Source organism: Pedobacter sp. N36a (genome assembly GCF_014472395.1).
Taxonomy (GTDB): domain Bacteria; phylum Bacteroidota; class Bacteroidia; order Sphingobacteriales; family Sphingobacteriaceae; genus Pedobacter.
The window spans coordinates 1-57,447 of sequence record NZ_JACSZW010000001.1; the positions used below are offsets into that span (position 1 = coordinate 1).

59 protein-coding genes and 3 pseudogenes (1 of these 62 only partly in view) are annotated in these 57,447 nt (G+C 41.0%); 13 read left to right on the forward strand and 49 right to left on the reverse strand.

All coding sequences use genetic code 11. The annotated features are described in order from the left end of the window. From H9X96_RS00005 to H9X96_RS00030, 6 genes and pseudogenes are all read right to left on the reverse strand, one after another. A pseudogene (locus H9X96_RS00005) lies at positions 1-4,825 on the reverse strand (hypothetical protein); the annotation flags it as partial. An 810-nt stretch (positions 4,826-5,635) separates the two neighbouring features. Further along, complete coding sequence (locus H9X96_RS00010) at positions 5,636-8,695, reverse strand: efflux RND transporter permease subunit (protein ID WP_187664316.1); 3,060 nt, start codon at positions 8,693-8,695, stop codon at positions 5,636-5,638. A gap of 3 nt (positions 8,696-8,698) precedes the next feature. Then, on the reverse strand, positions 8,699-9,613 hold the full coding sequence (locus H9X96_RS00015; RefSeq protein ID WP_222943798.1) for an HlyD family efflux transporter periplasmic adaptor subunit: 915 nt from the start codon (positions 9,611-9,613) through the stop codon (positions 8,699-8,701). Between the two features lie 10 nt (positions 9,614-9,623). Continuing rightward, positions 9,624-10,874: a TolC family protein gene (locus H9X96_RS00020; protein WP_187664318.1), complete on the reverse strand. Its 1,251-nt coding sequence runs from the start codon at positions 10,872-10,874 to the stop codon at positions 9,624-9,626. Continuing rightward, on the reverse strand, positions 10,861-11,616 hold the full coding sequence (locus H9X96_RS00025; RefSeq protein WP_187664319.1) for a phosphatase PAP2 family protein: 756 nt from the start codon (positions 11,614-11,616) through the stop codon (positions 10,861-10,863). The genes H9X96_RS00020 and H9X96_RS00025 overlap by 14 nt, the downstream gene beginning before the upstream one ends. A 63-nt stretch (positions 11,617-11,679) precedes the next feature. Next, positions 11,680-12,390 (reverse strand): phosphatase PAP2 family protein, encoded by a 711-nt coding sequence (locus H9X96_RS00030; protein ID WP_255430931.1) that lies wholly within the window; start codon positions 12,388-12,390, stop codon positions 11,680-11,682. A 188-nt stretch (positions 12,391-12,578) separates the two neighbouring features. Here H9X96_RS00030 and H9X96_RS00035 point away from each other — a divergent pair, with 188 nt between their 5' ends. Beyond that, entirely contained in the window at positions 12,579-13,412 is an 834-nt protein-coding gene (locus H9X96_RS00035; protein ID WP_187664321.1) for a mechanosensitive ion channel family protein, read from the forward strand. Between the two features lie 73 nt (positions 13,413-13,485). Here the strand turns inward: H9X96_RS00035 and fabF are convergent, their stop codons facing one another. The 10 genes and pseudogenes from fabF to H9X96_RS22755 all read right to left on the reverse strand — a co-directional run bounded on the left by fabF (position 13,486) and on the right by H9X96_RS22755 (position 23,437). After that, complete coding sequence (gene fabF, locus H9X96_RS00040; RefSeq protein WP_187664322.1) at positions 13,486-14,739, reverse strand: beta-ketoacyl-ACP synthase II; 1,254 nt, start codon at positions 14,737-14,739, stop codon at positions 13,486-13,488. Positions 14,740-14,789: 50 nt separating this feature from the next. After that, positions 14,790-15,248 carry a PaaI family thioesterase gene (locus tag H9X96_RS00045; protein ID WP_187664323.1) on the reverse strand — a complete coding sequence of 153 codons (459 nt, stop codon included), beginning with the start codon at positions 15,246-15,248 and terminating at the stop codon, positions 14,790-14,792. Positions 15,249-15,382: 134 nt separating this feature from the next. Beyond that, positions 15,383-15,817, reverse strand: coding sequence for a hypothetical protein (locus H9X96_RS00050; RefSeq protein WP_187664324.1), 435 nt, complete (start codon positions 15,815-15,817; stop codon positions 15,383-15,385). A 286-nt stretch (positions 15,818-16,103) separates the two neighbouring features. Next, on the reverse strand, positions 16,104-16,472 hold the full coding sequence (locus H9X96_RS00055) for a hypothetical protein (RefSeq protein ID WP_187664325.1): 369 nt from the start codon (positions 16,470-16,472) through the stop codon (positions 16,104-16,106). Positions 16,473-16,585: 113 nt separating this feature from the next. Next, positions 16,586-17,167, reverse strand: a complete 582-nt coding sequence (locus tag H9X96_RS00060) for a DUF4833 domain-containing protein (protein WP_255430932.1) — start codon at positions 17,165-17,167, stop codon at positions 16,586-16,588. A gap of 303 nt (positions 17,168-17,470) precedes the next feature. Then, positions 17,471-18,097 carry a TetR/AcrR family transcriptional regulator gene (locus H9X96_RS00065; RefSeq protein WP_255430933.1) on the reverse strand — a complete coding sequence of 209 codons (627 nt, stop codon included), beginning with the start codon at positions 18,095-18,097 and terminating at the stop codon, positions 17,471-17,473. Between the two features lie 124 nt (positions 18,098-18,221). After that, complete coding sequence (locus H9X96_RS00070; protein WP_222943821.1) at positions 18,222-20,774, reverse strand: DUF5686 and carboxypeptidase-like regulatory domain-containing protein; 2,553 nt, start codon at positions 20,772-20,774, stop codon at positions 18,222-18,224. 252 nt (positions 20,775-21,026) lie between these two features. Then, a complete protein-coding gene (locus H9X96_RS00075; RefSeq protein WP_187664326.1) occupies positions 21,027-22,280 on the reverse strand; it encodes a murein hydrolase activator EnvC in 1,254 nt (417 codons plus the stop codon). Positions 22,281-22,431: 151 nt separating this feature from the next. After that, complete coding sequence (locus H9X96_RS00080) at positions 22,432-22,833, reverse strand: hypothetical protein (RefSeq protein ID WP_187664327.1); 402 nt, start codon at positions 22,831-22,833, stop codon at positions 22,432-22,434. A 10-nt stretch (positions 22,834-22,843) separates the two neighbouring features. After that, positions 22,844-23,437: pseudogene (locus H9X96_RS22755) on the reverse strand (GNAT family N-acetyltransferase). A 185-nt stretch (positions 23,438-23,622) separates the two neighbouring features. Here H9X96_RS22755 and metN point away from each other — a divergent pair. From metN to metQ, 3 genes are read left to right on the forward strand one after another with little or no spacing between them, the layout of a single operon-like run. Beyond that, a complete protein-coding gene (gene metN / locus H9X96_RS00090) occupies positions 23,623-24,654 on the forward strand; it encodes a methionine ABC transporter ATP-binding protein MetN (RefSeq protein ID WP_187664328.1) in 1,032 nt (343 codons plus the stop codon). Beyond that, on the forward strand, positions 24,647-25,300 hold the full coding sequence (gene metI, locus H9X96_RS00095; RefSeq protein WP_187664329.1) for a methionine ABC transporter permease MetI: 654 nt from the start codon (positions 24,647-24,649) through the stop codon (positions 25,298-25,300). The genes metN and metI overlap by 8 nt, the downstream gene beginning before the upstream one ends. Positions 25,301-25,334: 34 nt before the next feature. Then, on the forward strand, positions 25,335-26,156 hold the full coding sequence (gene metQ, locus H9X96_RS00100) for a methionine ABC transporter substrate-binding lipoprotein MetQ (protein WP_187664330.1): 822 nt from the start codon (positions 25,335-25,337) through the stop codon (positions 26,154-26,156). 223 nt (positions 26,157-26,379) lie between these two features. Here the strand turns inward: metQ and H9X96_RS00105 are convergent, their stop codons facing one another. The 12 genes from H9X96_RS00105 to H9X96_RS00160 form a co-directional block, all read right to left on the reverse strand. Continuing rightward, entirely contained in the window at positions 26,380-26,595 is a 216-nt protein-coding gene (locus tag H9X96_RS00105; protein ID WP_187664331.1) for a hypothetical protein, read from the reverse strand. An 18-nt stretch (positions 26,596-26,613) separates the two neighbouring features. Beyond that, positions 26,614-27,174 carry a M56 family metallopeptidase gene (locus H9X96_RS00110; protein WP_187664332.1) on the reverse strand — a complete coding sequence of 187 codons (561 nt, stop codon included), beginning with the start codon at positions 27,172-27,174 and terminating at the stop codon, positions 26,614-26,616. A gap of 4 nt (positions 27,175-27,178) precedes the next feature. Next, positions 27,179-27,490, reverse strand: a complete 312-nt coding sequence (locus tag H9X96_RS00115; RefSeq protein WP_255430934.1) for a BlaI/MecI/CopY family transcriptional regulator — start codon at positions 27,488-27,490, stop codon at positions 27,179-27,181. Positions 27,491-27,559: 69 nt separating this feature from the next. Beyond that, on the reverse strand, positions 27,560-28,312 hold the full coding sequence (locus H9X96_RS00120) for a metallophosphoesterase (RefSeq protein ID WP_187664333.1): 753 nt from the start codon (positions 28,310-28,312) through the stop codon (positions 27,560-27,562). A 133-nt stretch (positions 28,313-28,445) separates the two neighbouring features. Next, positions 28,446-29,108 (reverse strand): PAS domain-containing hybrid sensor histidine kinase/response regulator, encoded by a 663-nt coding sequence (locus H9X96_RS00125; RefSeq protein WP_187664334.1) that lies wholly within the window; start codon positions 29,106-29,108, stop codon positions 28,446-28,448. Between the two features lie 80 nt (positions 29,109-29,188). After that, positions 29,189-30,067 (reverse strand): universal stress protein, encoded by an 879-nt coding sequence (locus H9X96_RS00130; RefSeq protein WP_187664335.1) that lies wholly within the window; start codon positions 30,065-30,067, stop codon positions 29,189-29,191. A gap of 196 nt (positions 30,068-30,263) precedes the next feature. Next, positions 30,264-31,247, reverse strand: a complete 984-nt coding sequence (nrdF, locus tag H9X96_RS00135; RefSeq protein ID WP_187664336.1) for a class 1b ribonucleoside-diphosphate reductase subunit beta — start codon at positions 31,245-31,247, stop codon at positions 30,264-30,266. A gap of 37 nt (positions 31,248-31,284) precedes the next feature. After that, positions 31,285-33,375, reverse strand: coding sequence for a class 1b ribonucleoside-diphosphate reductase subunit alpha (nrdE, locus tag H9X96_RS00140; RefSeq protein WP_187664337.1), 2,091 nt, complete (start codon positions 33,373-33,375; stop codon positions 31,285-31,287). Positions 33,376-33,380: 5 nt separating this feature from the next. Next, positions 33,381-33,743 carry a class Ib ribonucleoside-diphosphate reductase assembly flavoprotein NrdI gene (gene nrdI, locus H9X96_RS00145; RefSeq protein WP_187664338.1) on the reverse strand — a complete coding sequence of 121 codons (363 nt, stop codon included), beginning with the start codon at positions 33,741-33,743 and terminating at the stop codon, positions 33,381-33,383. 13 nt (positions 33,744-33,756) lie between these two features. Beyond that, positions 33,757-33,996 (reverse strand): thioredoxin family protein, encoded by a 240-nt coding sequence (locus tag H9X96_RS00150; protein WP_062551093.1) that lies wholly within the window; start codon positions 33,994-33,996, stop codon positions 33,757-33,759. A 321-nt stretch (positions 33,997-34,317) separates the two neighbouring features. Next, on the reverse strand, positions 34,318-34,593 hold the full coding sequence (locus tag H9X96_RS00155) for a hypothetical protein (protein ID WP_187664339.1): 276 nt from the start codon (positions 34,591-34,593) through the stop codon (positions 34,318-34,320). 453 nt (positions 34,594-35,046) lie between these two features. Further along, the gene (locus H9X96_RS00160) at positions 35,047-36,129 is read right to left on the reverse strand and encodes a calcium:proton antiporter (RefSeq protein WP_187664340.1); all 1,083 of its coding nucleotides are present in this window, start codon (positions 36,127-36,129) and stop codon (positions 35,047-35,049) included. A 177-nt stretch (positions 36,130-36,306) separates the two neighbouring features. On the opposite strand from H9X96_RS00160, the gene H9X96_RS00165 reads away from it, so the two are divergent. Further along, positions 36,307-36,750: a DUF1842 domain-containing protein gene (locus H9X96_RS00165; protein WP_187664341.1), complete on the forward strand. Its 444-nt coding sequence runs from the start codon at positions 36,307-36,309 to the stop codon at positions 36,748-36,750. Positions 36,751-36,921: 171 nt separating this feature from the next. On the opposite strand, the gene H9X96_RS00170 is transcribed toward H9X96_RS00165, so the two are convergent. The 4 genes from H9X96_RS00170 to H9X96_RS00185 all read right to left on the reverse strand — a co-directional run bounded on the left by H9X96_RS00170 (position 36,922) and on the right by H9X96_RS00185 (position 39,645). After that, entirely contained in the window at positions 36,922-37,446 is a 525-nt protein-coding gene (locus H9X96_RS00170) for an OmpA family protein (protein WP_187664342.1), read from the reverse strand. 167 nt (positions 37,447-37,613) lie between these two features. Beyond that, the gene (locus H9X96_RS00175; protein ID WP_187664343.1) at positions 37,614-38,507 is read right to left on the reverse strand and encodes a hypothetical protein; all 894 of its coding nucleotides are present in this window, start codon (positions 38,505-38,507) and stop codon (positions 37,614-37,616) included. A gap of 93 nt (positions 38,508-38,600) precedes the next feature. After that, entirely contained in the window at positions 38,601-38,912 is a 312-nt protein-coding gene (locus tag H9X96_RS00180) for a hypothetical protein (protein ID WP_187664344.1), read from the reverse strand. Between the two features lie 115 nt (positions 38,913-39,027). Then, positions 39,028-39,645 carry a phosphatase PAP2 family protein gene (locus H9X96_RS00185; protein WP_187664345.1) on the reverse strand — a complete coding sequence of 206 codons (618 nt, stop codon included), beginning with the start codon at positions 39,643-39,645 and terminating at the stop codon, positions 39,028-39,030. A 54-nt stretch (positions 39,646-39,699) separates the two neighbouring features. On the opposite strand from H9X96_RS00185, the gene H9X96_RS00190 reads away from it, so the two are divergent. After that, the gene (locus H9X96_RS00190; RefSeq protein ID WP_187664346.1) at positions 39,700-40,881 is read left to right on the forward strand and encodes an aminotransferase class V-fold PLP-dependent enzyme; all 1,182 of its coding nucleotides are present in this window, start codon (positions 39,700-39,702) and stop codon (positions 40,879-40,881) included. Here H9X96_RS00190 and H9X96_RS00195 read toward each other — a convergent pair. Beyond that, positions 40,878-41,585, reverse strand: a complete 708-nt coding sequence (locus tag H9X96_RS00195) for a DUF2490 domain-containing protein (RefSeq protein ID WP_187664347.1) — start codon at positions 41,583-41,585, stop codon at positions 40,878-40,880. The genes H9X96_RS00190 and H9X96_RS00195 overlap by 4 nt on opposite strands. A 127-nt stretch (positions 41,586-41,712) precedes the next feature. On the opposite strand from H9X96_RS00195, the gene H9X96_RS00200 reads away from it, so the two are divergent. Next, entirely contained in the window at positions 41,713-41,976 is a 264-nt protein-coding gene (locus H9X96_RS00200) for a hypothetical protein (RefSeq protein ID WP_187664348.1), read from the forward strand. 53 nt (positions 41,977-42,029) lie between these two features. On the opposite strand, the gene H9X96_RS00205 is transcribed toward H9X96_RS00200, so the two are convergent. Next, on the reverse strand, positions 42,030-43,136 hold the full coding sequence (locus tag H9X96_RS00205) for an NADH:flavin oxidoreductase (protein WP_187664349.1): 1,107 nt from the start codon (positions 43,134-43,136) through the stop codon (positions 42,030-42,032). Between the two features lie 12 nt (positions 43,137-43,148). After that, positions 43,149-43,448, reverse strand: a complete 300-nt coding sequence (locus H9X96_RS00210) for a helix-turn-helix transcriptional regulator (RefSeq protein WP_187664350.1) — start codon at positions 43,446-43,448, stop codon at positions 43,149-43,151. A 64-nt stretch (positions 43,449-43,512) separates the two neighbouring features. Between H9X96_RS00210 and H9X96_RS23030 the strand changes: the two genes are divergently transcribed. The 4 genes from H9X96_RS23030 to H9X96_RS00225 are packed head-to-tail and all read left to right on the forward strand — an operon-like array spanning position 43,513 to position 45,001. After that, positions 43,513-43,704 carry a hypothetical protein gene (locus H9X96_RS23030; RefSeq protein ID WP_222943801.1) on the forward strand — a complete coding sequence of 64 codons (192 nt, stop codon included), beginning with the start codon at positions 43,513-43,515 and terminating at the stop codon, positions 43,702-43,704. Between the two features lie 13 nt (positions 43,705-43,717). Beyond that, positions 43,718-43,840 (forward strand): hypothetical protein, encoded by a 123-nt coding sequence (locus H9X96_RS22760; RefSeq protein ID WP_255430935.1) that lies wholly within the window; start codon positions 43,718-43,720, stop codon positions 43,838-43,840. Positions 43,841-43,893: 53 nt separating this feature from the next. Further along, positions 43,894-44,670 carry a DUF1080 domain-containing protein gene (locus tag H9X96_RS00220; protein WP_187664351.1) on the forward strand — a complete coding sequence of 259 codons (777 nt, stop codon included), beginning with the start codon at positions 43,894-43,896 and terminating at the stop codon, positions 44,668-44,670. 25 nt (positions 44,671-44,695) lie between these two features. Next, a complete protein-coding gene (locus H9X96_RS00225) occupies positions 44,696-45,001 on the forward strand; it encodes a hypothetical protein (RefSeq protein ID WP_187664352.1) in 306 nt (101 codons plus the stop codon). Positions 45,002-45,070: 69 nt separating this feature from the next. Here the strand turns inward: H9X96_RS00225 and H9X96_RS00230 are convergent, their stop codons facing one another. The 4 genes from H9X96_RS00230 to H9X96_RS00245 form a co-directional block, all read right to left on the reverse strand. Further along, positions 45,071-45,610, reverse strand: a complete 540-nt coding sequence (locus tag H9X96_RS00230; RefSeq protein WP_187664353.1) for an RNA polymerase sigma factor — start codon at positions 45,608-45,610, stop codon at positions 45,071-45,073. A gap of 181 nt (positions 45,611-45,791) precedes the next feature. After that, positions 45,792-46,442 carry a response regulator transcription factor gene (locus H9X96_RS00235; protein WP_187664354.1) on the reverse strand — a complete coding sequence of 217 codons (651 nt, stop codon included), beginning with the start codon at positions 46,440-46,442 and terminating at the stop codon, positions 45,792-45,794. Positions 46,443-46,493: 51 nt separating this feature from the next. Then, the gene (locus H9X96_RS00240; RefSeq protein WP_187664355.1) at positions 46,494-46,730 is read right to left on the reverse strand and encodes a hypothetical protein; all 237 of its coding nucleotides are present in this window, start codon (positions 46,728-46,730) and stop codon (positions 46,494-46,496) included. Between the two features lie 57 nt (positions 46,731-46,787). Next, on the reverse strand, positions 46,788-48,962 hold the full coding sequence (locus tag H9X96_RS00245) for a PAS domain-containing protein (protein WP_187664356.1): 2,175 nt from the start codon (positions 48,960-48,962) through the stop codon (positions 46,788-46,790). A gap of 405 nt (positions 48,963-49,367) precedes the next feature. Here H9X96_RS00245 and H9X96_RS00250 point away from each other — a divergent pair, with 405 nt between their 5' ends. Next, positions 49,368-49,616 (forward strand): helix-turn-helix domain-containing protein, encoded by a 249-nt coding sequence (locus H9X96_RS00250; RefSeq protein ID WP_062549431.1) that lies wholly within the window; start codon positions 49,368-49,370, stop codon positions 49,614-49,616. Between the two features lie 68 nt (positions 49,617-49,684). Here H9X96_RS00250 and H9X96_RS00255 read toward each other — a convergent pair whose 3' ends face one another. The 6 genes and pseudogenes from H9X96_RS00255 to H9X96_RS22650 form a co-directional block, all read right to left on the reverse strand. After that, positions 49,685-51,133: a FecR domain-containing protein gene (locus H9X96_RS00255; RefSeq protein WP_187664357.1), complete on the reverse strand. Its 1,449-nt coding sequence runs from the start codon at positions 51,131-51,133 to the stop codon at positions 49,685-49,687. 120 nt (positions 51,134-51,253) lie between these two features. After that, positions 51,254-52,651 carry an aminopeptidase P family protein gene (locus tag H9X96_RS00260; protein WP_187664358.1) on the reverse strand — a complete coding sequence of 466 codons (1,398 nt, stop codon included), beginning with the start codon at positions 52,649-52,651 and terminating at the stop codon, positions 51,254-51,256. A gap of 132 nt (positions 52,652-52,783) precedes the next feature. Continuing rightward, entirely contained in the window at positions 52,784-52,975 is a 192-nt protein-coding gene (locus H9X96_RS00265; RefSeq protein ID WP_222943802.1) for a PH domain-containing protein, read from the reverse strand. Between the two features lies 1 nt (position 52,976). Beyond that, the gene (locus H9X96_RS00270; protein WP_187664359.1) at positions 52,977-53,339 is read right to left on the reverse strand and encodes a DUF6370 family protein; all 363 of its coding nucleotides are present in this window, start codon (positions 53,337-53,339) and stop codon (positions 52,977-52,979) included. A 165-nt stretch (positions 53,340-53,504) separates the two neighbouring features. Continuing rightward, positions 53,505-53,723 (reverse strand): hypothetical protein, encoded by a 219-nt coding sequence (locus tag H9X96_RS22645; RefSeq protein ID WP_222943803.1) that lies wholly within the window; start codon positions 53,721-53,723, stop codon positions 53,505-53,507. A gap of 9 nt (positions 53,724-53,732) precedes the next feature. Then, positions 53,733-53,963, reverse strand: a pseudogene (locus tag H9X96_RS22650) (sulfatase-like hydrolase/transferase); the annotation flags it as partial. Between the two features lie 227 nt (positions 53,964-54,190). Here H9X96_RS22650 and H9X96_RS00280 point away from each other — a divergent pair. Beyond that, positions 54,191-55,048: a DMT family transporter gene (locus tag H9X96_RS00280; RefSeq protein ID WP_187664360.1), complete on the forward strand. Its 858-nt coding sequence runs from the start codon at positions 54,191-54,193 to the stop codon at positions 55,046-55,048. Between the two features lie 5 nt (positions 55,049-55,053). Here the strand turns inward: H9X96_RS00280 and H9X96_RS00285 are convergent, their stop codons facing one another. From H9X96_RS00285 to H9X96_RS00300, 4 genes are all read right to left on the reverse strand, one after another. Further along, positions 55,054-56,346 carry an ATP-binding protein gene (locus tag H9X96_RS00285; protein WP_187664361.1) on the reverse strand — a complete coding sequence of 431 codons (1,293 nt, stop codon included), beginning with the start codon at positions 56,344-56,346 and terminating at the stop codon, positions 55,054-55,056. A gap of 100 nt (positions 56,347-56,446) precedes the next feature. Beyond that, positions 56,447-56,746, reverse strand: coding sequence for an antibiotic biosynthesis monooxygenase (locus H9X96_RS00290; RefSeq protein ID WP_187664362.1), 300 nt, complete (start codon positions 56,744-56,746; stop codon positions 56,447-56,449). Beyond that, a complete protein-coding gene (locus H9X96_RS00295) occupies positions 56,743-57,201 on the reverse strand; it encodes a DinB family protein (protein WP_187664363.1) in 459 nt (152 codons plus the stop codon). Before H9X96_RS00295 ends, H9X96_RS00290 begins: the two co-directional genes overlap by 4 nt. Before the next feature lie 56 nt (positions 57,202-57,257). Beyond that, positions 57,258-57,447, reverse strand: partial view of a hypothetical protein gene (locus H9X96_RS00300; RefSeq protein WP_187664364.1) — the 3' end only. 323 nt of this gene lie beyond the right edge of the window; only the last 190 of its 513 coding nucleotides appear in the window; the start codon falls outside the window, past its right edge; it ends in the stop codon at positions 57,258-57,260.

Here is a 57,447-nt window from a genome sequence, read left to right on the forward strand (position 1 = left end):
GATTAGAAGCTGGGCTTTCACAAGAAATGGAGGTAATTTTCACTGTATAACTTCCGCTTTCAGTAGCGGTATACGTTTGCTGAGTTGCCCCTGCGATTAGGTTTAGCCCATTGTACCATTGGTAGCTATCTGCTAAGGCGCTGGTCTTTAACACTACGGCTCCGCCTGCACAGAAAGTGGTCTGGCCTTCTACAGTAATCACCACGGCATCTGGAATTGGGTTCACAGTAACCGCTATTGGATTAGAAGCCGGGCTCTCACAAGAAATGGAAGTAATCTTTACACTGTAGTTTCCGCTTTCAGTAGCCCTATAAGTTTGTTGGGTGGCACCAGCAATCAGGCTTATTCCTTTATACCATTGGTAACTATCAGCAACGGTCGTTGTCTTTAACACTACGGCTCCACCTGCACAGAAAGTTGTTTGCCCTTCTGCAGTAATCACCGCAGCATCTGGAATTGGATTTACCGTAACTGATATTGGATTAGAAGCTGGGCTTTCACAAGAAATGGAGGTAATTTTCACTGTATAACTTCCGCTTTCAGTAGCGGTATACGTTTGCTGAGTTGCCCCTGCGATTAGGTTTAGCCCATTGTACCATTGGTAGCTATCTGCTAAGGCGCTGGTCTTTAACACTACGGCTCCGCCTGCACAGAAAGTGGTCTGGCCTTCTGCGGTAATCACCACGGCATCTGGAATTGGGTTCACAGTAACCGCTATTGGATTAGAAGCCGGGCTCTCACAAGAAATGGAAGTAATCTTTACACTGTAGTTTCCGCTTTCAGTAGCCCTATAAGTTTGTTGGGTGGCACCAGCAATCAGGCTTATTCCTTTATACCATTGGTAACTATCAGCAACGGTCGTTGTCTTTAACACTACGGCTCCACCTGCACAGAAAGTCGTCTGGCCTTCTGCGGTAATCACCGCGGCATCTGGAATTGGGTTTACCGTAACTGATATTGGATTAGAAGCTGGGCTTTCACAAGAAATGGAGGTAATCTTTACACTGTAGTTTCCGCTTTCTGTAGCGGTATACGTTTGTTGGGTGGCACCAGCAATCAGGTTTAGCCCCTTGTACCATTGGTAACTATCAGCAACGGTCGTAGTTTTTAACACTACGGCTCCGCCTGCACAGAAAGTGGTCTGGCCTTCTGCGGTAATCACCACGGCATCTGGGATCGGGTTCACCGTAACTGATATCGGATTGGAAGCAGGGCTTTCACAAGAAATTGAAGTAATTTTTACGCTGTAGCTTCCGCTTTCGGTAGCCGTATAAGTTTGTTGGGTGGCACCTGTGATCAGGTTTAGGCCTTTGTACCATTGGTAGCTATCGGCTACAGTTGTCGTCTTTAACACCACGGCTCCACCTGCACAGAAAGTTGTTTGCCCTTCTGCAGTAATCACCGCAGCATCTGGAATTGGATTTACCGTCACAGTTGCTTTTTTAGCATTACCCACCGCATTGTCACAAATATCTGCATTCCTAACCGTTACAAAATAATCGGTAGTACTGCCTGGTTCCACTTCCAAAGTAGCCCCTTCCTTAATTTTATTCGTTAACTGCGAGTCGCTATACCAGGTAAACACTGCACCCAAAAGCGTACTTTCCGCAGTTAGCATGACCTTATTACCTGCACAAATCGTCTGATTTGTGACCGTTACATCTGTGGCAAGCGCTCTATTTTTAATGGTAATATCCACACCAGCAGACATCACCTCACAACCATTTGAATTTCTAACTTTAACCAGGTACTTGCCAGTCTTAGTGACCATAAAAAAGCTACTGGTCGCTCCGGCTATGTCACCATTATTATCTACCCATTGATAAGTAAGGTTCGCATTATTGCTGGTTACAGAGAGTTTCACCGCTTCACCGCTACAAGAAACCACATTACCTTCCACAGTGATGGTTGATATTTCAGGTGGAGGAATAATGGTTATTTCCACTGTATTACTTCCTGGGGTAGAACAGCCGGCTTCGTTAGTCACGACAAGAGAATAAGTCCCTGGTTCGAAAACCATTAATTTCTTATTGATTGCGCCTGGAATCAACACCCCCTCCAGGTACCATTGATTCCCTTTATCAATAGAAGAAGTCAATGTTGTACCATCACCATCGCAGAGTTTAGTGTTATTGGAAGTGATCGTTACTGTTATTGGATTTTCCGCCACTTTTAATGTCCCGCTAGCTTCCGCATCACAACCAAAAGAAGAGCGTACCAACACCCTAATTCTTTGTCCATCGAGATCCAAAGGCACATTACTAAGCGTAAGAATATTCGTATTTGATCCTTTCACATCCGTTCCTTCGGCGAAATCCTGCCAGCCATTGATGCCATTTTTGAACTGCCACTTATAGGTGTTATTTTCTCCTGAAGCTGTTGCGGTGATCACAATACTTTTTCCATTACAAACCGCTAATACATTTGGAAGTGTCACCACTGGTAGGGCTGCTACATGAATCAAATAAGTGGTTTTATGCTGATCATTTCTCTCGGTTCCTAGGGTGAAAGATCCAGTTGCCAATGGCGCTCCGGTAATCTCCATGGACTTATTGGCATCATCTCGTTTAAACTCAAGTGAAGGAACATTCCCGATTAGGGAAACGATATCGTTATTTCCATGGTAGGAAATCGTAGAAATAACAGATCCTGCGCAAATGTCATAAATCTGAAGGTGATGATACTTTATGTTGTTACAGTCTTCTACAGCGGTTCCATTTTTACATTCCAAATGTGGATCTGAGGGCGCGCTACCATCTGGATTCAGGTTTGGATTGGTTGCATCAGGGTCTGTGACGTCTGCCGGACGAAGAATGCTAGCCTCGGCAGTCATGACCGAAACTAATGGTGAAACCGTCAGCTTTCCAATGATCGTAAATTCAATTTCACAATCATTGTTCATATCCAGTGCAGCGGTAAACTTGCCATCCCCGGTCAATGCATTTTTGACTGTTCCAACACCATTTGTAATCGTGGAGGTCGGAGTAACCGCGCTTATTTGGAATCCCTTCGGACTTAAGAAAGTAAAAAGAGCGCCTTGCACATCACTAGGGCCGCTATTCTTCAGCTTAACCTTATAAACAACCTGTTGATCTGAAAGGAAAGTACTGAGGTCTGGGGTAATACTGAGCACTTTAAGATCGGCAACTTTTATCGTCAGGTCAATTGGATTGTCGACTTCACTTCCCTGTATGTAGGCCCAGGTATCTATAGACTTCTGATTTCCGAAACTATAGCTTCCGCTGCCAGAATTTGGCACCGCAGGTGCTTTGGAATTACTAAGGGCATAAGCGCCCCATTTATGACCACTGGTTCTACTTGAAAGGCCATTTATAGCATTAAAAAAAGGGTTGGAACTTTCCACAAAAGAGCCGGCGCCAGTCACCTCGCTATCATCCCAATAAGTTCGATCACTGTATTCGGATTCATCCTTGTTATTGACATCAAGGCCATACGTTGTATTGTTTACGGTCAGTTCAATGATTAATCCTAAAGGATTAATTTCCATGTCTATGTAGGGGAAATGAACTTCCGCAGATTGTAATTTGGTTTTCAGGGTGCTCACTATAGAGGCGGGCGACAAGTAATTTCCATTGGCATCCTTTCCATCCCAAAAAACGCTATTTTCCCCTGCATTTGCTACACCAATAATGATCCGATTTGCGACAGTACCCGCAGCGGTCACTACTGGAATGGTAATCCGGTAAGTCCCGATGGTACTGGATTCGAATTTAATATTGGCACCATTCCTGCCTGCAAGTCCGGGGCTTCCTTCTGCACCAACAATCCTAAGGTTGGTAATTTTAGGAAGCACGGCGTCATTTTTCAACCAGGTTTCTGAGCCTGGAAAGTTGGCGATTGTCGCTTTAGCGGGTAAATCGGGATTAGGCCTATTGTAGAATATTTTATGGGTGATATTCCTCCCATTGTCGGCCGAAGTTGGATCATGGGTATAATTGAGAATATCCACCAGTGTGGATTTATCCAAACTTTTATAGGTTGGAACAGAATTTATAGCAAAGCCATTACTATTAGAAAAGAAGGTAAAACCGACACCATTACTACCATTGGTTTGCACCCGGTAGGCGCGGCCATCTTTAGTGAGCACATAATGGGTAGCATAATACGCTTTTTCTGGAGTAAAGCTTGCCGCCAGGTGAAGGTTCAGGACATTAACGTAAACCCTTCCGGTAAACCATTCGTCTCCCCCTTTTTTCATAACTGAAACATCCCATGCGGCAATTTCATCCAGGTTACCGTTGTTACCAGAGGATCCGGACTGTGTCCAGTCACCATTAGCGAGAATATCGGGAACATCCAATTTATCAGTTCCATCCAGTCCGGAAGGCGGAAGAAATTCAATTTTCCAGATCCCTTTTGTGGCCTCCGTTACATCAACAGTAAAAGGAGTATAAGCATTGGCTTTGTCGTTCTTGCCTTTTTTTGGTCCGGCAATTTCAGCTTTACGGTTGGGGATTCTTCCAGCGGTTTGGGAGGTATTGGAGTAAATGGTGACATTTAATGGGGAAGTCACCGCGATCTTGCCTTTCCCATATCCATGTGCACTTGAGGCTACGGCGATAATTTCACCAGCATCTGCATACACATAATGAGTTCCAGCGGTTTTAAATGGCCATGATTCGGATGCGGTGTTGTTAGAATTACAATATAAAAATGCGCGGTTCCCTGTTGCACCTGCAGGATATAAATCCTTGCTCCCTTCGGCATAAACAGCCGAAAAACTGAAAAAAAAGCCAACAATAAACAGACAGTAGCGTTTGTTTGTCAGCAAAGTAAACAGTTGTTGGAGCGTTTTTAGCATCATATCCCTGAAATAGAGGAATGACCTTAAATGAATAGCTGCAAAGCGAAATCAATTCTTTAATCAGTACGCTTTATTACCAAATGATCGGCTAACAGCAAATTTTCTTAAAGGTTAACTCTATTTATCACTGCCAAATTAATTAGAATTTCTATAATATTCCTATGCAGAATAAAAAAAAATGATATTTTTCATAAAAATCGAGCCAAATAAACAGATAAATCATAAAACAATATTTACGACACAAAATAGACACAAAATAAATTTTATAGATATAAAACGGCTAAAAATAATCTAACAAAAAGATAAAAAGAAGTAAACAATTACCCAAATTGGGGAATATATTCTACATTGTAACTAAAAACCATCTTGCGCCATTTAAAAAAAATCACTTGATTTTTACACGAAAGCATCAAAAAAAATACGATTTATAAAAATAGTAGCTCATCAACAAAAAAAAATAGAAAATAAATAATCGCTATAAGATAAAGTGTTATTTTAAAAAACGCCAAAAACAAACCATTAGTTTAAAATAAAGGATAATAATGTTCCAATAACAAATATAAATTAGCCAGCAAGCAGGAGCTTTGTCACAGAAAAAGAGCGTTTTTGCAGTACAAAAATCAACAGAAAACAAAAGTAAACAACTGAATAACCGCAACAAAAAAACACCATTTTAATAAAAAAGCAGAATTGTGATATAGATCATTTTTTTGCCTTTACCAGATATATATATTTGAACAATAATTTATTCTACTCGATGGATGTCGGTAAAGGGGCCTGTTCCGGGAAGTTCGGCCCCTTAAATTTTCCCTATCGCCGATAAAACCTCCTGATCAGACTTGGCAGCACAATGAGCAATAAAGGCAATGCCACCAAAAAACCACCAATAATTGCAATAGCCAGCGGCTGATGTAACTGTGCCCCCGCCCCTATACCGAATGCCAATGGACTTAACGCAAGAATAGCACCTAGAGCAGTCATCACTTTAGGCCTTAATCTGGTTGAAATCGCATATACTATCGCCTCATCCAACCCTTTGCCTTTCAATGCCTCTTTAAATTGCAAAAATGTGAATATTGCATTTTCAGCAATAATCCCAACCACCATAATCAATCCTGTATAACTGCCCACATTTAGAGGTGTATGTGTTAAAAACAAAGCCAAACAACTCCCAGAAACCCCGAGAACAGCAATTAGTAAAATAAAGAAGGCTATTTTAAAGTCTTTAAAGACAAATAGAATTACACTAAAAACCAATAAACTGGAAAGCACCAGGATCATAAAAAGCTCCTTAAAGGACTGCTGCTGCTCCGCATAAGCCCCTCCATATTCAATGAAATAGCCATTTGGTAGCTGAATATTGCTAACAATCTGTTGTTGAATCTCAGCCATTACGCTGCCCAGATCCCGTTGATTCAGGCGTGCAGAAACCAAACCGATAGACTGTAAGTTTTCGCGTTCCAGCTCTGCCTCCCCATCTCTGGTTTGTACAGTAGCCAGCATCCCAATGGGGATCACCTTTCCATTAGCCAGAAATATATTCATTTGACTCAGTTGCTCCACACCCGGATGCTTACCATTAAAGGATACCATTCTTATAGGATACACTTGCTGCAAGCCATAGATATTACCCATCACATTTCCCTCCAGAGCAGTCTGCACCTGCAACTGAAATTCAGCAGGAGAAATGCCATATTGTGCCAGCGCAGCATAATCAGGACGTATATGTACCGAAGGACCTGCAATCACAATTCCGTCAAACACATCTGCGGTGCCCTTTACACTGGATACTACATCCGCCACTTTCTTTGAGAGCTGCTGAAGAACTTTCTGATTCGTTCCGAATATTTTAAGTTCCACAGGTTGTGTTGCGCTCATCAAATCACCGAGCATATCGCCTATCACCTGTCCGAAATCTACAGTCAAAGCTGGCTGCGACTGTTCAATTTTACGTCTGATCTCCTCGATAACTTCATCAGTGCTCCTGCTTCTGTCCTTCTTTAACTGAATCAGGTAATCTCCAGTATTAGGCTCTGTAATAAAAAAGCCCATCTGCGTCCCTGTCCGCCTGGAATAGGTGGCGACTTCAGGAATTTTAACGATCATTCGCTCCACCTCATTCAGGATTCGATCAGTTGCCTCCAAAGAAGTGCCCGGAGGAGTCTTATAATCAAGCACCACACTTCCTTCATCCATTTCCGGTAAAAAGCCTGTTTCTAAGCGGGGAAACAAGACCAGCATCAATATTAAGAGCAAGCCGATAAATCCAAAACTCCAATAGGATCTTCGAATAAAATAACTAATCCAGGCACTGTTCTTCGGTTCCCATACAGGAACAACCGGATTCACATTTGCAGCCCGCAGCGACCCCTCCACTGCATTATCTGAAAACGCGGGTTCTTTTTTACTGAGTAATAGGTAAATCACCGGCAAACCAATCCAGGTTACAAAAAAAGAACAGAGCAGTGCGATGATCATCGTATTGGTCATGACCTGAAAATAAGCGCCCGCAACACCTGTCATCAATACAAAAGGGATAAAAATCACGATGGTGCTGATGGAAGAACCCAGCATTGCAGGAAAAAGATAGGCAATTGCTTTTTTCAATAACATGGAGGTTGCTGCTCCCGGATGCTCTTCATGAGTCCGGTGAATCTGCTCTACTACAACGATCGCATCATCGATAATCAATCCGATGGCCGCAGCAATTGCTCCTAAAGTCATGATGTTGAAAGAATAGCCGATCGCATATAAAGAGATTAATGTTAAACCTAGTGTAATAGGAATAGTGAGTAAAATACTGAGACTGGGTTTCAGCGCACGTAGAAAAACAACAGCCACCACTATAGCCAGCAGCAAACCGATCCACAAACTATCAGTCACGCTTTTTACAGTAGTATTTACAAAATCTGCCTGCAGATAATAGGGCTTTATTGTCACACCCTGAGGCAAAATCTTTCTTAGATCGGATACCTTCTGTTCCATTTGCGCGGATAGATCCACCAGGTTTGCATTTGGCTGCTTGATCACTGCAATCAAAATCCCTGGCTTACCATTGGCATTCACCCTCGTATATTCAATCGCCTCCTCCGCAGTTATTGCTGCGAGCTCTTTCAATCTAACTACCCTATTGTTCTTTCTACTGACAATTACATTTTCAAGGTCTGCCTTTGTCTTTAGTGAGGCGTCCGTAATCGATAAATATAAATAGTTAAAATCCACCACATAGCCATTAGACTTCACAAAGTTGGTTTGCATCATTGCAATGGCAATCTCATTTGGGCCAATCGCCAATGCCGTCATCTTTGAAGGACTCAGCGTTACGCGGTACTCCTTAGTTTTTCCACCTATGATTCGGATTTCTGAAACTCCCTCCACCTGCAACAGAAATGGCTTAATGGTATGATCTGCTAGCTGCTTCAGTTCAATCGGGGATTTGACTCTACTTTCCAAGGTATAACCACTCACCGGAAGAATGGATGGATTCATTTTTTCTACCGTCAGATTCAATTCAGCAGGAAGGCTATTTTTAATTTTAGCAATCTGCGATTCAATTCTTTGCTGACTCAAATCTATGTCGGCATTCCAGTTCATGTAAGCGGATATCTCGCAATTCCCCCTACTGGTCACACTTCTGATGAGCTTCAAATCAGGCACCTGTTTCACTACATTTTCCAAAGGCCGTGTCACTGTCAGCATCATTTGATTCACTGGCTGCAACTGACCTTCTGCAATGATCTTGATCTTTGGAAAAGTAATCTCCGGAAATAAAGCCATTTTGATCCTGGTATAGGAAAAAGCGCCTCCCAGCAGTACCAGCAGCAAAACCACCATTAATGGTTTCTTATGAGAAATGAAAAAGTTATCCATAGCTTATCTCTTGATTTTAACTTTCGCGGTATCTGCCAGACCATAGTTACCACTCAATACGAATCGATCATTCGCAGCAAAAGCAGGGGCCAAAATCTCTACCTGTCTTCCATCATCGATCCCCTTTTCAACTACCACCTTGACAGCTGTGGAGTCGTTATTCAATTTCATGACCCAAAACTCATCTTCAGTTTCATTACTCAGCACCGCAGCTTTTGGAAGTGTGAGGGCATTGGGATGATACAAATTGACAATTCTGACCAGGGCCACCAGGTTTTCTGGAATGGCATGATCAGGGGAAACATGAATGATAAAACGCTGCGTCTGCGCAACAGAATCTACACTGGCAAGCGGAACCCCAATAGTTCCGGCCAACTGCTCTCCGTCTGGCAAAGTCAACGCTACTGCAGCATTATTGACTAAACTTTGTCTCATTGCATAGGGAGCATCCAACAAAAACACCAGACTATTTTTATTACTCAAAACTGCCAGCACCTCTCCTTCGGACACATAATCTCCTTTTTGATGGCTTAGCAGCATAATGAAACCAGGTACCGCGGCGCGAATATGGGAAGTTCCCGAAAATTTAAACGCCGGATCCAGCTGATTAATGGAATTTCCAATGGCTTGCGCTTCTTTAGTAACCAGGCTGAATAACACCTGGCCACTATAGACAACATCCCCCATTTTAACCTTCATATCCTTTAGGTATCCATTTATACTAGCCTTGATATAACTTTTTTCGAGATAGCTAGAACTGGCATTGAAATCTACATACGAAGCCATATCCTGGCGTTTCGGAGGCGTTATTTCTACTGTAGCCCGCTGTTCCAGTGTATCCAGACTGTGGTCTTTTGCTGGAGTTCCGCAGGCGGCCAGCAATAAGCTGAAGCCTGCAGCTGCTATGTTTTTTATCACATTCTTCATATTATCTGTTCCAATAATTGAATTGATTGATCAGTTTAAAGCCATTAACCTGTATTTGACGCAGCAGATTTTTAGCAGCCAGGTAATTGTTAATTGCGATGATATAGTCCGCAATCCTAAGCTCACCGGTATGCAGCAATCGACTATCTACCTCTATCAGGCTTTTAGCAAACCTGATCTGCTCGTTAAGCTGTGGATATAAATCCTGATTTTCCCGGATCTGCAGCAGCAGCAGATGGATTTGCTGCTGGTGCTGTCTGACAAAGAAGGCTTTATAAGCGAGTCCGGTTTGCAGCTGAATATTCAGCTGCTGCAGCTGCATGGCTTTCTGATGTCCATCATAAATTGGGATGGAAAGTGTAAAACCCACACTTGTTCCGAAATTCTTGTAGGGTTGTAATAAAAATGAAGAATTATATCCCCCATTTACATAAATACTGGCTTTGGGTTTATAATTCAGCGCTACCCCAACCTTATCATTTGCATTTTTTAAGCTGTCCAGCTTGTAGCGCGTGGTAAAAAATGCGCCTCCAACAGGAGTAGCAGCACTAATATCGGGGACCTTTATTGGATTTACCACCGTATCAATTATTCCACAGAGGTAGTTTAACATCGCATAATCGTTGTTAAACTGCATTTCCGCTTGTTTCCAGGATAGTCGCTGCTGCTGAAACGTGACCAGGAAAGTAAGATATTCGGATTGCTTATAAGTATTTGCGCGGGTTAGTTTTTTCAGAATGACTTCTTCTTTTTTCAGTAACTCATAAACTTCCGCATTAAAGACCATTTGCTCCTGACTGGCATAGGCATTTAGATATTGATCGGTAATGTTCTTCTTGAGGTCGAGCACCGACCAATTAGCCGCATACTGAATAGAATCGCTGTGAATTTTTAATTGCTGCTGCTGCTGCTGGATTCGACCTTGCCCTGTTAGCAGGTAATTAACTGTCAGCAATGCCTCTAGTGATTGTCCATTACTCAGCGTCTGATCATAGCCATAACCTTTAACTATGGGTGCATACAAACCTGTTGAGCTGGCGGTGACTTGCGGGCGATACCCAGCTCGCCACCTTAAACTATCTATACGGTTGCTTATCTGCTGGTTTTTATAATCATTCAAAACCGGACTATTAGTCAATCCCTGATGGACAAAGTAGTCCAGGTCTTTCCCGGAGGTAGACTGTCCTTTTCCGGAGATGGAAAACAGCAACAGCACAATCGCTGCATACCAACTAGTTTTAGAACGTTCCATGGAAAGAGAGACCAAGTGTTTTATCCTGATATACCGGCACCATACTATAACTCAGCGTTTGTTTACCAATCAGGAGCCGTTTTAAATGTGGATATAAACAATAGGCAATCTTGGTGGACAGAATTCCGATTCCAGCACCTGCAACCACATCACTCAGCCAATGCTTATTGTTATACATCCTCAATGTACCTGTAGCCGTCGCTACCGCATATCCAGCATAGCCGTACCAGGGAGAAACATCTTTATATTCCTGTTTTAAAAATTCTGCTGCCGCAAAGGCAGTAGCGGTATGTCCTGAAGGAAAGGAATTATAACTGCTGCCATCAGGCCTTAAACGATGCGAAGTTTTCTTTAAAATTGAGACGCTCCCTCCCATAATGGCTGTAGACAACACATAGATTCCTGTGGCATCTACCAAGCTATGTTTTCCCTTTATTCCAGCAAAATTTAGCGCGTACACGGCAAGTGCCGGTGCAAACTGCGTGTAATTATCTAAATGTGCTGCAAATAAAGGGTGGTCTTCCTGGAGTTCGCTTTTTGTAGTCAGGTCCAGGTCTCTGATCGGATTGTTTCCAAAAGACAGCGCGCCATAAGTCATAAATACCGCAGGGATAATCAATGCTTCTACCTTTAAGGGCCGGCTGCTGGTATTCTTTAGGGCTAAAGAATCTGGAGATTGAACCTGAGCAGATAAAAAGCCAGGCAAAGAAATTGCAATTAACAGGCAGTGGAGCTTTTTCATGATTTGAATGTTTAGTATAAAGCTAACACTCAAATATGTAGTAATTCTGTAGCCGGTTTACACTTAAAAAGTCCCTGACATCGAAAAGCCAATGCTTTTTTGCTGATACGCTGGCATCACATTGAAATTACTTTGCTTTCTACCCATAATCAGTTTTTTAAGTTTTGGGTACACTAAATACCCGAGCTTAGCAGACAAGATACCTACACCAGCACCAGCCACCACATCACTTACCCAATGCTTATTGTTATACAGTCTGAAAATTCCTGTGGTGGTGGCCACGGCATAACCTGCGTAACCTATGAATGGAGAAACATCTCTGTATTCCTGCATTAGAAATTCTGCCGCTAAAAAAGCAGTTGCCGCATGTCCGGAAGGAAAAGAATCGTAGCTGCTTTCATCAGGTCGTAAACGGTGAGAGCCTTTTTTTCCTAAGGCCACTACCCCTGTCATGATGCCCATAGACACGACATAATTACCCGTCGCATCGAGGTAGCTATTTTTACCTTTTACGCCTGCCAGATTAAGGCCGTATACCGCTAATGCAGGTACATAACGCATAAAATCATCTGCGCTTTTGGAGAAAAAAGGATGGTCTTCCTGAAGTTCAGCCTGTGTGGTACGGTCAAGATCCCTAATGAAATTATCCCCTTTCGCCATCAGGCCATAACCTATAAACACAGCAGGAATGACAAATGGGGCAACTTTAACCTTATTCTTATTTGTTAATGAATCGGCGACCTGGCCTTTGGTGATTACAGAAAAACACAACATTAGCAACACGCTACACTTTAATCTCAACATCTTTATATATTTCTTATCTCTAAATTACTCGTTAATTCTGTAGTAATTCTGTGGCTTAAAAACCTTTTCTCAGGTTAAATTTGCAGTTTTACAAAAATCAAGCCCATTGATGGCATCATAAATGTGGCTAGCACGCAAATACACAAAAATAAAACGATATGTCCAAAATTGAAATCACACTGGATCACCTCTTAGACGGCCTAATAGCTCGTATACCGTCTTTTATCGCCGCCATCCTCACTTTATTTGTTGGTTTGTATTTGATAAAATTTCTACTCCGTTTTTTAACCAATCGCTTTACAAAAGGAAGAATTGACATCTCACTGTCTAGTTTTTTATTGAGTATCATCAAAGTTGTACTTTATGTATTGCTATTGCTGACGGTGGCTTCTACACTAGGCATACAAACTACCTCTTTCGTGGCGGTATTGGGTGCCGCAGGTTTGGCGGTAGGTTTAGCCTTACAAGGCAGTTTGTCGAATTTTGCGGGTGGCGTCCTGATCTTATTGTTTAAACCATTCCGAGTTGGACATGCCATATCTACAAATAATGGCGTAAGCGGTACGGTACTTAAAATTGACATTCTATACACCACATTAAAGGCTGGCAACGGCACCACTTTATACGCTCCTAATGGCCCTCTGGCTAATGCGGTGATCAATAATCTAAGTGACAATGACACCAGAATGCTGGAATATGTGATTGGCGTCTCTTACGATTCAGACATCAATGTAGCCAGAAATGAGATCATAAAAGTCCTTGCTGCAGATCCGCAGATCCTGAAAGAGCCTGAACCTAAGGTGCTGGTTACTGCCTTAGCAGATAGCTCCATCAACCTGACTATCCGTGCCTGGGCGGCTAACAGCGAATTCTGGCCGGTATACCACAGAAACTTTCAACTGATCAAAGAAGAGCTGGACAAGAACAGCATTGGAATTCCATATCCGCAGCGTGAAGTTCATGTGATTACAGGAACCGAAACGGCTAAGTAGGTTCTTTGTACAAAAAAACGAGCGTACCTTTTGGATACGCTCGTTTTTTTTATAATTAACTATAGCAGGACTATTATTTCCCTTCGTATTTTTTGAAGATGGAGGTTGCCGTATGGCCACCAAAACCAAAAGTATTGTTCATTACGTAGTTGATTTTTTTCGCTACGGACTTTCCTAGAACGATGTGTAATCCTTCAGGCATCGCTTCATCCAAATTCTCTGTATTTATAGTAGCCGGAACCATATCATGCTGTGCAGAAAGGATACTGATCACACTTTCAATTGCACCTGCAGCACCCAATAAATGACCTGTCATAGATTTTGTTCCGCTGATCAATACCGGAGCGTCATTGAATACTTTTTTAATTCCGATCAATTCACTTAAATCACCAAGACCTGTTGAAGTCGCGTGTGCATTGATATAATCAATTTTTTCAGGCTCAATTCCAGCATCCTTCAATGCCTTTTTCATACCTTGAACCGCACCTAATCCCTGAGGATGTGTTCCTGTTAAGTGGTAAGCATCAGCAGCCATACCGCCACCAACCATCTCACCATAAATAGTAGCACCTCTGGCAATTGCGTAATCGTAGTCTTCCAGGATCAGGGCAGCAGCACCTTCAGCGATCACAAAACCATCTCTGTCTTTATCAAATGGGCGTGAAGCTTTTTCAGGATCATCATTTCTTTTTGACAAAGCCTGAGCACCATTAAATCCGCCCACAGAAGAATCCGTGATAGCAGCCTCAGAACCACCTGCGATCATGATATTTGCTTTTCCTAATCTGATCGTATCAAAGGCACTAATAATCGCAGTGTTTGAAGAAGCACAAGCAGAAACTGTACAATAGTTTGGTCCGTGCAGACTGTTGCGGATAGAGATAACTCCGGCTGCAATATCCACAATCATTTTAGGAATAAAATAAGGGCTGAATCTTGGAGTACCATCACCTGTATGGTATTCTTTCAATTGCTGTTCAAAAGTACCGATTCCTCCGTTTCCAGTTGCCCAGATCACACCTACTTCACAACGGTCTTCTTCAGACATGGCAGAGAAATCAAGTCCTGAAGCTTTAATCGCCTGATCACTTGCTGCAATAGCATATTGAGTATAGACATCATACTTTTTGATTTCTTTTTTCTCCACGTAATCTTCTGCATTAAAGTCTTTGACCTCACAGGCAAAATGAGTTTTAAATTTGGTAGAATCAAACTTAGTGATTGGCCCTACTCCACTCTTACCTGCCAGGATATTCTTCCACAATTCATCTACAGAATTTCCTAATGGACTAATAACACCCATACCGGTTACGACTACTCTTTTCATCCTATTTTTTTATTTTATTTAATATTGTTAAGGCTAATGCCCTTGTATTTTTATTTATCTGTGTTACTGTTTTCAGGTTTTCTTCTCTCCGTCCGCAGTAGGTTACTATAGCCTTTTGCAATGAGCCGTGTTCTGCTTTCATTCCAGACCTCACAGGTTACATTGGCAATTTGAAGGCCTTTCTTTACCATTATGGTTTCCGCAATGATCAGGTCTTCTTCTTTTGCAGCGGCAAAATAATCCACCACCAGGTTGATCGTTACATAGTAATAGGGTTCATCATAGGCAAACAATGTAGCTCCGATGGCATCATCAATAATAGCCGCTGTAATACCGCCATGTAAGATGCCCATTGGGTTGGTCATTTCCTCCCTCACCTTATGCTGTAATATCAGCTTTCCTTTTTCTACGGCCAGAATTGTTGGCCTTAACCAGTTCAATACTGGCGACAAAGAGGTTTTCATCTCTTGTCCGATATGCTGTTTGAAAAATTCTGAGGGTTTAAGCATCCATTCCTATTTTAAAGGTGAATCAGATAAGATTTTTAGATCCACACCGCTGTAGAAGCTATAAATTCCACGGCGCAAATATACCCACCCTTAGTTGAAAAACAAACTAAAAGCCCGAATGAATGCTGAAAAGACTAGTTAACGATCGCTGCAGCCTGTGTTTGAACAGCTATTTTCTCTGTTTCTATAGCAGTCAACCCTTTATTGATCTCATTGTACATATTTAATGCATCCGGATGCAAAGCGAGTATTCCATTTACCTGCTGTGTATTTCCAACAGCCAATTGCTCGTTTAATAAGACGACATCTACAGCATTCAACTGTTTATTTTCAAATTTAGCCGTCCAATGGTTGATGAAACCGGCCATTTGTTTGGTTTCCATTTCCAGGGTAATCGGACTTAGGCTCTTTTTTAATAACGCTGCTTCATAGCTAGCCGGGCTGCACATTGGATTAAAAGCCTTCAGAAAAGGCATATTGTACTGATTTAACTTTTTGAAAGCACTAAAAAGATAAGGCAGAGCCACAATAGTAAGGAGGATTAAAGCGCCGATTGTTAGGTAATTCATGTTTAAGCTTAGGTTTGATCTTTTTAATTCCTACAGGGTCTACCGGTAGGAGAAGGTAAAAGTAATAGAAAAATAGGGAATTTGGAAAATACTAAACATACCATTCCATCCATTTGCGGAGCCAGCCTACGCGTTCTTTAATAAATCTTGGTGTAAAAAAGAAATTAGACCAGTCTTCAAAGTTGTCATGATGAAATTTGAAATAAAAGATCCACCAGTCAAAGCCGAAGTAGGGAAGGCAGCAAGTATTCGGTCAGGATTAAATCAGGTCTAAAGTCTTCTGCGATTAGAATTGAATTGGCTTCTTCGCGCTAAAACTTCCGCAGCCATATGTTGAGCTTGGCTTGATCAGCATATAAATACCCAATCCTATGAATACCAATCCAGCTTTAAGTCCGGAAAGATCAAGAAATGGCAGATCGTTCAAAGTATATATTCCTCCAATGATGACAAGGATCAGCCAGCCCGACACTTTAAAGTCTTTATGATAGCCGATCCATAAGCCTATGCCCAGCATGATCGTATGCCAGGACAACACCCAATGTGGGATCCCAAGGCCTAGATTATTCAGCAGCATGATTAATCCTACTGAAACAATAGCTGCGCCTGCAGCCAACTGAAAGTTAAATTTGTGTTTTTTATCCTGCGTTTCCATGTCCTTTTTTTCTTCAAAACTATGGAGCACTGGGATGCAGATCAAGCGATCTATGTTATACTTCCGTCTGCCATCGGTAAAATGCGGAAAAACGCCGGTAGATCGCTTGTCGATTAAACCTTGATTCGCTCCACAACTGGGGTATCAGCAGCGGTATTGATTCCGGTAAGTTCTACATATTTCACATTAGGCAGCCAAAAAGAACCACCTTCAATCCTTACGAAGATCTTACTCAACTCCATCTTCTTATTGTTTACGGTTACATAAACATGGAACCTCTGGTCTTCTTTTGATTTCATCAGATACATTGGAATCTTTTTATGAGACACAAAACGAATCTCGTATTGATCTTTTGCGAGCTCTTTTGTTTGAATGCCATAGGCAAATTTACGCTGGATATAGCTCAAATCTTTTTTCTCTCCATTGTCATCGTAACGCAGCCAATATACCAATATCGGTTCCGACTTATTGACCTCGCCTTTGGCATCTAAATTCAGTTCATAAATAATCGTATTGGTATTCGGATCTCTTTGCAAATAGAACAGCTGGTTCTTGATTCCTTTCGGCGCTGGGAATCTTAATGGAGATGGATTACTGCGGTCCGCAGTCTGCGCATTTACCGTTAAAACGGTCAGCATAAAAATAAAGAAAGCTAAACAGCTCCGGCTTATTTTAGTAAAGATCATAGTAGTCATTGTGTTTTTATTTTACTCCGGTAAGCAGCCCTGTTATTAAGTCTGAGGGGAATAAGGTAGCTGCAAAGCTAGAGATTTCTAAAAAGAACTTATCCAGTGGATTGTCAAAATAATAGTCTGAATTTCATTTTTACGATCTGTTATTTCTGACAGCACAGCGGGTTTCAGTTGAGAAGGAGGAATACATCAACCCAGCTACATAATATAAACTAAAACATTAATTTAAAACACATAACTAATTGATTATAATTAATATATTATTAGGTTAATAATTTGTTTTAATCAAATGATTAATGGATTTTATCAGACTGAAAGCGTTTTTAACATGGCTTCCACCCAAATTGGAACCCAATGTTTTCGTGCTTCCATCAGCTGATCAAACTCAGCTTTCCCCTGCTCATTCTGCCCTCTTAAAACCGGACTGCTGATAAAAGGAAAAACAAGCAAACCTAGGATGTTCATGATAAAATGCATGGGCTCTACCCTCTTCTGAGTAGTTGCTTCCAGCTGTTTGTAAAAGTTAGATTCCTTCAGCATTTCCTTCACATTTAAGTTGGTTTCCAGTCTGGATGGGTTCGCTCTGATTTCAGTCAGGATGAACAGTGGCAGATCCGGATGACTTTTCAAAAGGTCAATATAATGTACTGAAATTCCTGCAATCTTATCCTTAAGTACCGTATTCACATCGTTCAGAATTTCCTCCAATCCTTTTAAAAAAAGCTGTAGACTTTCTTCCATCACCACATCAAACAGCTTCTCTTTACTTCTGAAATAGTAGTTCAGCAAGGCCAGATTAATACCCGCTTCTTCAGCAATCTCCCTTGTTCTTGTGGCCGCAAATCCTTTCTCTATAAACAGCTTTGTAGCCGCTTGCTTAATCTTATCTTCGGTAGTTAGCGCCAGGGCCATCAATGTTTCTTTCTCTGCCATTTATCAATTGAGTAGGTTCATTTTTCTCTTCACAAAGATAGCTAATCATCCAAAGCCTATTTCAAAAAAAAAGCGATGCAGAGCATCAGCTCTGCATCGCTTTTAAGCGTGTTTTCTTCAGATATTAGAAGTCAAATTTGACTCTCGCACGAATGCCCCAGCTCGAAACGTTCGGGTTATCCAGGTAGTTGAACCTTTTCACTGCATCCACTCTGAGCACTTTAAAGATGTTCCCAACGCCTACACTTCCTTCCATATAAGGTTCTCTGTTTAGAGAATTGGTGATCTGCTGCCCATTTTCATTGCGTACAAACTGCATTGCTTCCGGATTCTTATCAGGATTGTTCTCGTCACGCAATCCACCATACAATACTTTAAAAGACATCACCTCTCTTAATTTCAGCTTTTTAAGCAATGGGATTTTATTGAAAAAGAAGCCATTAAAATTATGGTCCAGATTCACACTGGCATAGCGATCACTTACAAATTCCAGGAAGTTCATCAGGTTATAGGAGTTCAGCTGATACGCATAAGTTTGATTGGCTCTATGGATCGCCAATAAAGGAAAAGGCACTTTACCAATGATATAAGACCCTTCCAGCGTCACATCAGTATAGCCCAGCTGACTTAAGTAAACACGTTTATCGATGCTGCCCATAAAATTATGGTAATTATATTCTCCGCCAAATACGCCTTTAATCCCTGCGGTATAACGGAAGTTGAAAACAGGATTAGGCCCTACAAATGGGGTTCTGTAAATCTTGCTCTGGTAAAACTTCTCATTTGGTGCGTACCTTAACCCCAAGCTGATCTCCGCAGTGTTAATATGGTCTATACGGTCATTTAAAGCGTTCTCAGCGGAATTACTGAAGTAGAGTGACCCTGCAGGACTCTGCTTCCATTTGCGCAGCCCCAGCGTATATGAAAAGTGATTTTCAAATTCATGTACATAATCTAACCTGTAAAAATCATTGTAAAGCATCATATTGTTCTCTCCTCTTTTGAAGGAAAGCAGGAAATTGTCTTCCTGAACAAATTGCAGTTCCTGTCCCGGAATTTTGGTATCCCGCTGAAAACTTGCCCTGATATAATTCTGAGGGAAAGCATAGATAGATTTATTATTTAAAGAATAGGTTCCACTTAAAAAGTACTTCCATTTCTCATCTTTAAAGCCATAAGCGGCATAAGTTTCAAAATAATAGCGCTTGCTCAATGCCGGGGTTGTCCTTCCTCCAAGACGAAGGCGAAATCCTTCCACGCCATTAAAACTGTAAAAAGTATTCACTGGCCCCATTTCAAACGGACCAAAATCTTTGTATCCCGCAAAGAACAGGGTTACGATATCCATTGTTCTTTTGAAAGAAGGGATGGTTTGTAAAGAATCTATATGCCCGTAGATCTTCATATTTCCCGGATGAAGCGGTTCCGGACGGTTATTTAACCAAAACTCTTCTGACTTTTTAAAGGCATCCGGCATCACTACCAAAGGCCCTGCAGCCTTATAAACCGTATCTGGCTGCGGCACATTGAATTTAAAATCTTTGAAAGTAACTGTTCTTTCTCCGGTAAAACCTCCCCCACTCTTCTTACTGAGGCCAAAATCAACAATCAGGTTACTTTTACTCAAATGATAACGCTGATCCGGATTCTTCTCAAAGTCTAGTTTAGCTTCCAATGCACGTACAAAATTCAGATTGATGTTTTTATTGACCGTCAGATAGGCATTCTGGATCGCATAGTTCCCATCCAGCGTTACGTATAGTCTTCCTTCAAACAGCAGGTCTGTATTGTTACGCGGTGTAAAAGCAAGTTCTATCAGTTGAGGATTATGGTTTTTAATGGTATCGGTGATGAAAAACTTATAGAAAGTTGGCGCAGTGTCTGCAATGGGACTCAGCAACTGATTGCTCACTACGGAAATGTTGTTGTCGTAGATATTGATGTCCTGATACATCCGGTCGAAATAGGCCGTTAAGCCCTGATTGTCGATAAAACGTTCATCAAAATTTACTCTTTTATCTGCAATCACCACTGTTTTATTCTTTTCAGGGTTCTTCCTAAAATAGTTGTCGCTTAACTTTTCCTCCTGGAATACAGGGAGTAAGTTTTTACCGCCAATTTGCGTGGAATCCTGTTCCTGGAATAAAAACTGATAATTACGGAAAACTCTTCTGTTCTTGAACTTATCAGAAAGGTTGCTCAAAGAGAACTTCATCAGTTCATATTTCTGGTAAGCTACAAAATTGTAGTTTTCCATTTTGTTCTTAGACTTATTGGCGATCACTTTTCGAATCAGTTCCACAGCCGGGTTTTCTTTGTTTCTATATTTCGGCTTCTTCCCTGCTGTAATCACCACTTCATTCATCAGCATCGCATCTGGCATCAGCTGAACATGGAGCACCTGAGCGCCTCCTGCTTTAATGTTTTTTGTCTGCGATTTATAACCTACATAACTAAATCTAAGGGCATTGGCTCCATCTTTTAACGTGATGCTGAATTTACCATCAGCATCAGTGCGACCACCAAGCGTAGTCCCTGGAATGAGGTAAGAAACATAGGGAAGTGTTTCCTTTGTGCTCCCATCAGTCACCGTACCGGTTACCTGGGTTTGCTGTGCCTTTGCCTGATTAGAAAGGAATAGGGTTAAAAATAAAATCAATAGGCTAACTGGCTTCAAAAAGGCCAAAATCAAGCTTATTTCTATTGAAAATGAAGCATTTAACGATAAGGCAGCGGGCTTCAGGCCTGCTGAATAGGGGTATGATGTGTGCACGATTCCGGTTAACTTGTGTAATCCTTAATAAACTAGGTGATGAGAGTGGACACAAATATATAGCTAACATCTGACTATCTACCTAGATTTAGTCAGCATGAAGGTCATTGGTAGATGTTATGACATCTAAATGAAAATTCCGGAAAACTTAGCGGTTTATTTTGCAATCCAGGCTTCGGGGTTGAGTTTATTCTGACCTCTCATAATTTCAAAATGAAGAACGGGCCCATCTTCTTTGGAAGCCACGATCCCAAGCGTTTGTTTGGTTTCCACCTTATCACCTTTAGCCACACTGACAGATTTTAAATTCTGATAAATGGTGAAGTAATCGCCATGGATCAGGGCGACAATAAAAGTGCCATACAACTCCCTCACAAACAAAACCTTGCCTTCAAAAACAGCTTTTACTGCAGCACCATTCTCGGTCAGAATATTGATACCATCGTTGTTATAGGAAGCCTGTCCTTCCGTATGGGCACCAAAGCGCTCTACTATAGAATATTGGCTCACTGGCCATGGCAGACGCCCTCTATTGTTTTCAAAACCTGCAGAAAGCTTTGCTGCTTCAGGAGAGGCAGTCAGGTAACTCGAATTGGTCTTTTCTTTAACAGCGGCCACCGGGCGACCTTCTGCAATTGCCTTTTGATTGGCCAGACGCTCTTCCTCCTCCGCTTTTCTTCTGGCAAGCTCTATCTCCTTCTGAATGGCATTTCTAATCGCGCGGTCAATATCAGCTTGTTTTCTTTTTCTGGCCGCCAGATCCTGCTTGAACTGTTTCTCCTGTCGGCTGATTTGGTTTAACATCACTGCCTGCTCAGATTTATTCTTGCTCAGTTTTACCTGCTCATGCTCCTGCTCTGTCAGCAATGTGCTTTTTTCTTTCAAATTCTTATCCAGCACACCGATCTTATATTCTATATTTTTTTGCGTTCCCTGTAGATAATCAGCTTGTTTCTTGCGATACTGACCAAATTGCTGCAAATATTTAATTCTTTTATAAGCCTGGTTAAAATCATCCGCAGCAAAGATGAACATCATCTTTTCATAAGCATTCTGGTTCCGCTGTGCAAAGCGGATCATGCTCGCATACTCCTTCTTTAACTGCCCCAGCTGCCCTTTTAAACTGCGTACTTCATTGCTATTTTCATGGATCTGATTGTCCAGATTTTTCACTTCAGAATTGATGACTGCAATTTTATTCTGCATCAACCTAATCTTTGCATTCACCGTTCTGATCTGTCCAAGCGTCAATCGCTTGTTACTGGAGGTCTCATTTAAGTTTCTCTGCAACAATTCAATTTCCCTTTGGATGGCTTCTTTATTCCTTTTCAATTCTGCACTGGTTTGTGCAAAAACAAGGGTACTGGTCGCCGTAAATATGATGATTAAGAATAATTTCTGGAGCTTCATTGTGTATATAAGTAACTGAATACCGCAGCCCTGCCAGTGTGTTAAATTAGCAATGCGATTCTAAAACTATTGAAATCAGGGCTTAAATGCAAATTCTAAAACAAAACAATCAAAAATATCCTACTTTCTGCAATTCCATAGCGCAGCCGAATCAACTGTCATATTCCGATAAAACGGCCTTGATTGAATTGAACCATAGCAGGTTACTCGTAAAACCAAGGCTATTGTAATCAATAAAAAGGTAAAGGAGGCCAATTCCCCTGCCTACCTGTAAACGCAGGGGTTGGGCGGTCATTCCGAAATTCTTAACCAATGATCTGGGGAATGCTTCATCAAAGCCGATAAACAGCTGCTCCAGATCCCCCAGGTTAAAACTGAGGTCTATATCGCCCTCTATATAAATCGCCTTTTCTGTCAAGGCGATTTCTCCTGCATGGCGATGAAAGGGACCTACTCCTGAAAAATGAACACCAATCTGGTCAGCGGCCCCTCTGCTTAAGACCCCTTCTTCGGTGCTCCACCTTACATTTCCGGAAAGCAATATATTCTCCATCCTACTCATTTCATAAAATTAACAATGCAGGTGATTTGGCGGCAGACTTCAATACGCTGTAAATCTGGCTATCTAAAAACTCACCATTAAAATAGAAATCTTCTTTAAAATGAGCTTCTTTAACAAAGCCTTGCTTAAGTAATACTTTAGCAGAGGCAATGTTCTCGGGGTCGATCATGGCATAGATCGAATGTAATCCCAGTTCTTCGAAACCAAACTTTTTCATCATGACCAATGCCTCTGTAGTGATGCCTTTACCCTAAAATCCTGGTGCCAGCAAATACCCTACCTCTGCACGAAAATTGGCAAAGTCGAATTTTGGAAAACCAATAAAACCAATCAATACATCTGGTGCCTCTTTTAAAGTGATGGCCCAGCCGAGGTTTTCTTCTTTCAAAAAGCCTTCATGAATCTCCTCCATCAAGGTATAAATATCATTTATAGAAGTTGGCCTGGCCAATGGAACGTATTTCATCACCTCTTCATCACTTCTCAATTTAAACACAGCGAGCGCATCTTCTTTAGTCTGCTCTCTTAGTAATAACCGTTCTGTTTCCAAAACCGGTGGTCTTTCAAAATTAAAATTTAATCCTTTATGCTTCATATTACCCTCAATAATACTTCATTTACCTGCGATTATTCTTCATTTTTAACCGCAATTCTCATCCCGCAATATAACGGTTTTCCAGGATTTCATTTCCCCGCAGTTTTATTCTATACTAGTTTAATAGAATTTATCTCAATCTAATGCCCCGAAACCTTATCTTTGTCAAAAAAAGCTTAGGGGCAATGATTGAATTAAGAAATATAACAAAAACATTTTTCCAGAAAACCAGAGCGATCACTGCCCTATCCGAGGTTTCTTTAACGGTACCTGAAGGTAAAATCTTCGGTGTGATCGGGAGTTCAGGTGCCGGAAAGAGCACCCTGATCCGTTGTGTAAATCTACTCGAAAAACCAAGTTCCGGAGCAGTGATCGTGGATGGACAGAACCTGATGGACCTTTCTCCGAAAGAATTGGCAAAAGCCAGAAGACATATAGGAATGATTTTCCAGCACTTCAATCTTCTCTCTTCCCGTACTGTTTTTGAGAATGTTGCTTTTTCATTGGAATTAGACCATACTCCAAAAGCGGAGATAGAGAAAAGGGTGACTGAACTGCTTGCTTTAGTAGGCCTGGATGAAAAACACCATGACTATCCGGTCAACTTATCCGGTGGACAAAAACAGCGTGTTGCCATTGCCAGAACCCTGGCCAGCAATCCTAAAGTATTGCTTTGCGATGAAGCGACCAGTGCTTTGGACCCTGCAACGACCAAATCTATTCTTGCTTTATTGAAAGACATCAACAAACGTTTAAACATCACCATACTGCTCATTACCCATGAAATGGAGGTGGTAAAGGACATCTGCGACGAAGTGGCAGTCATCTCTGAGGGACGATTGATTGAACAGGGCGCAGTGAGTGAGATCTTTTCACATCCAAAAACGGAACTGGCAAAAGCATTTATTGCCTCTGCCCTGAGCCTGGATATCCCCGCAGACTATAAAGAACGACTGGTTTCTGCTCCAGCAACAAACAAACGTCCATTATTGAAACTGGAATTTACCGGACAATCCGTAGATGACCCTGTATTGTCTGAAGTGGCACGTCTTTTCCAGATCGACAGCAATGTGATCAGTGCAAGAATGGACTATGCCGGCGGCATTAAATTTGGTGTCATGCTGATTGAGGTATTCGGTACTCAGGAAAATAGCCTTCAGGCGATAGAATTTTATAAAAGTAAAAACATTAAAGTAGAAGTAATAGGTTATGTCTGATTCAATGATTTTGCTCCTTGCTAAAGGAGCCTGGGAAACCATCGTCATGACTTTTGTTTCCGGATTTTTCGGTTTCTTAATTGGCTTGCCTACAGGTGTGCTGTTATTTATGACCAGAAAAGGACAGGTTTTAGAACATAAAACCTTCCACCATACCATTTCCATTATCGTGAACATCTTTCGTTCCATTCCCTTCATCATTCTGATCGTTTGGATGATTCCTTTTACCAGAGCATTGGTGGGTACTTCTATTGGTGTGGAAGCGGCAATTGTGCCTTTGAGCATTGGTGCTGCGCCATTTATTGCCAGATTGATAGAAAACAGCCTGATCGAGGTTCCTGGTGGATTGGTAGAAGCCGCAAGGGCAATGGGTGCCACTCCTTTCCAGATTGTTTATAAAGTATTGTTACCGGAAGCGCTACCTTCCATCCTAAACAGCGCCTCTGTTACGCTGATTACCCTGGTAGGTTATTCTGCAATGGGTGGTGCAGTTGGTGCCGGCGGACTTGGCCAAATCGGTTATCAATATGGATATGTAGGTTACGATGTAGTGGTGATGAACACCGTATTGCTGCTATTGATTGCATTGGTATTTATCATTCAGTTTTTGGGTGATTTTATCGCTAAAAGAGTAGACCACAGGTAGTCTTTAAGAATTACCTATCAAATATGAAAAACAAATGAATACAAAAATCAAATTTATCGCGGCATTAGCCCTTTTAACGAGTTCAATAGCCCTGTTCAGCTGCAGCCGTAACACAAAAAACGACGACCCGAACTATATCCAGGTCGGTGTAGAATCTGGTCCGGAGTATAGTTTAGCAGAAGCAGCAAAGAGAGTTGCCAAAGAAAAATACGGCCTGCAGGTTGACTTGGTACAGTTTAACGACTATGTCATGCCAAATGAGGCACTTCAGCAAGGAGACATTGACGTCAATGTATTCCAGAATAAACCTTATCTGGATGTGCAAAGCAAACAACGCGGTTATAAATTTGCTATCGTAGGCAATACCTTTGTTTTCCCTTTGGCAGGGTATTCAAAAAAAATCAAATCTTTATCAGAACTTAAAGACGGAAGCACCGTAATTATTCCTAATGATGCCACTAATGGTGGAAGAGCATTGCTATTGATGGAAAAATTCGGCCTGATTAAGCTAAAAGAAGGCGTTGGCCTGCTGCCTACGGTGAACGACATCGTAGCTAATCCGAAAAAGCTTAAAATTGTTGAATTAGAGGCTCCGCAACTGCCAAGAGCTTTGGATGACCAGAATGTAACGATTGCCATCATCAACAATACCTTTGCCGCTCCAATTGGCTTGAGTCCTGAAAAAGATGGTTTATTTGTGGAAGCAAAAGATTCTCCTTACGTCAACAACATCGTAGCAAGAGAAGACAATAAGAACGCAGAGAAAGTATTAAAATTTGTCAAAGCCTACCAAAGCGTAGAAGTAGAGAAAGCTGCACAGGAAGCCTTCAAAGGCGGTGCAATTAAAGGCTGGTAATATTTACTGATCAAAAAAATCAGTATAAGCCGCTTAAAGCTCGGAATCAATTTCCTTATCCCCCCATAAAGATCAGACTTTATGGGGGGATTTTTTGCAGCTCATTAAAGCTCCTCAGCTGCTGTCTCAAAAAAACCGTCACTGTTTAAGTAAAACACCCAAAATTCCTTCGTGGGCTTAAAGATCCCGCAAAGCTGGAGCGGTAAAGCGCTGAGCGATAGTTTCAGCATCCCCCTTTTATCAGCAGTTTTTTCAATTCTCCATTATTTTCCTTTCTAAGTACAGCAGAAGCAGTTTTCTCTGTCCGATTCCCGACAATCCCGCTGATGCTTTTGGCCCCTTGTATGGTGGAAGAAAAGAATAGCAAGCTGGAAAGTAAAGGCATCAGCCAAAGGTATTTCCATAAAGATCGTTTACCAGACCTTTCTCTTTGCAGCATGAGTATTCTCTTTTTAACCTACGACTGCCGGAGAAAAGAGTTCGTCAAAGCTGGGTTCATTCCCATTGCTTTACGGAGTAACAGCAATGCGTATTTCCTTTTACTGCCTTCAAACTCGGCTGCGACCTCATCTGCCAGGTATTCATGGATATTTTTAATGCTCGACTGATATAAATAAATAACCGGATTAAACCACAGCAGCACTGCTGCAAGCTCCATCAATAAAACATCAATGCTATGAAATTGCTGAATATGAACTTCTTCATGCCGGTTAATGGTGTTGAAATCCGCGAGGTTCGGATCTATCTGTTTAAAACGGAAAAAAGAAAAGGCATTTCCTGCTTCTGATTGTTCTTTCAATAACACCTCCATCATTTTTACCTGCAGTTCTCTGCTGACTGAACTTCTGCTTAGTCCTTCAAAACGAAGAATTGGTATCGCAAGCGCAAAAAAAAGGGTGCTAATCAGGTATATCCTGTTCCATACAAAGAAGGTTTCCCGATGAAGGAACAGCCTATAAAAAGCATAGAAAATAAGGAGGCATAAGCTGGCTTGAAAGAGAAAGACCGCTAAACTCATCCCGCTAATCTTTTATTTTGTCTATAATTTTCAGCAGCTCATCTGCTTCCTGATGGTTCATTTTGTTCTCTTTCACAAAAAAAGAAAACATATCCTGGATAGAATCTTCAAAATAGTCGCTCAGCAATTTATGAGCTTGATGCCGGGTATAGTCGACTTTAGTGATGAGTGGAAAATACCGATGTGTTCTACCAAAAGCTTCATAACCAATAAAGCCTTTTGTTTCCAGAATCCTGATGATGGTAGAGGTGAGCAGCTGCATCAACTGTTCTTCTGCTTTTGTCAGGTCCTTAACTTCATTTTGATGAATTAGCAATCCTGTAAACTTATATTTAAAGTTATAACTAATTTCTTAGGGATGGAGGTATATCCCCTTAATTTTCTTTTAAGCGTGTTCCTTTTCAAAGAATTCCGCGTAGAAATCAGGGATCGGGTTGCTGCGAATCCCCATCATGGTTTCTTCGATTGGATAAGCTACTTTGCGGATCACAGCTTTAAGCTCCGCTGGCAGCGAAGCACCTGCTATTACTTCTAACTGCAGGTAAGCCGCTTTTCGGTCATTTTCTTTTGACCGGCCCACAGCTCCTGCATTGATCATTAGTCTCGGTTGCTGAGGAGTTGATCCGCGCAGATACCGGATATAGGAAAGGTGGGTATGTCCTGAAATGATCACTTCCACCTGTTGCTGCGCAAACATTTCGGAAAGCTTGCTTTCTTCGGCATCCTCATAAAGATACTCTTCATTGCTGTCTGGACTCCCATGAACCAATAAAATACGAATTCCGTCCATTTCAATTTTCAAGCTGGCTGGCAATCCTGATAAAAAAGCTTTATTGGCGGGGATAATGTCTTTTTTGGTATACTCAATCGCTGCTAATCGCGCCTGCTGTTCTGCTAAACTATGTTTTTTCAGTGGATGAACGGGATGATCAAAAGCGATACGTTCATCGTGGTTGCCCATAATGGTGGGAATGTTCCTTTCCTGAATCAGTTCAATCACCTCATTATGCCAGGGGGCGGCATCTGTTAAATCTCCAAGGCAATAAATCTGATCTGGATTAAATAAGCTGATGTCTTCTAATACTGCCTTTAGTGCAGGTAAATTGGCATGTATGTCGCTAATAATGGCTATTTTCATTTGAGGATTTGTGTGTATTTCTATTGATTCTTATACACAAAGATCGCCTTACAGCTCAATTCAATTGTTGTAATTTTAAAGGAAAAGCTGGTACAAAAGAATACAAGCTGGTATAAAAGCATTAACCTGCGTCCTAATCCTGCTCGCTACGGATTTTATGTACGAAACCGGCAAGTTCCCGAGTATAATTATCCAGCATAATTGCAGATTCCTTGATCCCTTCAATGATGATCTTCAAGTCTTCCGGAGAATTACGGGAATCATCAATCAAATCTGACAGGCCCAGGATTTTCACCACTGGTTGCCTCAATTCATGAGAAATTTTAAACAGCATTTCTTCCATAGCATTGACCTGATCTTTTCTATCTTTTTCTTCTTTTTCTTTTCGCTCAGAAATGAGTGTTCTTAAGGAAAGGTATTGAACAGGTTTACCCAGCGAATCTTTAATGGGCACGATTACGCTATCTACCCAATAAAAGCTTCCATCTTTAGCTTGGTTCTTTATTTCTCCATGCCATACCTGCCCTGTTCCGATCGTAGTCCACATCTTCTTAAGGAATTCTTTGGGATGAAAGCCGGAATTGATAATGCGGTGATTTTGCCCCAGCAACTCTTGTCTACTGAACTTAGAAACCTCACAAAACCGTTGATTCACATGAATAATCGTACCTTTTACGTCTGTAATAGAGGAAATTATACTCGTATCCACTGCTTGCTGATAAGCCATTAATAGCGGAATCAATCGTTCTTGAGAACCATCCACCTGACACACTTTATCCGTCTTTATTACCCCCATAATGGTCCAAATTTACGATTTAACGGCCTTTTACCGCAATAAAAAGTAAATTAAGAACACTCAGTTAAATTTCAATCTCCCTAAAGCACAGTGTGAGTTTCCGGGGGAAATACCAACAATGGCAGTTTAACATGAGCGGCCATTCTTTGGGTATGACTCCCTTCAAATAGTCTTTTAATAAAGTGATGTTTGCGATGAACCATGGCCAATAGGTCTATATCGGCATGATCAGTTAACCAGTTTAAACCTTCATCAATTCCCATATCTTTTACATGACGGTAATATACCTTATGGTAATGTGCTTTACAGGTCACTTCATTTAGAAAATCGTCAATTTTCTTTTGGTCCCGTTCAGGATCAAAGTCGTCCTTACTGATATGAACGATGAGGATTTCTGCATTAAAAGGTCGGGCAAAAAATGCTAGTGAATGAATTAAGGCCAGATCACCTGCTGTTAAATCCGTAGCAAATGCAATCCTTTTCAAAGGCTTAAAATCTGTTCCTGGCGGAATTAATAAAATGGGCAAGCTGGAGTTCTCGATCAAGTCCCTACTGGTACTGCCCAAAAACAGCTTATTCAGGCCACTAGCTCCTGAGGTCCCCATCACTACCAGGTTGATTTCTTCTTTTTCTGCCATCATTCTGATCACTTCGGGAAGCGTTCCTACTTCTGCTAAAACCTCCAATGGTGGATGTTCCTTCAAAGATACTCCGGCATGCGTAACTGTTTTTTGCAATTGCTTAGAAAGCTTCTTTAATTCTAGCTCGGCATCTTTTTTCAAAGTAGCCAGGTCCATTAACGGCCAGGCTACCTGCGGTGACATTCGCGCTGCTGCCGGCACCATAATGGCGTTACAAAGTTTAAGGCTTGCCTTAATATGCTTTCCAAGTTCAAAAGCATAAAATGCGGCATGATCTGCATTAGGAGAAAAATCAGTAGGAATCAAAATAGTTTTCATCGCGCTTGGTTTTATTGATCTTTAACTAAGGTCCACAATCCTTGATTAAAAAAACATGATATCTATCACACTAAACACTGATACTAAACCTATTTGTTTTAAAAAAGAAATCCTGTCTTCGTCAGGTCATTAAAACCAACAAAGACAGGATCACATTTTGTATCAAAAACAGGGGTATTTCCCCTTGAACAATCGTTTAGAAAACGGGCTCAGCTTCCACATGAAAATCTTCATCTCTCAGGTGTACCACTTCCATACTTTTTTCATAGTTTGTTGATTTCTTAGAGAAGAAATCATGCTGAGTCGTTTCACCATTTAAGCCGTTTAATACAATAGAATTTACTGCTTTCACCTCAAATAGCTCTTCAAAACCGAGGTTCATCATGGCTTTATTGGCATTGTATCTTACATATTCTTTTACATCAGCCGTTAATCCAACTTCGGTATACAACTCATCCGTATACTTCAATTCATTTTCATAAAGCTCCATCAAAAGATCGATCAATTCTTTTTTACTTTTTTCCGGATTTGGAAGTTTTTTATAAAGATCCTGTGCCAGCAGGCCTACAAACACCCCATGGATAGACTCATCGGCTACAATCTTTTTGATAATGTCTGCACTAGCCACCATCTGACCTTGACCTGCCAACCATAATGGCATAAAGAATCCACTATAGAATAAGAAAGATTCTAACAGGACTGACGCTGCAAGGCCCATAAACAGGGTTTCATCACTTACTTTATTGGCATCCAGATTTCTATAATATTTGTCAATAGTGGAAGCCTTAAATTGCAAAAGCTTATTATTTTCCACCCATTCAAACAGTTCATTGATTTCTGCAGTACTATTTACAGTGGTAAAAATTGTGGAGTAAGACTTGGCATGGATGGCCTCCATCATACACATAAACGACAATACTGCTTTATTTTGCAATCCGTCGATATGGTCTAATAATTTAGGCATTCCAGTATGGCTTTGCAGGGTATCTAATAAAGTAAGTCCCCCCAATGCTTTTTTATAAGCTTCCTGGATTTCAGGGCTCAAAGACTTCCAGCTGTCAATATCTTTTGAAGGAATATATTCAGTATCCACCCAAAACTGACGAAGATTTTGCTCCCAGAACATTCCTGCGTAATCATTTTCAGGTGTATTCCAGTTTACTGCTTTATATGAACTCATTTATATAATTTAATAAGGTAATTAATTGCTGTCGGCCTTAAACCGAGCAGGAAACACATTCATCAATAGAAGCTTTACGCGTCCGGGTATAATACAGGGATTTCAGTCCCATTTTATGCGCATAGATATAATATTTAGCAATATCACGCGTGCTGTCTTTCGTATTGGTATGCAAAATCGTTGAAATTCCCTGATCCACATGCTTTTGAATGACTGAAATCAGGCGCAATACATTCTTCTGATCCATATCATAAGCAGATTTATAGAAGAAATAATTGTCGTTATCCAGATAAGGCATTGGGTAATAAGTGGTACTATCACCATACTCTCTCACTTCGATCACATCTACTACCGGCATCACAGAAGCAGTTGCATTCATGATATAAGAGGTAGATTGATTAGGTGCAATGGCCAGACGATAAGCATGGTAAAGGCCATGAGTTTTCACCTGGTTCATCAATTCCGTCCAATCGGCCACTGTAGGAATTGCCATTCCTTCGAATAAACCAGCAATTTTATCACTTACTGGTGCAATATCTTTAGTCAGGTAAGGCTGGAAATAATTGCCGTTTGCATATTCTGACTGCTCAAAGCCTACAAACGTTTCATTTTTCTCTTTTGCGATTTCCATTGAACTCTGAATAGAGTAGAAATTGACCATCATAAAGAATACATTACAGAAATCCAGTGCTGCTGCACTTTCATACATGATAAAGTTTTTAGTCAGGAAGCCATGTAAGTTCATCGCCCCAAGACCTACACTGTGCAATTCTTTATTTGCTTTCTGTACAGAAGGCACCATGGCAATATTGGTCAGGTCGGAAACTACGGTTAAAGAGCGCATTGCAGTGGCCACCGCTTCTTTGATCCTTTTATTTTCCATTACCGTGGCAATGTTCAATGAGCCCAGGTTACAGGAAATTCCGTAACGGATGGTATCTTCTTTACCATAAATTTCGATGTCTGAAACCTCAGAGATCTGCATGATTTCTGTACAAAGGTTAGAGAATTTCACATTTCCAAGTTCTTTTAAAGCGTGTCCTCTATTGGCATTTCCTTTGAAGAACAGGTACGGATAACCGCTTTCTTTTTGTGTCTGAGCGATCTTCACCATCAAATGACGGGCATTGATCTTTTTCTTTTTCACCAAAGGATTGGTCACCAATTCCTCATACATCTCGTTCATATCCAATTCATCCAGATATTTACCGTATTGTTTATATACCGTATGTGGATAGAATAAGTAGCAGGCTTCATCGTTTTCTGCCAGTTCCATAAACTTATCAGGAACAATCACGCCTATAGAAAGGGATTTTATGCGGACTTTCTCATCCACATTGATTTTTTTACAGTCTAAGAATTCTTCAATATCTGTGTGGAAAATATTCAAGTATACCGCTCCAGCACCAGGACGCTGTCCCAGCTGATTGGCATAAGAAAAAGTATCTTCCAGAATTTTCATGATCGGGAGTACCCCACCTGCACGTCCTTCTACGTCCTTAATCGACTCCCCTCTTGCACGTACTTTAGAGATGTTAAAAGAAACACCACCACCGATCGAGGAAAGTTTCATTGCTGAATCAATCGCGTATCCGATTCCATTCAGGTTGTCACCGATTTCATCCAAAAAGCAGGAAACCAGTTCACCCGAACGTTTTTTACCTGAGTTTAAGAAGGTAGGTGTTGCCGGCTGATATTCCTGATTGATCAATAATTCTGCATATTGTTTAGCTTGAGGCACATCGCCTCTGGCCAGGAATAAAGCAACTGCGACTACGCGATCTTCATAACGTTCCAGAAATTTCTCACCGCTATCGTCTCTTAGGGCATAACTTTGAAAAAACTTGAAGGCACTCATGAAGGATTGAAACCTGAATTTCTTAGCAAAAACCAGGTCGTATACTTCTTCCATCTGTTCAAATGTATACCATTGATAGAAATCAATGTAATACTCCTGTTCTATCAGGTAATCGATCTTCTCTTTTAGCGTATAAAAGAAGACTGTATTTTTATTTACATAGTCCAAAAAGTAAGAACGAACTGCTTCCTTGTCTTTGCTAAGGCTGAATTCGTCGTCTTTTTTAACCATGATCTCGTTGTTCAACAAGATCCATTTTTTAGTTACCATATCTTTTAGCCTTCTATATTGTCTATAAATTTTTGAATATCATCTGCCGTTCCTGAGAGCTCAAATTGCATCAATATAGGCAGCTGGAACAGGGCAGAGATCTTTTTTGCAGCGAGGGCATAGTTAGGGCCCCAGTTTTTATTACCGCTGGAGGTGATAGATTTGATCACTTTGCTATTTTCCTCCAGGAAACGCAAGGTGGAGAGGGGTACTTCGCCAAAACCTGTGGTATAGGTAATCAGGTGTCCTTCCTCTAAAGGAGCAGACACTTGATCAATCTTTTGAATATTCCAGTTGCGCTGTAACTTTAGGCGGTTTACAAACCTTTCTACATTACCGGTTTTACTGTCATAATAAATGCAGGTCATCGCAAAAGCAAGGTTAAACTGCTAAAGCGGCCAGTTCTTCCGGTTTATAACCGATTACTCTTGCCATTTCCTGTTCTGCTTCCATTAGAATCACCGTAGGTACAGAACGTACTCTGAATTGCATGGCCAGTTCAGGTTGATTAAAAGGATTAATGGTTTCGTATACCACTCCTTTTCTATCCAGATATTCCGAGACCATATTACAGGGGCTACAATCTTCTTTTTCGAATTTGATGATTCTTTTAGTACTCATTTCGTAGGATTTTATTAGTAAAACAGGCCTCATGCAGGCCTGATGATCGAATTCAAAAATGGCAAATATTATCTAGAAAGGCGCTAAGCTGTTATCCACATTCGGTGGAAAAACAACTGAAATTTATGACAGATGCGGTACTGATAAAGTCGCAAAAATGATTACACTATATAAGGGTTGTTCTGTAACCCATTCTTATCAAGTTTATTGAGTAAAATAATAGGATGATGGAAAGCGTTTCCTCCACAAAAAAAGCTATACGCTGAGCGGGATGGCCCTGGGTATAGCTGATCTGGAAATGACAAAATTCTGTTTTGAAAACTATTCTGTATCTTCTTCCTCTTCTAAATAGATTTCATGAACCAGGAATTTCACTTTTTCCATGGTTTCTAACAAATCTGCTATATCTTCAGAAAGAATAGGATGGATGAGATCACCGGTTTCCGGGATTTCAGAGTTTGGAATTAATTCAAAGGCTTCAATACTGCCGCTTAAATTGAGGTTCACAATTTTCACATAATTGACCCCGTTATCGATCCAATCTTTCAGAATATTGCCGTCGAACTCTACATATCCTTCTATGTTTACCTTTTTCATGAGGGTAAAGCTAAGGATAATTCGGGATTATCCTTAAAGGGAGCTTGATCGCTCCTATTCCCGGCTTAATATGGCCGAAAAGCAAAATTTCATTCCTACAAACACCTGATCTGGATTTAGCAAAAAAGCCAGGAAGTAGTCGGGAAGTGTTCGGGAAGAGACCTGCCTTACAATAGGGTTCGGAGGGGGTTCGCGTAGGGTTCGCGTAGGGTTGCCTTAGTCTCTGCTATCCAAACCCTAACCGAACCCCCTCCTACAGCTAAAGAACATCAGGTCTCTTCCCGAGTACATCCTATCCTCAAACGGAAACTAAAATACTGGAAATCATCAAAATAAATACCCCTTCAGCCACAGCTCCTGTCATAAAAAAAGCCGACCATTTGGTCAGCTTCAAAACAAAGTAATTTTACGCCATTGCGGAAATTAAATCCGCTTTACTGGCCGTTCGTTAAATTAAGGTGCAACGATGGTAAACAGGTATACTGCAAAAATAACCAGCAATACAATTCCTTGCAGAATATTTGTTCTGCCGGTAGCCAATGACATCATAATCGTAAACAAAGACAACAGTAATAGTACGGTTGATTTCATATCGATTCCCAGGGTGATGGTCATTCCGGTGACCATGGAAACGATCGCAACTGCAGGAATGGTTAAACCAATACTGGCCAGTGCAGAACCCATTGCCAGGTTCAGACTGGTTTGCAGGCGATTCTTTTTTGCGGCACGATAGGCGGCAAGACCTTCTGGTAAAAGAACCACTGCGGCAATAATTACGCCCACCAAAGATTTCGGTGCTCCGGCATTGACTACTGCCAGCTCAATATCTGGAGCAAGCGCTTTAGCCAGGAGTACTACTATGCCTAAGCATATTAATAATAACAATGCACTCCATAGGGCTACAGCTTTAGTTGGCGGATCCGCATGTACATCTTCATCCCCATCCGCTTCCGGAGGAAGGAAAAAGTCGCGGTGTCTCACCGTCTGTACCAATACAAAAGTGCCATATAAAACCAGGGAAACAATGGCTACAAAACCCAGCTGTGCGGATGTATACACCGGACCAGCGGTACTCGTCGTATAATTAGGAAGGATCAGGGTAAGGACTAAAATCGCGGTAAGGGCGATTAATGCGGCACTTACGCCTTGTGCACTAAAAACCTGCTCTTTAAATCGGGCACCGCCCACCACTAGACAGAGTCCAATCATTCCTGTTAAAATAATCATCACGGCAGCTAATACCGTATCACGGGCTAAGGCAGTAGTTTCGGGTCCTCCCGTTAACATGAGGGATACAATCAGGGCAACTTCTATGACCGTAATGGCCAGCGCCAATAATAATGTTCCATAAGGTTCACCAACTCTGTGGGCCACTACTTCGGCATGATGTACCGCAGCAAGCACACTACCGATTAATACTGCAGCAAGTACAAAAGAATATAGGTTTCCCAATTCTAATGACATTCCAAAATAAGCAATCCAGGCTAGAATGGGAATTAGAATGGTCCATAAAGGAAGAGGTAACTTTTTTTTCATTGTAAAAGATATTTATTTAGAACCAAAAAAGTCAAAATTTGTTTAAATTAGCTCCATTTAGTCGTTAGATTAAAATAATAACCGGGTATTTATACCTGTTTTTTCATTAGGGTATTTACACGCTTATAGAAACTGGAAAGTACCGGTAATTTAGAGACATACAAATATCAACCTCCGATGATAGCTGAACCAACTAATACCGAACCTTTAAATTTACGCATCCTCAGTGAAGGATTGTTCCAACCTGTGCTTCATTTAAATCTGCAGCACCAAGCTTCCGGCAAAATTTCTGGAACGGCAATCATCACTATAAAAGAACTGACCGGCCCGCTTAACCTAAGCTTTAAAGTGATCGGAAATTACCAGAATCAACTTGCAAATGTATCTATACAACTTAAAGGTCATAAGCTGATGGACAGCGCGCAGCATCCCTGCTTGTTTTTGAATTTAGAGATGAATCCTGAATATACCACCGGGATTTGCAATTACCAGTATCATAGTGAAGTCAGTAAAAATGTGAGCAACGCAACAGTATCCAGTATACTATTTGCAACGACCCCCTCAAAAAAGCATTTTAGCACAGCTGATCTTCCTGAAAATAATCACTACGCTCTATTGTGATCAAATACTACTTAAATTAGTAGTTGATTTTATAACTGGCAGTCCCCACCTGCCAGTTTTTTTTAGACCAAAACTGACCAAGTTATAGGTGGAGAGTGAGGTTGGTGTGGGCTCTACTTTTCATTTTAGACTCCCCGAAGGGCCTAACTCACGCTCCTACCCTACGAAAAATTATTTTGTTTTAAATTCTACGCGACGGTTTAACGCTCTTCCTTCTTCAGTAGCATTTGTAGTCACCGGATTTGTTGCCCCATGGCCTTTGATTTTCAATTTACTACCACTGATACCTGCATTAACCAGGTAAGATTTTACTGCATTGGCACGGTCTACTGATAGTGACATATTGTGTGCAGCAGATCCTTCAGTTGAAGAATTACCATGGATGGTTAGCACCACATCTGGTGATTTTTTCATTTGACTCACTACCTGATCCAGAATCTCAAAAGAAGCAGTTTTCAATACATCTGAGTTGAACTCAAACTGTACATTACTGAAACTAAAACTTGCTTTTTCTTCAGGAGCAGCTGCTTCTTTTTCTTCTACAGGCGCTGGAGCTGGTTTTTCTACTGGTGCAGGAGCTGGCTTTTCTACTGGAGGAGTGGGTTTAGCGACTATTTTTTTAGTCTTACAAGCTTGCATCGAAAGGGTCAACAACCCAATCGCAACGATTAGTGTGCGTGTTCTTAAAATTTTCATTTGTGTTTTTATGTTTGTTAAAAATAAAAATTATTATCCAATGATTAAGGAATAAAACGAATTAGTTACGGTAATAGTGTTAGGCGCAACAATTTAAGAGATCAAATGGTATGGTTCAGTTGCTGGGGACGTATAAATGTATCTGACTGAATGCGAAGAACAAATAACTATTTTTTCCCACGTAAGATTCCACTGGAAATTCCAAAACGAAGATAGCTGTACTTATCCCTATAATATATATTATAGGGATCTTCTCCATAATATCCAGCAGCCATCATCAGGTAGGCATTGTTCATAAAAGGGAAACTATAATGGAAAGAAAGCTCTGAGTTGAGTCTTTTTTTGAGGGCAGTAAACTTATATTCCGTCATGGGGTTCACTGCGTAATTGATTTCAGCATTTAGCCTCCATTGCTCTTTTGCAGGCTGATAATTCCTCAGGGAGAAATTGTAGATGAACCTGCTAAAGCCATAATCATGTTTCAGGGCCTTTTCATAGCTAAACCATTTGTGCCATTCAAAACCTGTTTCATGATTTAAGGAGTAATATCCTTTTGCTTTTTGCTTATTTACATCTCTTCCGAAATGGTAAGATAAAGTCAGATAGTTTGTGGTAAAATTACCGTTAATGGTGTTGATGCTGCCATCCGGGTTTAGGGCTTCTCCGTCTTGCCCGTTAGAATGGTGGGTAAATTTTAAGGTGGCATATTTGTAATCTGGAATAGACCTGTCCAACCTCACAAACAATGTTCCTCCGAGTCTGAAGCTGGGTGTACGCACCCCTGCTGACTTTTCATCTCTCACCCTGACGGTGAAATCTGGTACCACAGCAAAAGCAATAGGTAGTTTTTCTGTAGCGAGTAGCATATAGGTAGTGGTCACCCTTCCGTTGATCACATATTTACTCGGCGCGCCTAATTCTCCTTTTGGCGAGATATAAGAAAGCGCTGCATTCTCCTTGTAAAGCTGTATAAAGTCGTTATTTATTTCCTGTTGATGCTGTGCCTTAGCAGTTACGAGATTAAAACCATATACGAGTAAGATTATGCTTAGAATTTTCATTTGGAGGCTTTAGCATAGATACGCATCGAGTCCTAAAAAAGTTTCATTCTCCAAAAATAATAATGAAGGTCAGCACTGGAATTTTGATTCGGATTATTCTCGGTTAAAAGCGTTGAGAGTGGCGGTTTTCCACCTTACATAACCTAATTTATCACATTGTCGGGCTACTTCAGCAATGGCTGATTCCGGAACATCATTTACGATTTTCCAGCGGACACCCTGTTTACTGTTGTAACCGATATAGATCACAATATCCTCAAATAAGGGCTCCATGAGCTCCAGATCTTTAAGGTGTAAATCCTGGAGTTCCCTGGCCAGCACCACCAGCTGGTCATTCATTACTTTTACTAAAGGGTCTGCCGGTTTAATCTCCGGTTCTGCAATTGGAAGTACGGTTATGGTCATACGCTTATTCAATCTAGGATCCTCTCTCCTGCCTGCCAGTCATAAATTCTGAAGACAAACGAAATACTACAAATATTAGCAAATATAAAAATTATTAAGCATTAAAAGAAGTGCTTTACTGATCTCCACGCAAAAAGCCCATAGATAATGCGGAGCCTGTACCTAAAACTGCTCCCGCGGCCACATCTGTAGGATAATGAACCCCAAGATACAAACGTGAAAACCCGACAGAACCTGCCCAAAGGTATGCTGGACCAACCACATACCATTTCTGGTAACTACGTGACAGCGCTGTTGCCGTGGTAAAAGCAGTAGAAGTATGGCCGGATGGAAAAGAATAATGGGAAGGCTGATAAACGGCATTGATTTTCACCAGGCCATTAAAAGGTCTTGGACGTTTTACCAGTTTTTTAATGAGTAAGGTGGCCAGTACATTGACGGCAGAGCTACTAGCTATGTATGCCGCATTCTGACGCATTTCTTTATCATTTGAAATGACTCCTGCGGCCATCAGACCTACCGGAACCCCCACATTGACTACATCATTATATTTAGACAGGAACATAAAAAAGCCCGTTCTCTCCGGTGTTCTCCGTTCAGAAAGACCGATCAAAATCCGGTCGTCCAGCTGCTGCAGCTGATGCTGGCCAAAAACCTGCGACGGAATGGCTAGACCTACAGCGAGCTGAAATATTAAAATATATTTAAGAAATGTGCTTTTCCTGCCAATCATGGCGTAAAGCTACAGTTTATTTTTTTAAACTTATCTTCGGAACAAAATAAGCAAATGATCCCCAGAGGCAAATTAGACCTTAGTTTTTCAGATACTTTTACCGGCATTGGCTACTGCCTGGCTGGTTATTTTCGCAACAACAAAATGACGCCGGACTTCCCAAAAGAGCCTGATCGTATCGTGACGCTTTCTGTGCGTACGGGTCTGGATCTTCTCCTGACCGCTTTAAACTACCCTCCCGGCACAGAGATTCTCGTTAGCGAGATCAATATTCCCGATATGTTTCACATTATCCGGGCACATCAGCTGGTTCCTATCCCTTTATCTGTTCATAAAGACACACTCAGCATTGATCCGGAAGCACTTAAAGCCGCCATCAATCCCGCCAGCAAAGTGTTATTACTGAGCCATCTTTTTGGGAGTGTAATGGATATGGCCGCCATTATACCGATTGCAAAGGCACATCAGATTCTGGTGATCGAAGATGCCGCACAAGCTTTTATGGGCGATAAGGTCGCAGAGCAGCAGCAGCAGCTGGAAACTGATGTACTCTTTTATAGCTTTGGCCTGATCAAGACCAATACTGCGGTTACTGGTGCTGTGATTCAAATAAAAGAACCCTCACTTTATTTAAAAGTTTGGTCGCTGAATGAAGGTTTAACCAGACAAAAAACAAGTGTATACCTGAAAAAGTTGATGAAGGTTTTATTTATGCAGCTGCTGACCACCCCTACCGTTTACACTTTTTTTTATCATTTCATTACTAAGCGTGGAAAAGATTTTGATGAAGCGCTTGCTGGTTTTACACGGGGATTTCCGGGCCAGGATGTACTGAAAAAAATCAGATTCAGACCAAGTATAGCCAACCATCGGTTATTGGAAAGAAAATGGAATAATTTCTCTCCAGAGGTGATCAGCGAAAGGAAAAAACTAGCCGCTGCTATTTTAAACCGATTGCCTGAAGCGATGAAGATAGGGACATTAAATAAAAACCATAGTTATTGGGTATTGCCAATTTACAGTGAAAGTCCTGATGAACTGATTAAACACCTCCGCAGTCATGGTTTTGACGCGACCGCAAAAGCATCAAGTCTGATCAGATTGGCACCGCTAACACCGGTCAATGAGTTGCCTTGCGCCCTCTCTTTAACACAAATCATTTACCTTCCTATGGATATTCTAATGAACAATTCAACGCGGGAACAAATCTCTTTACTCCTGCTAAACTATCCTTAAAATCTGGTGTATAGCGCAAGCTGAATCGCGTGATTGATCGTTTGCCCGCTGCGCATTTTCTGAGCCTGGTTCAGGTAGCCCGCTTCCAGGTCTAATTGCTTGCTAAAACGGAATCCCCCTGCTACATAAGCTCTATTTTGATCGAAAAAATGACCATTTACCTGGTCTTTATGCTGCACATTGAACATCAATTCGTTTTGCAAAGCCGCAAATGCACCTCTCTGAAACTGCTGTTGGCCTTTTGCTAGAGGAATGATCACGCGGGCAAAATACCGGATGCGCTGTGCAAATACATCGGTTCCATTCTGCTGTTCTATAAATCGCTGCTCCAATCTAAATCTATGGCTAAAATTCAACGTACTCAGCTGATGTCTGTAGATATATTGCTGCCAGATCCGATGTTCCGTGAGTTGAATATCAGCAATACCTTGCTGTGGAATATAAGTCTGATTTAGTAAATAACCCAAAGTCAGGTCACTTTTATCATTCAGAAAATAAGTCAGGCCTGGTCGGAACATAAAGTTTCTCAAATGACTAAACTGATCACCCGTTCTCAGTTGAACGTCGAGGTGGGTTCCCCATTTTTTTGATAACTTATTGTTGTTCAATAAGAACAGCCAACCAGTGTTCTGAACTGTAGTCTGGGCAATGGCCATGGTGCTGAAGAAGCATAGGAAGGCCAGCAAAAGATAGTAAATACGCATTGTAAATAAGGTTTCAAATTGTTTTGCCCAAAATAAAACAATTATTTACAGAAATAGAGTTCAGCTTGTCTTTTATGCATCCTTTAAATTGGGATGCGAGTTATATTGCCTATGTTCGTAAAAAAACATGGGTGTAAAAAAGCATTTATTAGACGTGGAAGTGAAATTATCTGGTGGTAGAATTGTTAAAGGTCCGGTAACGACCTCAGACGACAAGACCTACCATTTCAAAAGCCAGTCCGGGGGCTCCGGTTTTTATCTTTATCTGATTAGAGACGACAATGGCTGGTATGAGTCTGGTGGGAATGAAGCCGAACATCCACAAGAAGTCGTGGACCAGGTAGGTCTGCAGATTGACACTCATCTACAAGAAAATCCAATATCCTTATAAAGTAAAAGGCCGTATTCAGGAATACGGCCTTTTATGGTGATTTCAGCAATTGCTTAATCCATTACCAATTGTCCTAATGCTGCTTTGGTAAAGCCTTTCAGTTCTCCCAAGCGGTTTTCTTTAATTTTCTTTACCCAGTTTGGATCTGCCAATAATGGTCTGCCCACAGCCACTAGATCAAAATCTCCCCTCTCCATACGGCGGATCAATTCATCTAAAGAACTTGGGTCAGCACTTTCTCCTGCAAAAGCTTTCAAGAACTCTCCGTCCAGTCCAACAGAACCTACGGTAATTGTTGCTTTTCCAGTAATTTTTTTAGCCCATCCTGCGAAGTTTAAATCTGATCCCTCAAATTCCGGTTCCCAGAATCTACGTTGTGAACAATGGAAAATATCTACACCTGCATCAGCCATAGGAACTAACCATTCTTCCATTTCCTGAGGGGTTTTCGCCAGTTGATAAGTATAATCAGCAGGTTTCCATTGAGATAAGCGAAGAATAATGGTAAAATCTTCCCCCACTTGTTTCCGCACTTCTTTGATCACTTCTATGGCAAAACGGCTGCGCTCAGCTAAGGTTTTACCACCATAAATATCGGTACGCAGATTTGTACCTTCCCAGAAAAACTGGTCGATCAGGTAACCATGTGCACCATGAATCTCCAGGGTATCAAATCCCATTCTTTTTGCTGCAGCTGCTGCTGCTCCATAAGCAAGAATCGCAGCTTTTATATCGGCTTCAGTCATGGTATTCCCATTGTTAAAACCCGGTCTGTTTAAGCCAGAAGGACCTTCAAATGGTGTGGAAGGCAACCAGCCGGAAGGATGATTGTCCATTATTCCCATGTGCCAAATCTGAGGGCCCATTGCGCCACCATTTGCATGCACTTCATTGATCACCTTTTGCCATCCTGCCAATGCTGCTGTTCCATAAAAATGAGGAACATTCCCATCATTTGAAGAGGCTGGGCGATCAATTACAGTTCCTTCGGAAAGAATCAAGCCAACTTCTCCAATTGCTCTTTTACTATAATAAGCAGCCACATCTGCTCCTGGGATACCATTTGGCGAGAAAGACCTCGTCATTGGTGCCATCACTATTCTATTTTTTATATTTAAAGATTTCAGACTAAACGGCCTGAACAAGCTATCTGTATTCATAATTATATGATTTTATATATCGGATTCTATGATTTTACTCAGTTCAATAAATGTTTCTTCATTTCGTTTATAATACGTCCACTGGCCTACTCTTGTGGAAGAAACCAGGCCGGCACGCTGAAGAATGGATAAATATTCTGAAACAGTAGATTGTGTCAATCCTGACTTCTTCTGAATTTCCCCCACGCACACGCCTACTTCAAATCCGGCATGAATTTGCTCAGGAAAACTCGCTGGAGGATCTTTTAGCCATTGTAAAATTTCCAGTCGGGTCTTGTTAGACAGCGCTTTAAATATTTCTAACTGTTTCATAGCACAAATATATATCGACTTTTTCCGATATACCTATTAAAGAAAAAGAGATGACATTACCCTGATGATATCGGGTTTTTCCGATATAAAATCAGGCATACTGTTTCCGCTGAGGTCTAATGAATTTCTAGGTCCATTCAAACTGGGCGGCCTAGATGGTTTTCCTTTTGCCGGATGGAGCGGCATGGGTGCTTTTGCGAGCCATGTCCCTGATGACGGGGCTGTTCTGGGTAAATCAGACAAAATATACCGGTAAATAGGTGATTCTATTGGGAACAATTCACATCAGCAGCGATACGGACATGGGCTCTTTTACTTCTGCTAAACGCTTTGAGCTCATCAATCTTGCAACAAATGAGCGACAAAACTTAATGCCAGAGTTTTTCAATTAAAACTGACTTCAATAATAGTATATTAGAAAAAAATATCACGTTAAATATCAGTTATGAACTTAAATAAAGCCATCTTAACCACTACTTTAATCCTTGGAACGATCAGTATCAGCGCTGCACAGGAAGCTAAACATGAGGATACCGAATTTTACACTCCTGTCCCGCCGGTAGTTCGTCCTGCAAAAGTGATTGGAAATGCACCATCTGATGCTATTGTCCTTTTTGACGGAAAAAACATGGACCAATGGGTGATGACGGAAGACCGCTCTAAACCTGCCACCTGGAAAGTTAGTAAGGGGGTATTTACAGTAGACAAGAAAAGTGGAAACATTGAAACCAAGCAATCTTTTAACAATTACCAGCTGCATTTAGAATGGCAAGTTCCTGCAAATATCTCTGGTGAAGGCCAGGCACGCGGAAATAGCGGACTTTTCCTGGCCTCTATTGGAAAAGGAGATCTGGGTTATGAATTGCAGATCTTAGATGCTTATCATAACCCAACCTATACGAATGGAATGGCAGGGAGCATTTATAAGCAGACTACGCCATTAGTTAATCCTTCAAAAAAACCAGGAGAATGGCAAACTTATGATGTCATCTGGACTGCACCAGTATTTGAAACTGACGGTACATTGAAAAGTCCGGCAAAAGTAACTGTCCTGTTTAATGGTGTACTTGTTCAAAATAATTTTGAGTTAAAAGGGCCATCTCAGTATGTAGGACTACCTGCTTACCGTAAAGCACATGGTGCCTCTCCAATAAAATTACAGGCACACGGAGATAAGAGTGAGCCGCTAAGCTTCCGTAACATCTGGATCAGAGAACTATAAATTATAACGGTATAAAATCAAATCTATGAAAAAGTTAATCCTTCTTTTAGCGCTCGGCTTTAGCTTTACAGGGTGCAGCAGTATAAAATCTTCTAAAGATGGAAATACAGTGACTCTGACTGGCAAGATTGAAAAAACAGGAATGACTACCTATCAATACGGTACGCACACCATTCAAGCAGACCATAAAACCTATACGTTGAAGAGCAGCAGTGTAGACCTGAATAGTTTTGAAAACAAAGAGGTGGAGTTGGTTGGAACAAAAGTTCCAGGTTATCCTGTAGAGAATGGACCAGTCCTGATTGAAGTCAGCGCTGTAAAGTTAAAATAAACTGCAAAATAAATACTGGTCTCCCATTTTTGATAAATGGGAGACCCTGTAATGGAAAGGCCTTTAAAATCAGACTGGCGTACCGTTACTAAAGAACTGATCCTGATAGGATTTCAGCTCATTTTTCAACAGGCCTCTAGCCACGTGGATTCTGGTTTTCACGGTTCCTATTGGAATGTTCAATTCCTTTGCAATTTCGTGGTATTTATAACCTTCGAAATATTTCACGAAAGGTGTATAGTATTGGGGCTGCAGTTTTCCAAGTGCACTGTGAATATCGTTCATGATACATTTTCCTAGCCCGGTATTATGGGACGCACCTAAAGCCGCGCCAGTGGTCGTAATATCGACCCCAAAATTCATAAAAGTTTTCGCCAGGTTTCTACGCCTGTAGCTGTTAATGAAGGTATTCCGTAGAATCATGTATAACCAACCCTTAAGATTCGTACCTTGTTTAAAATTCTTTTCATAACGAATTGCTTTAAGCATGGTGTCCTGAACCAAGTCGTCAGCATCATCATCATTCTGTGTAAAAGCCAGAGCAAAAGATCTTAAGTTGTCCTTATAGCTCCATAGTTGAAAGTTAAAATCGATTGTGGTTGTGCTCATGGTATTTGTTGATTAGTATACCATGGAAATATCAAATGCTATGCCTCAGACCGTGCCAAAATTCTAATCCGTATATATTTCACATAAAACACGTACTGAGCTTAAATCTTTACGTATTTAACGCAAAAACCCATTTTAAAGCATTTAAAGTCGGTTTTAATTGGGGGGTGAAAGCTTTTTCTTAGTGAATCAATCCATTCAATATGGCATAATGAATTAAAGCTGCGGTATTTCTAGATCCCGTTTTCTCTATTAAACCCTGACGGTGACCTTCTACAGTTCTTTTACTAATGAATAATTTTTCAGATATCTCACTGTTAGTCAACCCTTCAGCAATTAAGGTCAGTATTTCAATCTCTCTCTCCGAAAAGTCGTGGCTTACTTCCGGATATTCCATACCTCGTGTTGCATTTTGACTACATTTCTCCAGCATTCTCATGGCCAGTTCTGAACACAGGTATTTTCCTCCGGAATTTACATGTTTTAAAGAGAATATGAGTTCTTCTGCACTTACATTCTTTAGTAAGTAGCCCATTGCGCCTGCTTCAAAAGCTTGTACTACATATTTTTCATTATCATGCATCGAAAGCATGACCATTAATGAAGAGAACCCTTTGTCTTTTATCTCCTTCAACAGCATCATTCCGTCCAGTTCCGGCATATTGATATCAGCGAGTATAATGTCCACCTTCTTTCCGGTAGCAAGGAATGCCAATGCCTCTATCCCATTTTCGGCTTCTGCAACTACGTTTATACCTTTATCAGTCTCCAATAGCATTTTAATGCCATTCCTAACTATATTGTGATCCTCTACTAATAATACCTGTAACATCTTCCTAAATTTATTTTTAATATTTCTTCCTACTCCTTCTTGTCCAGGTTCTCATTTAAATTTAATACCAGAAGTATCATTATCGAGTAAACCAGTTAAAATAATTCCTCTGATTCCAGACTCATTCACACTTTTATGAAATCCCTTTCCATTATCGATGATCACAATATAGACATTTTCATCTACCGTTAGGATGGTGATCTTTGCTTCCGTTGCAGCTGCTAATTCGGTCGCGAAATTCGAGCTGCAGGTTATTGAATGTCCTGGCCGTATCAAATAGCTGCTCATGTAAGCTTAATATGGAGTGACAAAAATCAGCGTTTGGCGGTGCCCTGCTCCGATAAATTAATCTATCACATTGGGAAGTAGTACTGAAATTACCGTTCCCTTTCCAATAACTGAATTAATGGCCAGACAACCATTTAATAGATTTGCCTTATTTCGGATGGCTTTCAGGCCTATTCCCCTGTTCAAAACTAATTCCTTATCAAATCCTTTTCCATTATCATCAACCTGGATATGAATCACTTCTTCATTGGCATTAATGGTTAGGTGAACTCGGGTAGCTTCCGCATGCTTGATGACGTTCATCATCAATTCCTGAACCACTCTATAGATGGCAACTTCTATATATTTATCCCATTTATTTTCTAATCCGGTATAGGTGGTACGAATCGGAATTGCCAGTTGAAATTGATTACAAATATCATCCAATGCTGCTTTTAATCCAAAATCTTCCAGGATGGATGGCATCAGCTCATGAGAGAGTCTCCGACTCTCTTTAATGGCATCAGACAATAACCGATCAGTCTGCTGCATTTCTTTCAAATGTTCATCGGGTGTTAAATTAACGAGGTTGAGCATATTTTTAGATAAGCTTAGCTTTACCCCATATAGCAGTTGCCCCAATCCATTATGCAAGTCCTCCGCAATGCGTTTACGTTCACCCTGCTGTGTACCGAGAATAGTCCTAAAAATCTCTTGTTGCAGCAATTCATTCTTTCGGAATAACTCAATTTGCATTGTCATGTCAATATCTACTCCTAATACCTTCAATGGCTTTCCGTTTTCATCCTGATGTATAGAAGCCTTTATTTTTAAAACCTTAGGGATACCATTTACTAAAATTTCAATACTTTCTTCAAAACCTTCCACACCAGACTTCATCAGTTCAATAATTTTCTCTGCTGCGTCTGTATGTCCTGCAGTCGCATATTGAAGGTAAATTTCAGGGATCGGAACTGAGGTATGATCAAGATTAAAGAGCTGGTACATTCCTTCAGACCAATTAAAATCTCCAGAGCTCAAGTCGTATTCCCAACTCCCGATTTTCGCCAGTTCTTCAGATTGCTCCAGAATCATCAGGTTTTTCAATTGTTCCTGTTCGGCAAACTTACGGGCGCTAATATTTACATTAGTGACCACCAAGCGGTCTTCCATTTTCACGAACATGCTGGAGAACCAGGCATTGAAACCATCATAATCGTAATAACACTCCGTTTGCTGTGGGACGGAAGTTTCCATTACCGCTAACATCACATCAAACAAGCCCGATGGCTTCACTCCAGGAAATTCAGTTAAATAAAATCTACCGATCAAATCCCCCCGTCCAGCTTCTCTTTCCTGTTCCCGACTCATCATTTCGATTTGGAAATCGATAATATTTCCCTCAGCATCTCTGATCGGCTTTAACAAGGATACACCCAGCAAACTTGCGTTGAAAACAGATTGAATCAAATTTTTACTTTCTTTCAGTTCCATTGTGGTGAGGTGATGTTCAGTGACATCTTGAATTACCCCATAAAAACGTGCCAGCCCAGTAGTGATGTCCAGCAAAAACTCTATCTTCATGTGGATCACTTTTGTTTCTCGCTGAGCAGTAATAATTCGGCAGCTATGTTCAAAAGCACATTTCTCCGCCCTATTTTCCTCAAAAGCCTGGACCGCTAAACTTCGGTCTTCGGGATGAAAATAGGCAGAGAGCCGTTCAAAATTAAATGGCTGCTCTTGTGGCTGATGGCCATAGATCCGGTACAATTCGTCACTTAAATAAAGGGAATCGGTTTCAGTCAGGCCTTCAAAATAGCCGATATTACCCAGCTCCTGAGCCAACTTTAAACGGCGCTGTTCTTCTAACAGCCTCAGCCTTGCTATAGTCACTTCATTGATCTCTGTAAACATCAAAACCACTCCGGTTTCAGAAGGAATCGCATGAAGGGAAATCCATATTAGGGCCTGACTGCAGAAATATTCTGTAATCGTTGCTTCTTTTTCTAAAACCGCCTTTTGAATGGCATGAAAAGCTTCTGGACAAGCTTGTTTATCAAAAAACGTCCAGGCTTCTGCCCCTACGAATTCCGTATCCTCCATTTTGAAAAGTGTAGTCGCCTTTTTATTCCCATATAAAAAAAAGCTGTCAGCATCTAGCTGAAAACAAGCTACATCGATTAAATTTAAAATATATTCTGCGCTGAAAATGCCAGATAAGGAGGGTGTTATTTTTGGGGAAGTACTGATCATAAATAAGAAGGCACAATGGCATCATTTTAAATATACAACAAATGGAGGTAAAAAGTGTTTTTCTATCTCTCCTGGCCAATGTTTGCGCCTTTCCTATACCTAACTGTCTGCTGACCTCCTATTTCAGTGACCGCATGTCTTTATCCTCAGACAGCATATAGTTAATCATGTTGCTTTTATATCATCATTTAATTCGTTAACTTTAATTATCAATTAAATAATAATTGAGTTTATTACTTTAGCCTAACCACCTAAAGCTGCTTGAATTGCTTTAAATAATCGATAAACCACATATTAATTCACACCATCAACCAACTAAACCACAAACTACTCAAAAGATAAATGGGCTTATTGATGCTTCATTACGAACAGCTGTAACTTATTTTCTTTTTTACCGCCCTCCACATGAATACAAAATCGAAATTTGAATTGGAAATTGTTCGTAAAGTACGGACAATCAGAAAAGAAAGAAACAAAGGGCAAACCTATATTGCCATGGTTTTGAAAGTTTCCGATGGCTACATAGGACAAATAGAAGGAGAAAGGTGGCCAGCAATGTACACCTACGACCAACTCAACAAAATTGCGATAGATTTCGGATGCAGTCCTCAGGATTTCATTCCCAATGAGAGTATCATTGAAAACTATAGCTGAACCTTTTAGCCTTTGCTTGTAACCTTACCTCAAGCACCTCGATTGGGGTGCTTTTTTTTTGGTTTTTTTTATTTCAAGACGAGAATACGTTCCGCTTCCAGCTTAAAATGAACGGCTCCTGAAAGTTCCAGCAAGCTCAAAAGTTTGGAAAGTTCATCAAATCTGGAGGCTTCTAAACTGAGTAAGGGCTGCTCTTCCTGGACTGCTTCATATACCACCGGAACATCGTACCAGCGGCTAATTTTTTCCATGATGCTGCTCAACGGCTCCGATTTAAAGATAAAAGATCCATTTTTCCAGGCAATCGCCGCCTCTATGTCTACATTTTGCACGTTAGCCATCGTTTCCGTCAGGATCAACTGCTGTCCAGGTTTCAAAACCGTTTCCTTATTTCCTATTCCGGGATGGTCAACCAGCACGCTGCCTGTTACTAGGGTACTGCTTACAGCCTCATCTTCCGGGTAACTGCTAACCTGGAAATGGGTACCTAAAACTTTCAATTCCTGCTTGTCAGATTTTACTATAAATGGAGTACCTGCATTGGTCGCTACCTCAAAATAAGCCTCCCCGATCAGCTGCACTTTACGCGTTTTCTCCGCAGAAAAAACACCAGGAAACTTAAGAGAAGACGCTGCGTTTAACCACACTTTAGTACCATCGGATAAAGTGAGCATATACTGACCGCCATTAGGGGTTTTAAGCGTGAAATCCATTCCGTCTACAGAAACAGGCAATTGGGTTCCATCATTGTAAGTAATCCCAGATTCGGTCATGCGTAGACCACTTTTAACCTCGCTTAAACTAAGCGTCTCTCCATCTGGCAATAAAAGCGCAGCTTTATTACTTCCCGGCACAATCCCATAGGAGGCTGATCCAGTAATCGGATCATCAAATTTCGAAGCCCTGAATTCCCGGTAAAACATAGACATAAAGCCGGTGGTCAATAAAGCCAGACAAGCGATCGCGAGATAAGCAAAAGACCTTTGTTTATAAAAAGGAATGAGTTTAATTTTCTGATCAACAGATTTGATCACCGTACTCAATAAGGGATAAAGGTCAGAAATATGTTTTTTTAAGCGTACATCTATAAATTTTGGGGGCAGTTCATCGGCTAGTGCTTTGCGGATCAGCAAACGCAAATCCTTTTCAGAAAGCGTCCCGAAATGGGCGATCAACAGTTCAGTTTCCTCCTCAGCCACAAACTTTCTAAAATAATCAAACACCAGGTTTTCGGCCATGGTATTCAGCTGCATCTGAAAAGCTGTTTTTAAAGAGATCTTCCCCCTATTGTCCCAAACTGTAAGAAATAAATCCTGAATCAATTTATCTACCAGATTCTGGTCTTTTAGGAGATGCAGCAGCTGCCCATATATTTTTTCACTGAAATGTGCATAAAGTTTTCCGAAGGCAGCTTCCTCTCCTGCTTTCAGTCTGATCAATTCTTCCTTTTCATTCCAGTGCTCTGGTACTTTAATCCCCATAAATTTTTCGCGTTGTCCTGATGATTTCAGCTTCATCCTGATTAAGAAAGTACCCAGTTGCGCGGCTTTCCTAATCAGGAATTAAGCAATTAATACTTATAACAATATTTTAACACAAACGTTTGTACAAAAACTCCAATTTATTCAGTTTGTTGTTTAATAAGCACTACTTCTAATTTCTTCTACTTCTTCTACAGAAATGGCCAGGTCTTTACCCAGTTTTTTATAACCATTTGCGGTAATCACGTAGTCATCTTCTACCCTAATGCCACCAAAATCCCGGTAAGCCTGAACTTTATCATAGTTGATATAGGCAGAAAACTCATTACTTGCCTGCCATTGATCGATCAGTTCAGGAATAAAATATAATCCGGGCTCCACTGTTACTACATATCCTTCTTCCAGGGCTTTCCCTAATCTAAGGGACTTTAAGCCGAACTGAGTGGTGTTTTTAACCAGTTCATCGGTGTAACCTACATATTGCTCCCCAAGATTTTCCATATCGTGAACATCAAGTCCCATCATGTGTCCTGTTCCGCATTGGAAAAATAAAGCATGTGCGCCCTGAGCTACTGCATCTTCCAGGTTGCCTTTCATCAATCCGAGATTTTTTAACCCTTCTGCCAGACTTAAACAGGATTGATAATGTACATCAATAAACCGTTGTCCGGGTTTTAACGCTTCAACGCCCTGCTGATAGGCATTTAGTACAATTTGATAGGCATCTCTTTGTTCCGGTAAGAATTTTTTACCTGCCGGAAAAGTACGCGTTAAATCTCCTGCATAACCCATAGGGGTTTCCGCACCTGAATCGTTCAGCACCATATCTCCTTCTTTTAAAATATTTCCATGATAATGGTTGTGCAGGATTTGTCCATTTACGGTTAAAATGATAGGATAAGAAAGCTGCCCCCCTGCGGTTAATGCCACCTGATGAACTGCTGCTGCCAATTCATTTTCTGACATTCCAGGTCTGGCCAGTTGCATGGCTTTCAGGTGCATTTCCGCAGAAATCACAGACGCTTTATCCAGCTCGATTATTTCCAGTGCAGATTTTACCGAACGCTGAGCCACAACCGCTTTAATCAAAGGAATGGAAGTCTTTTCTTTGACTTGCGACGGTGTTATATCCAAGAGTTCTGCCAGTTTAATTTTATGCTCCGCACGATACGGAGGAAGGAAATGTATCGCTCTCCCTTTTCCTTTCGCTTTAGCCAGGTATTGATCCAGCTGCTGAAAAGGAGCTAATTTGGTGATTCCTGCCTCTTCGGCTTTTGCTGAAAGTGTTTTTTGTCTACCCATCCATACAATTGCATCCATACTCATTTCATCTCCAAAAAGCGTCACTTGATTTTCATCCAGGTCAATGATCGCAGCGAGTTGCGGCTCCGGAATCCCGAAGTAATATAGAAATGTACTGTCTTGTCGGAAATGGTAGGCATTGTCCAAAAAGTTCATAGGGCTTTCTTCATTTCCTAAAAAAAGCAGAATTCCTGATTGAAATGCTGCTGAAAGCTGTTTTCTTCTGGCTAAATATTCGTCTTTATCAAACATATCTGATCGTTTTTAAATGGGTTTCCAAAGGTAGCGCTTAGCTTTAAAATTCTATGGGGAAATTAGCCTGATGGGCAGGATCTGTTGCTTTAATAAAAAGGCGATCTCTTTAAGATTGCCTTCAGCAATGTATTATTTTAATACGTGAAAGGCCAGTACGTTCTGTACATCAAACACGTTCAACGACTTGTTAAATTTCTTTCTGACACTTGGTTGAGCTTCGCCGGAAATCCAGATTTTAAGTTCCGCATCCAGATCAAAAGTTCCTGCAGTTTCCACGCTGAAAATTCCTGCATTGCCCATCAGGGCAGAAAATAATCCCATATTATATTTTAGTGTTTGATTTTTTGGTGTCTTCTTTCAATAACTTAAAAGATGTCGATTTGAATCTGCCATTTACAACTTTCCCAGTCACTTCTGCTTTTCTGATTGCGTTACAGAAACCATCTTTAGCATGAGCATCACCATGGTCATCAATATCGGATCCATCTACAAAATAAGCCTGGCCATCGATTCTTACGGCAAGGTCACATTCTTTACCTTTCAAATCAAACTTACACTCCCCACAGGCAGTTTCCACAACATGTGGTGTCTTAAAATCAATAACTGGTTCTTTTTTTTCTTTTTGCTGCGCCTGAACTCCAATCGCCATAAAGGCGAAAAATACAAGGGTAATCAACTTTTTCATGGTCGTTTAAATTTGTATAAAATTATAATAAAAACCGGATAATTGAACCTGCTGAAAAATCCTACCTAAAGGATTTAGGGTTGCACTGCATGTGTTATTTGAAAAAGATATTAAAGTTACCCGGATACTCAAAGCCAAGACACTAGAGCTTCCCTGGCAATTCTTCTAGCCAGATGGTCTGTTGTTGTTCTTCCGGTGACCTCTTTCACACAGCTTTTTGGGATCCAATGCCCGGTGGACGCTAATAAAGGGATTGTCCAATGTATCCTGTTTGTCATTTTCCCATAAATGCGTCGGATAAAAACTATGCGCTTGTTTCTGGTCCAGCAATCTGTAGTAATCATCAAAACCTTGCTTCAATGGAGAGCCTGACGTACCCTTCATACCCAATCCCTATTTACCTACGAGCGCAGTTTTATACCCCGCATGCTGCATCAAATGACCAAGGGTAAAAGTCCCATCCTTCAAAGGCATCTGTCCGCGCTCTTCACGATCCGGAAAACCTCCAAGTTCATAATTTCCGCGGATATAAGCATGTCCGCCATGTTTACCGGTCATGAGCATGGCTCTGGCAGGCGCACAAACTGGAGTCCCCGTATAATGATCGGTAAATTTCATGCCATGACGTTTGGTTTCTTTTGAGCAAAGCCGTCAATAACTGATATCCATCCTAAAAAAAATTGGGCTACAACCCCTAAAAATACGGCGCCTTTTTCCATTGCAGTCCAAGATATAGAAAGATCCATAAAATATTGTCGTCTGCTTTTTGTAATTTTGCGCTCCCAAATCGGGAAGGCGTTTTTTACCTGATATCAAACGTTTGATTTACCTCCATTTAATTTGCCTGCATTATGAAAAAAAATATCCTGCTGAATATCCCACCTCTACCCGCAGTGTTATTGGCCATCATTAGTGTACAGGCGGGTGCAGCAATTGCAAAAGGACTTTTTCCAGCGATCGGCCCTACTGCTACAGCCTCTTTACGCATCGGATTATCTGCCATTATACTGTTGGTCGCAAATCGCCCGAATCTGTTTAAGTTGAGTAAGGCACAATGGAAAGCCGTGATTCCTTATGGTCTGGCCTTGGGTGCGATGAATGTGATTTTCTACATGGCGATTAAACGAATTCCTCTGGGATTAGGCGTGACGCTTGAATTTATAGGGCCTTTATTATTGGCGGTATGTAACTCTAAACGCGGACTGGATTACCTTTGGGTATTGCTTGCCGCAGCAGGAATTGCTTTAATTGCCCCATGGTCTAATGAAGGTTTGGACTTGATCGGTGTACTGCTTGCACTATTGGCTGGAGGATTCTGGGCAGCATACATTGTATTGGGCAGCCGGATTTCTAAAATTATGAAAGGCGGTGATGCCGTTTCTGTAGGCATGATCTTCGCCACATTACTCGTGGTTCCATTTGGATTCTTCGGTGGTGGTTTCAGCCAAATTACTCCGACTCTATTGCTACTTGGCGGAGCATTGGCGCTTTTATCCAGTGCCATTCCATTTACTTTAGAAATGAGTGCGCTCGGACAAATGCCTGCACGTACTTTCAGTATTCTGATGAGTATGGAACCTGCTGTTGCCTCATTAGCCGGAATCGTATTCTTATCCGAACATCTTTCTTTCTTCGAATATCTTGCCGTTGCCTTAGTCGTAATTGCTAGTGCGGGTGCAACACTGACCTCTAAAAAAGAAGTTTTATAATGTGTTTATCCCGCTAAAAAACTCATCAATTCTTCTTTTTCTTCGGCTTCCAATTCTACAATCCCTTCAATCACTTGGAACAACTGTGGTCTTTGATTCGAATTGAGCAAAACATGAGTGAACCTGACAAAAGCTTTCTTTTGATCGATGCTTAAGCCACTAAATAGTTTGGGCTGTAACTCATACATCACTTTTAAAGTTTCGATCAGGTCAGTTTTTTGACTCGCCTCTTCTTCGCTAAATACCGGCAATACACCTTCAAGGGCATACTTTTCCATTAGTTTGCTAGAAAATTCTTTCAGAAATGGTTTTCTTTTGGCCCTCAATAACTCGTTCACTTTTTTAATCAGGAACTTATATTCAGGAGAAGATTTAGTACGCGCGTACAGCTTTACCTGTGCCTCATAATCTGTGCTGCTAAAATCAAACTCATCAAAGAATTCACTTTCAATGAAAACACTATGGTAATATTCATCTGCTTTCTTATTCAGTGTAGTGTAGTCTTTATAAACTTCCTGCCCTTTATGATTGATAAAATAGTTCTTCGACAATTCTTTGTGCAGTGATTCCTTCCATTGTATGAATTTCACTTTAAATGTAGTGTTACTTTCTGGATATCTAAAAACCAGGTCGTCTTCCTGATCCATGATATTATCCTGATAAACTAAGGGCTCGCCATTGATCACAATGGAGAAACCTCTGCTTTTATGGAGTTCCAGAAACCAGCAGAATTCGGCTTGCAAATAAGGAATAATGCTCAATTCCATCGCTTCTTTTGACAACTGCACATTTGAAAAAGAGACAGTCGTTCCGGTTGTCTTTTCCTTTAGGTCTTCGTTTAAAAGCTTTGCTTCATAATTGTTCAATTCCCCAACGGCCACCTTTATACTGCCATTTTTGAACTGACCATTTTCCTCATAGGTCGTGTTCCATTCCGCAGCGTGCGCAAAAGTAAAAAAGGTGAGTCTACCTACCCCATTCTTTCCGTGCATGGTGGACTTGTGCAGGTGAATGCTTTGTTCCAATGCTTTTTCAGATTCATAAAATGGGTTAAACTTATCCTTCAATAAGGAGAAATTGATGCCATAACCGTTATCTGCGACTTTCAGACTTTCTATACTTCCTAAAGCATTGAAAGTATAATCTATTAAAATGGTATCTGCTTTTGCATCAAAACCATTCCAGATGTACTCTGCCAATGCTTGTTTTTCATTGTAAAGACGCAAGACTTTTCTGATTCCTTTGGAAGTGATATTTACGTTACTGGCCATGATGAAAGGGTTGGTTTTGGAATTCAAATTTAAGCTTTTTGTCTATTCTTTAAACCATTAAAGCTTGATTATATAGGTTTTCTGAAGGCTTAATACCTCTGGAACCTTTAGCGGAGGGCAGAGCTAGCTAGGTCTGCGTATACACCAGCTCATAATGTTCAACTGTAGGAAAAGGATTATAGTATTTATGCAGTAACTTTTTCCAGTCCTGATAGCCCGCCGACTGCCTAAAACCAATGGTATGGTCTTCCAGTTTTTCCCAATTGACCAACAAAAGATAACGATTTGAAACTTCCAGACATCTTTGTAGCTGATGGCCGCGATATCCTTTTATGCTGCTGATGATACTGGATGCTTTTTGAAAATCTTTCTCAAAAGAAAGTATTTCCTGAGGAATTACGTCTAATATGGCTGCTTCTAAAATCATTTCTGCTCTCGGGTATAAGTGATGTACATCAGGTCTGGATCAGTACTGAAAAAAGGTTTCGTCAGGCTAACGATTTGTCCCTGGTGATATCCTGAATGAACAATCAGATGGGTTAAAATATCGGATATGACAGTCTCATAAGCAACTCCTTTCGTATTATAATAGCGTATTTTACGCTGAAGGTCTTCTTCTTGCAGCTGCTCCAGGAAGCTAGTCATCAGTTGATAATTATGATCGAGTAATTCCGGCCAATGCTGCTCCTCAAACTTCTCCCAGACCTCCACATCCTGCATTTCTCCTACCATCCTACTCCTCCAGACCCTTGTTGTAGCGATTAAGTGATTAAAAAGATCCTTTGCACGCTGTGGAATATCCACAGCCGCCTGCATCGATTCCATAAGCCTGACATTGGTCCAATAGTCAAAAGCCAGGAGGTTAAAAAAATAGTCCTTCATAAATTTGCGTTATGAAGGACAAGTTATAAAAAATTATGAAATTGATGATTCGAGCTTTACAAAACGGCCAGGCTATTCGCCTCATAGATTAAAGCGCCTTTATCGGCTGTTTTATAGATGGTCCCAGACATCACCACTTTTTTAGCAGCCAAACTTCTGGCCTGCTCTATTTTCATTTGATGCTTCACTTTCAGTAAGCTGCCATCTTCAAGAACCATTTCCAATTGGCCATTAGCCGCAACAGCG

Excerpts from the sequence above, each read along its gene's own strand:
- H9X96_RS00185 (WP_187664345.1), bottom strand. The coding sequence starts at position 39,645 with ATGATTGGCAGGAAAAGCACATTTCTTAAATATATTTTAATATTTCAG.
- H9X96_RS00235 (WP_187664354.1), bottom strand. The coding sequence starts at position 46,442 with ATGTTACAGGTATTATTAGTAGAGGATCACAATATAGTTAGGAATGGC.
- nrdF (WP_187664336.1), bottom strand. The coding sequence starts at position 31,247 with ATGAGTTCATATAAAGCAGTAAACTGGAATACACCTGAAAATGATTAC.
- H9X96_RS00075 (WP_187664326.1), bottom strand. The coding sequence starts at position 22,280 with ATGAAGCTCCAGAAATTATTCTTAATCATCATATTTACGGCGACCAGT.
- H9X96_RS00195 (WP_187664347.1), bottom strand. The coding sequence starts at position 41,585 with ATGCGTATTTACTATCTTTTGCTGGCCTTCCTATGCTTCTTCAGCACC.
- H9X96_RS00240 (WP_187664355.1), bottom strand. The coding sequence starts at position 46,730 with ATGAGCAGCTATTTGATACGGCCAGGACATTCAATAACCTGCAGCTCG.
- H9X96_RS00205 (WP_187664349.1), bottom strand. The coding sequence starts at position 43,136 with ATGAATACAGATAGCTTGTTCAGGCCGTTTAGTCTGAAATCTTTAAAT.
- H9X96_RS00105 (WP_187664331.1), bottom strand. The coding sequence starts at position 26,595 with ATGCTGCAAAGAGAAAGGTCTGGTAAACGATCTTTATGGAAATACCTT.
- H9X96_RS00265 (WP_222943802.1), bottom strand. The coding sequence starts at position 52,975 with ATGGGATTATTTTCTGCCCTGATGGGCAATGCAGGAATTTTCAGCGTG.
- H9X96_RS00170 (WP_187664342.1), bottom strand. The coding sequence starts at position 37,446 with ATGAAAATTTTAAGAACACGCACACTAATCGTTGCGATTGGGTTGTTG.
- H9X96_RS00220 (WP_187664351.1), top strand. The coding sequence starts at position 43,894 with ATGAACTTAAATAAAGCCATCTTAACCACTACTTTAATCCTTGGAACG.
- H9X96_RS00010 (WP_187664316.1), bottom strand. The coding sequence starts at position 8,695 with ATGGATAACTTTTTCATTTCTCATAAGAAACCATTAATGGTGGTTTTG.
- H9X96_RS00270 (WP_187664359.1), bottom strand. The coding sequence starts at position 53,339 with ATGAAAAAGTTGATTACCCTTGTATTTTTCGCCTTTATGGCGATTGGA.
- H9X96_RS00160 (WP_187664340.1), bottom strand. The coding sequence starts at position 36,129 with ATGAAAAAAAAGTTACCTCTTCCTTTATGGACCATTCTAATTCCCATT.
- H9X96_RS00190 (WP_187664346.1), top strand. The coding sequence starts at position 39,700 with ATGATCCCCAGAGGCAAATTAGACCTTAGTTTTTCAGATACTTTTACC.
- H9X96_RS00280 (WP_187664360.1), top strand. The coding sequence starts at position 54,191 with ATGAAAAAAAATATCCTGCTGAATATCCCACCTCTACCCGCAGTGTTA.
- nrdE (WP_187664337.1), bottom strand. The coding sequence starts at position 33,375 with ATGGTAACTAAAAAATGGATCTTGTTGAACAACGAGATCATGGTTAAA.
- H9X96_RS22645 (WP_222943803.1), bottom strand. The coding sequence starts at position 53,723 with ATGAAGGGTACGTCAGGCTCTCCATTGAAGCAAGGTTTTGATGATTAC.
- H9X96_RS00035 (WP_187664321.1), top strand. The coding sequence starts at position 12,579 with ATGTCCAAAATTGAAATCACACTGGATCACCTCTTAGACGGCCTAATA.
- H9X96_RS00295 (WP_187664363.1), bottom strand. The coding sequence starts at position 57,201 with ATGAAGGACTATTTTTTTAACCTCCTGGCTTTTGACTATTGGACCAAT.
- metQ (WP_187664330.1), top strand. The coding sequence starts at position 25,335 with ATGAATACAAAAATCAAATTTATCGCGGCATTAGCCCTTTTAACGAGT.
- H9X96_RS00230 (WP_187664353.1), bottom strand. The coding sequence starts at position 45,610 with ATGAGCACAACCACAATCGATTTTAACTTTCAACTATGGAGCTATAAG.
- H9X96_RS00045 (WP_187664323.1), bottom strand. The coding sequence starts at position 15,248 with ATGCTTAAACCCTCAGAATTTTTCAAACAGCATATCGGACAAGAGATG.
- H9X96_RS00020 (WP_187664318.1), bottom strand. The coding sequence starts at position 10,874 with ATGGAACGTTCTAAAACTAGTTGGTATGCAGCGATTGTGCTGTTGCTG.
- metN (WP_187664328.1), top strand. The coding sequence starts at position 23,623 with ATGATTGAATTAAGAAATATAACAAAAACATTTTTCCAGAAAACCAGA.
- H9X96_RS00180 (WP_187664344.1), bottom strand. The coding sequence starts at position 38,912 with ATGACCATAACCGTACTTCCAATTGCAGAACCGGAGATTAAACCGGCA.
- H9X96_RS00250 (WP_062549431.1), top strand. The coding sequence starts at position 49,368 with ATGAATACAAAATCGAAATTTGAATTGGAAATTGTTCGTAAAGTACGG.
- H9X96_RS00120 (WP_187664333.1), bottom strand. The coding sequence starts at position 28,312 with ATGAAAATAGCCATTATTAGCGACATACATGCCAATTTACCTGCACTA.
- H9X96_RS00080 (WP_187664327.1), bottom strand. The coding sequence starts at position 22,833 with ATGGAGAATATATTGCTTTCCGGAAATGTAAGGTGGAGCACCGAAGAA.
- H9X96_RS00290 (WP_187664362.1), bottom strand. The coding sequence starts at position 56,746 with ATGATTTTAGAAGCAGCCATATTAGACGTAATTCCTCAGGAAATACTT.
- H9X96_RS00065 (WP_255430933.1), bottom strand. The coding sequence starts at position 18,097 with ATGGCAGAGAAAGAAACATTGATGGCCCTGGCGCTAACTACCGAAGAT.
- H9X96_RS00175 (WP_187664343.1), bottom strand. The coding sequence starts at position 38,507 with ATGAAAATTCTAAGCATAATCTTACTCGTATATGGTTTTAATCTCGTA.
- H9X96_RS00025 (WP_187664319.1), bottom strand. The coding sequence starts at position 11,616 with ATGAAAAAGCTCCACTGCCTGTTAATTGCAATTTCTTTGCCTGGCTTT.
- H9X96_RS00030 (WP_255430931.1), bottom strand. The coding sequence starts at position 12,390 with ATGTTGTGTTTTTCTGTAATCACCAAAGGCCAGGTCGCCGATTCATTA.
- H9X96_RS00125 (WP_187664334.1), bottom strand. The coding sequence starts at position 29,108 with ATGGGGGTAATAAAGACGGATAAAGTGTGTCAGGTGGATGGTTCTCAA.
- H9X96_RS00210 (WP_187664350.1), bottom strand. The coding sequence starts at position 43,448 with ATGAAACAGTTAGAAATATTTAAAGCGCTGTCTAACAAGACCCGACTG.
- fabF (WP_187664322.1), bottom strand. The coding sequence starts at position 14,739 with ATGAAAAGAGTAGTCGTAACCGGTATGGGTGTTATTAGTCCATTAGGA.
- H9X96_RS00150 (WP_062551093.1), bottom strand. The coding sequence starts at position 33,996 with ATGAGTACTAAAAGAATCATCAAATTCGAAAAAGAAGATTGTAGCCCC.
- H9X96_RS00225 (WP_187664352.1), top strand. The coding sequence starts at position 44,696 with ATGAAAAAGTTAATCCTTCTTTTAGCGCTCGGCTTTAGCTTTACAGGG.
- H9X96_RS00050 (WP_187664324.1), bottom strand. The coding sequence starts at position 15,817 with ATGAATTACCTAACAATCGGCGCTTTAATCCTCCTTACTATTGTGGCT.
- H9X96_RS00060 (WP_255430932.1), bottom strand. The coding sequence starts at position 17,167 with ATGACTACTATGATCTTTACTAAAATAAGCCGGAGCTGTTTAGCTTTC.
- H9X96_RS00200 (WP_187664348.1), top strand. The coding sequence starts at position 41,713 with ATGGGTGTAAAAAAGCATTTATTAGACGTGGAAGTGAAATTATCTGGT.
- H9X96_RS00110 (WP_187664332.1), bottom strand. The coding sequence starts at position 27,174 with ATGAGTTTAGCGGTCTTTCTCTTTCAAGCCAGCTTATGCCTCCTTATT.
- H9X96_RS00245 (WP_187664356.1), bottom strand. The coding sequence starts at position 48,962 with ATGATCAGTACTTCCCCAAAAATAACACCCTCCTTATCTGGCATTTTC.
- H9X96_RS00055 (WP_187664325.1), bottom strand. The coding sequence starts at position 16,472 with ATGGAAACGCAGGATAAAAAACACAAATTTAACTTTCAGTTGGCTGCA.
- H9X96_RS00260 (WP_187664358.1), bottom strand. The coding sequence starts at position 52,651 with ATGTTTGATAAAGACGAATATTTAGCCAGAAGAAAACAGCTTTCAGCA.
- metI (WP_187664329.1), top strand. The coding sequence starts at position 24,647 with ATGTCTGATTCAATGATTTTGCTCCTTGCTAAAGGAGCCTGGGAAACC.
- H9X96_RS00155 (WP_187664339.1), bottom strand. The coding sequence starts at position 34,593 with ATGAAAAAGGTAAACATAGAAGGATATGTAGAGTTCGACGGCAATATT.
- H9X96_RS00255 (WP_187664357.1), bottom strand. The coding sequence starts at position 51,133 with ATGAAGCTGAAATCATCAGGACAACGCGAAAAATTTATGGGGATTAAA.
- nrdI (WP_187664338.1), bottom strand. The coding sequence starts at position 33,743 with ATGACCTGCATTTATTATGACAGTAAAACCGGTAATGTAGAAAGGTTT.
- H9X96_RS00165 (WP_187664341.1), top strand. The coding sequence starts at position 36,307 with ATGATAGCTGAACCAACTAATACCGAACCTTTAAATTTACGCATCCTC.
- H9X96_RS00130 (WP_187664335.1), bottom strand. The coding sequence starts at position 30,067 with ATGAAAACTATTTTGATTCCTACTGATTTTTCTCCTAATGCAGATCAT.
- H9X96_RS23030 (WP_222943801.1), top strand. The coding sequence starts at position 43,513 with ATGATATCGGGTTTTTCCGATATAAAATCAGGCATACTGTTTCCGCTG.